Source organism: Paenibacillus sp. BK033 (genome assembly GCF_004345425.1).
Classification (GTDB): domain Bacteria; phylum Bacillota; class Bacilli; order Paenibacillales; family Paenibacillaceae; genus Pristimantibacillus.
The window spans coordinates 1-57,084 of record NZ_SLVP01000012.1; the positions used below are offsets into that span (position 1 = coordinate 1).

Here is a 57,084-nt window from a genome sequence, read left to right on the forward strand (position 1 = left end):
CTTTTCCGTTATTTCTAACGGGGCAGTTTCGCTCGTTGTTCAGTTTTCAAAGAACAATTTGTTTTTCGTTCATCACCGTATTTCTCAGCGGCGACTTTTATAATATATCACATCCGCCTAGATGATTGCAAGTACTTTTTTAAAAACTTTCTTGAAGCTTTTATTTCCTTGCACTTGGCGCGAGAAGTAATATACCATGAATCAATTCGGAAGGTCAACCCTTTGTCCAAAAAACTTTAAGGGTTCAGACGATAAAGTACTGAACCCCTGCGATTAGCGCGATCCCGGGTACTCCAAGCACGACAACAGTACCTATTGTAACCGGATTTAGCGGTATATATATATTAGGGATAAGTCCGGAGAAATTTAGAACATACAGGACTGCAGCAGCCAATACAATGTGGATTGCAAAATTGCGAAGCCACGTCCACGAGACTCTTTGCCTTACAAGCACTCCCACCAGCGCGACAGACGATAGGATAAGGATCGCTAGCCATAATGTTTTCATTGTAACGCTCCTCTCCATTCCGGCCATACTTTGCAGGTCCGTTTGGCAATCCGGATTAGCATCTCGTACCGCTTTTCCGCCGTGATCAACGCATAAATGGCATAATCAATCTGATCTTCGCCAACGGCAACGTTGAAGAACCGCGTCGCATTCATCCACTCCTTGTGCGCTTCGTCAATCTCCGCCCGCAGATGTTCTCTCCATTCCGCCGTATCCGGTTCAGGTACGGGCTGAAACTGTGTCTTCATCATTTCTAATCCGCCCGTATGCTTGCTTTCATTCGGCTGTTTTATCTCCCGCCATAAATTCGCCACTATGCTTCGCCTCCTCTGCTCGTCCACCTGGGACAAGACATTTTCTATATATGTATAGAGGCTCGGACCGAATTTAGAACGGATTGCATCCTGAAAACAAAACAAGAGCCGTCTCCCATGTGGGGAAAAGGCTCTTGCTTCGTTTATTACGTTAACTTAGCTCTCTGCGTCCTTCAAGCGCTTTGGACAAGGTGACCTCATCGGCATATTCAAGGTCGCCGCCAACCGGCAGGCCGTGGGCAATCCGCGTAACGCGGATACCAAACGGCTTAACAAGCCTCGAGATATACATCGCGGTCGCTTCACCTTCAATATTCGGATTCGTCGCCAAGATCAGCTCCTGCACGCGTTCGTCGCTTAAGCGGCGGAGCAGCTCCGCGATCTTGATCTGATCCGGGCCAATTCCCTCAATAGGGGAAATCGCACCCTGAAGCACGTGGTAATGTCCTTGAAATTCCTTTGTCCGTTCCATCGCCACGAGGTCCTTTGATTCCTGGACCACACAAATAACGGAGTTATCGCGTGTTTTGTCCTGGCAAATCCGGCATGGATCGGTATCGGTAATATTGCAGCAGACGGAGCAGTACGTCAGATTCCGCTTAACGCTGACAAGCGCCTTTGCGAAATCAATGACATCATCTTCTTTCATGCGAAGCACATGAAAAGCCAATCTTGCGGCTGTCTTCGGTCCAACGCCCGGAAGCCGCGTAAAGGCATCAATTAGCTTCGCTATCGGTTCGGGATAAAACAAAACGCGCAGCCCCTTTCAAGCCTTCAGCTTAAACGGCTGACGCCGCCCTTGCGGCGGCGTCAGCAAACGTATAGCTTTTATGTGTTATATAGAGGGCAATCCGTCCTAGAACAAGCCAGGAATTTTCATGCCGCCAGTGAATTTGCCCATATCCTGGTTCGCAATTTCGTCTACTTTTGCCAGCACGTCATTAACGGCTGTCAAAACAAGGTCTTGCAGCATTTCAACATCATCCGGATCTACCGCTTCAGGCTTGATGGCGATGCTCAGGATTTTCTTGTGGCCGTTCGCTACCACGGTTACGACTCCGCCCCCAGCCGTGCCTTCAACCGTTTTGTTTACAAGCTCCTCTTGAGCTTTCATCATTTGCTCTTGCATTTTCTTCACTTGCTTCATCATTTGGTTCATGTTATTCATGACTTATCACCTCATCGTAATAGTTAATTATCTTCTTTAATTACAACTAAGTCTTCACCAAAAAGCTTAACAGCTTCCTCTACCCATTGTGGACGCTGCTCCTCCCCGGTGTCAATCGCATCCGGCTGTAATTCCAGCGTTTCTCCCTGCTGCTCGCCTGAGCGTTCGGCCGCATTCTGCCATTCCTTCAGCATGCAGGTTGCAAGCTTGGCCGGATTGCCGAATACGTCCTGCATCACCCGTTCGATAATCTCCCGGTGTGCCGGCCGCTCCGTGGTTTCCCGGTGCATCGTATTCTTGAAGGCGACAAGAATCGTAGAATCCGTCGCGGCTACCGGCTCGCCGTCAACCAGCCAGGCATGAACGGTAATTCTTGCTTCCTTCACCCGGTGCAGCACTTCGTTCCACTTCATCCGAACTTGCCCCGTCCCTGGACTGCCGGCTGCGGCAACAAACGGATCAAGCTTCACCGTAGACCGGCTGACAGCTGCCCCGCTTCCGCCAAAGCCGCCGCGGCGGGACTGGCTGGCAGGCTGCCGGACCGCACCGCCATCCCCCGCTCCGGAACCTGATCCTGCAGCTCCGCCATTTTGAATAAGCTGCTCCAGCTTCCGCTCAAGAATCTCTACCTGCTGGCGAAGACGCTGCACTTCAGCCGATGCCGCCGGCGGAGAGGATGCCGCGGTACCGCCGCCGCTACCCGATCCACCAGCGCTCTCGTTACCGATTGTGCAGATTTTCATCAATGCGACTTCAAACAGCGTCTGGGGCTGCGAAGCATGCTTCATATCCGATTGATACGTATTAAGCGTATCTATCATTTTAAATAACCGCTCAGAGCTGAAGGCATCGGCCATCCCGCGGAACCGTTCGGCGTCAACCACCCGCTCCGTTACGGCGCCCTGCGGAGCTAACTTTAATACAAGCAGATCGCGGAAATAGAAGATCAAATTCTCCATGCATTTGTCCGCGCTTTTCCCGGCTTGCGTTAAACTCTCGACCAGCGGCATGATGGCAGCTACATTACGGTCCCGAATTGCCTCTGCCAGCGCATAGAACTGATCCGCGGCCATGCCCCCCGTTACGTCAACCGCTCCGTCAAGGGTAATTTTGGATCCGCCAAAAGCAGCAACCTGCTCAAGCAAGCTTATCGCATCGCGCATCCCGCCTTCGGATAGACGGGCAATATAAGCGATCGCATCTTCTTCCGCCTCGATGCCTTCCTCCCGGCAAATCTCGAAGAGCCGTTCCGATTGTTCCTCCAGCGAGACCTGCCGGAAATCAAATCTTTGGCACCGGGAAATAATCGTAGCCGGAAGTTTATGGGGCTCCGTGGTCGCCAAAATAAAGATAACATGTCCAGGCGGCTCCTCTAACGTCTTCAGGAGCGCGTTAAACGCCTCGGACGTCAGCATATGGACTTCATCAATAATATACACTTTATATCGAACTTCAGACGGGGCGTAACGGACTTTATCGCGAATGTCCCGTATTTCGTCAATACCCCGGTTGGACGCCGCGTCAATCTCGACAACGTCCATAATATGACCGGCCGTTATGCCGCGGCATGCATCGCATTCGTTACAAGGCTCTTCCGCAGGGCCCCGTTCACAGTTAACCGCTTTCGCCAACACCTTGGCAGCCGTTGTTTTCCCCGTTCCCCGGGGACCATTAAATAAATAGGCGTGCGAAACGCGATTCTCCCGAATCGCATTTTGCAGCGTTTGTATAATATGACGTTGTCCAACCATATCCTGGAACGTCTGCGGACGCCAGGCACGATATAATGCAATATGACTCACGCTTTTACGTTCCTTTCGGCTTGCTCATTATTGTTCTCTATTATACATCATGAAGTCTATAAGCAAAACAAAAACACCCGCATTTCTGGCATCTGCTTCTTCGAAACAGATCCACGTCGCTGGTGTTCCTTCGCTTAATCTATGAAAATAATGAACCGTGCACCTGCCCTCGATAACATGCGATCCAGGCGGCACTCTTGCGTCTCAGCTCGGGTCAGGCACTCCCCCGGCACATGAACTAACTTGCTTATGGCTGCTTCCTTCCGGACCTGACCAGGTTCACAAGCGTCCATTGCGGAGGACCCAACCGTCAACACTGATTGCAAGCGCCAAGCCCTGCATCACATAACCTAAAGCAGGAATTCAACCTCGCTAAAGCGGATTGCGAGTTACAGGGCACCGCTAACTCCCCATCTAGCACGGCAAAACTAAGTATAGCCCATCCAAACGCAAAGCGCAACCGTAGGATAATGGCAGATAAGAATTAACGGGATGCTTTCACTTTGACATGGTAGCGCGGCATGTTGAGCTGAACTACCTGCTCCGTCTTTGCCCGAAGCGCCTCAACCTGGGCATCCGTCAGATTGGAAGCAGCTTTAATATGAACGGTAAGATCCCCGCCGTTAAACGCAACTCGGCTGCTTTTAATCCCGTCGATGGGCTGAATCACCTGATTAATAAGCTTCCTGTCCGTATCGTAATTAAGGAACGTCTTGTTATTAGGCAGGTTCGGGTTACTGTTCGAATATCCCATGTAACCGTCATGGCCATAGGTTTCCACCTTGCCGTCATTCGTCCGGTGGCCGTTGTTCACGCCGTCGGCAGCGCAGCCCGCCAAGCCGGCAATGACCAAAGCCGGTATCGCAAAACCCATAAATATTAAGCGCAGCTTGCGGCGCAGCATCTTTTTGGTAAGCAATCAAAAAACCTCCCTTTAACCATAGGATGGCTAAGGGAGGTTTTCTTATTCTGCCAAATTATGCGGCAGAGATTAGATGCCGTATTTCTTTTTGAAACGATCGACGCGACCGCCTGCATCCAAGAACTTTTGCTTACCCGTGAAGAACGGGTGGCATACGGAACAAACCTCTACGCGAAGATTCGATTTGATCGAACCAGTCTCGAACGTGTTACCGCAAGCGCAAGTGATGTTGGATACGTGGTATGTCGGATGAATACCTTGTTTCATCTCGTTCACCTCTTTCTGCCCTGAACCACATGCGGGCCCAGAGTTATAAATCACACAACACGGATTATAGCACGACGATTACAAGCATGCAATGCCGATGTTTTGCCAGCTACCTGCGTGCCGCTGCCGGCGGAAGATGCGTGTACGAGCCGATCACTACATCCGGCAGCTCCTCGCGGAAGATTTCAAGCATCTGCTTCATGCCGTAAATCTCGCCTTTGGCAGGAGGAATCAACTGCAGATAGCTCTCCGGATCAATATTCAAATTACGCATTTGAATAAGCTTAAGTCCGGTCCGCTTCGCAAACCCGATCATCGCTTCGATCTCTTCCTCGCGGTCGGTTACCCCCGGGAAGATCAGATAGTTGATGGACGTGTATACCCCTTTATCCGTCGCATACTTCAAGGATTTCTCCACATTGGCAAGCGTATAAGCACGAGGCTTGTAGTAGGCATTGTAATGCTCGTCAATGGCGCTGATCGTGCTGACGCGCATCAGGTCAAGACCCGCGTCGACGATGGCGCGCATGAAGTCGGTAAGTCCAGCATTCGTATTGATATTAATATAACCCAGGTTTGTCCGGCTTCTGACGATCTTCATCGCTTCCACGATGATTTTGGCCTGCGTGGAAGGCTCGCCTTCGCAGCCTTGGCCAAAGCTGATGATTGATTCCGGCGTTTTCAGATGCTCCAGCATCACTTCCACGATCTCTTCCACCGTCGGCTTGAAATTCATCCGCGTCTGAGGCGCAACAAACCCGCTGTCATCCGGCTGTTCCGAGATACATCCGAAGCATCCCGCGTTGCAGGAATAAGAAACGGGCACACCGCCCTCCCAGCGCTGCAGGAACGTATTGGAAGAAGTTAAACACTCGTAACCAAGCGCGCAATGCGACAAATGCTTGTACAGCCTGTTCTCCGGGTATTTGGCAGTCAGCAGCTCTACCCCTTTGCGGACATCACCGCGATCGCAGTTAAGCGGATCCCATTTGTACGGATCGTCGCTTTGCTCCGCCGCTACATAAAAGCCGCCGTCCTTCCAAACGACAGAGGTATATCCAAAGAGCGGAAACTTCTCGTTCTTATCGGTCTTCACATAGCTTGGCAACGCCAGCCGGGTAAAGCCCTGCGGAAGCAAAGCGCCGACGGCCTGGTAATTGCCGGAGAGCATTTTCATTTCGCCGGTATCCGGGTCCATAAAGACCGGCCGGGTATGGGGAAGCCCTACGAGCGTAGCCCCCCTAGGCAGAGGGATCAGCTCGTCCTCCATGAGTTCGACGATCATGTCGCCGCTGCGCCCAAGCGCTATATAGTCAGGATGATCAAACACATTGCCTTTCTCATCCGCGTATACGAGATTCATCTTGATGTCCTCCTTCCGGCGGCACTAGGAGCCGTGCGTCGTGCGCGGCGCCGGTCGCCTTCCGGTTGCTGCGCTGCTTTTGAGTCCCGTTCCCGTAGTGCCCGTCCCTGCGCTTGTCCGCTGCTGCGGGGCAGGCTTGTCTTCCGATGTGTCCAGCGACATCAGGAATTCCTCATTCGTCTTCGAATCAGCCAGCTTCTTGAGGAAGCCGTCCACGAAATCAGGCGTATCGGTCATATTGCGGCGCACAACCCATAATTTGTCCAATTCTTCTTTCGATAAAAGCATTTCTTCGCGGCGCGTACCCGATCTGCGGATATCGAGCGCCGGAAAGATACGGCGCTCCGCGAGCTTGCGGTCAAGATGCAGCTCCATATTGCCCGTACCTTTAAATTCTTCATAAATGATATCATCCATACGCGAGCCGGTCTCGATTAGCGCCGTCGCCAGGATGGTCAAGCTTCCGCCTTCCTCCACGTTACGGGCTGCGCCAAAGAAGCGCTTCGGACGATGGAAAGCCGCCGGATCAATACCGCCGCTGAGCGTACGTCCGGATGGCGGAACAACCAGGTTGTAAGCACGGGCAAGACGGGTAATGCTGTCGAGCAAAATAACAACGTCTTTCTTATGTTCCACCAGCCGCAACGCACGTTCAAGAACCAGTTCCGCTACTTTTATATGATTCTCAGGCACTTCGTCAAAGGTGGAAGCAATCACTTCGCCCTTCACGGAACGCTGCATGTCCGTTACTTCCTCCGGACGTTCATCAATCAGCAACACAAATAACTCGATATCCGGATGATTTGTCGAAATACTGTTCGCGATTTCTTTGAGCAGCAAGGTTTTACCCGCTTTTGGCGGCGCTACGATGAGTCCGCGTTGACCAAGGCCAACAGGCGCAAGCAAATCCATAATTCGAGTAGAAAGTTTGGAAGATGCCGTCTCCAGCACGAGCTTTTTCTGTGGATAAAGAGGAGTTAGAGCGGGAAAATGAAGTCTTTCGGCCGCTTGCGCAGGATCCGTGCCGTTAACGGCGTTTACCTGGAGGAGGCCAAAGTATTTCTCTGAGTCTTTCGGCAGCCGGCATTTGCCTGATACAAGATCACCGGTACGCAAGTCGAACTTTCGAATCTGGGAAGCAGAGATGTAAATATCCTCTTTGCTAGGCAGATAGTTGATCGGCCGCAGAAAACCAAAGCCTTCCGGCAACGTTTCAAGTACACCCTGCATAAACATGAGGCCGCTTTTTTCCGCTTGTGCGCGTAATATCGCAAATATTAATTCCTTCTTCTTCAGCTGTCCGTAGTACGGGATTTGGTACTGCTTCGCCAATTTGTACAATTCGGTCAGCTTCATTTCTTCGAGATCGGAGATCTGAAGATCCGTCATATTCTCACCACTTTGTATTCAGTTTTAGCTATCATTATATACCCGATTTAGCGAGTTCTATTCGTCCAATCTCCCATAAAGAGGCCAAACCGGGTATTTCGTACGATTAAAATGAATTATTCCGTTTCCCGCCAAACATCCGCACCAAGCTTGCGCAGGTTATCAACGAGATTGTCATAACCGCGGTCAATATATTCTACGCCAGTAATCTCCGTAATTCCTTCTTTGACGGTAAGCCCGGCAATCACAAGCGCTGCACCCGCCCGCAGATCAGCGGCTTTAACCTTCGCCGCAAACAACTCCCCGCCTTCGATAATCGCCGAACGGCCTTCGACCCGAATGTTCGCGCCCATCCGATTCAGCTCCGGCACATGCTTGAAACGGTTGCTGTAAACATAGTCGCTCAGGATGCTGACGCCCTTCGCTTGAGCAAGCAGCGTGGTCATCGGCGACTGAAGATCCGTCGCAAAGCCAGGATAGACAAGGGCTTTCACGTCAACGGCCGTATACTCCGGCGCTCCGATAATGCGGATAGACTCGTCCATCTCCTGAACGGTTACGCCCATTTCCTCAAGCTTCGCCGTCATCGCTTCCATATGCTTCGGAATGACGTTGTCGATGGTCACGTCTCCGCGCGTTGCCGCGGCTGCAATCATGTAAGTACCCGCTTGAATCCGGTCCGGAATAATCGAATGGCGGCAGCCATGCATGCTATCTACCCCTTCAATCCGGATCGTCTCCGTTCCCGCCCCCTTGATTCGAGCGCCCATCGCGTTCAGAAGCGTGGCTACATCTATAATCTCAGGCTCTTTAGCCGCATTTTCAATGATCGTGGAGCCTTTGGCCCGTGAGGCCGCAAGCATGATATTAATGGTCGCGCCAACGCTGACGACATCGAGATAAATTTTCGCTCCGCGCAGCTCTTTGGCGTGAATCCGCATCGAGCCTTGTTCATTGGTAACGGTAGCCCCCAAAGCTTCAAAGCCTTTAATATGCTGGTCGATTGGCCGCGGCTCGAAATTGCAGCCGCCCGGCAATCCGATAATGGCTTCCCCGAAGCGTCCAAGCATAGCACCCATCAAATAATAAGAAGCACGCAGCAGCTTCACTTTCCCATTAGGCATCGGTTTCGATTCAAGCCGCGAAGGATCAATCTTCATGACATCGCCCTGCCAGCTTACGACAGCCCCGAGGTCCTGCAGGATCTCGCTGTATACGACAACATCGCTCAAATGGGGCAAATTGTCCAATACCACTTCTGATTCTGCCAGTATGGCAGCCGGAACCAGAGCGACGGCACTGTTCTTTGCTCCGCTTATTTGGACGGTGCCCCGCAGCGGACGTCCACCGCGTATCATCAATTTCTCCATCAAATATAGTCCTCCCGAAATGTAAGAAGAAACATAGGAAAACCGCCATATGGCGCGAGCTTATACTGACACGCTCGCCGTGAAGGGCGGCTTATTATCCCGTACTCCTATTTAGTACACTTTGCTTGTTTTTACTTCCACGCGAAGCGGAATTTTATCATTAATAATAGATTAACATGTCTATAAGACCGTTGATTCTGAGCCATTATACCATATCGGGACAGGGAATGGTATTTCTCTTACGGAAGTAGGCAAAGGGTGAGAAACCTTTAATTTAGATCAAGCAAATTGAGCCTACTAAAAGAGAATTCTCATAAAAAAAAGGGCCCCTCAGGACCCTACCGCAAAGCGGTTATTGGAATTTCCGCCGTGAAGCTGCATATTAACCGCAATCCGCATCTCGTCAATATCAAACGGCTTCGTGAAATGCATAACGGCCCCCAGATCAGTCGCTTCCTTGATCATGTCAAGCTCGCCGTATGCCGTCATCATGATGACTTTGATCTCACGGTTGATTGCCTTCACATGCTTTAAAATTTCAAGCCCGTCCATCCCCGGAATCTTCATATCGAGCAGAACGAGGTCAGGATTCTCGGCTTTTACGATTTCCAGTGCCAACCTACCGTTTGAAGCTTGGAAAGTATTGTAGCCTTCACTGCTGAACACTTCCATCAGAAGCACACGGATGCCATTCTGATCATCAACGATCAATAGCTTCTTCTTCTCCAAGATATTACCTCCCGCGACTCGACCCACAACTGGTCAACTCTTCCATAATCGTTAATATATTCGCGCGGAGAGGTACATTATCCTGCTTTTCCACTAAAAAAATTGAGAAAATCGGATGTTAGAACAGTTGTTCTTACTGACCGGAATATTTCAACGCCGCGCGCACAAAGCCCCGGAAGAGCGGTTGCGGACGGTTCGGACGGGATGTGAATTCCGGATGGAATTGAACCGCAAGGAACCATGGATGCTCCGGAAGCTCCACCATTTCCACCAGGCGGCCGTCCGGCGATGTACCGGAAATGCGGAGTCCTGCCGATTCAATGCGCTCACGGTATTCATTGTTGAACTCGTACCGGTGACGGTGACGCTCATAAACAAGCTCATCGTTATATTCGGCAGCCGCAAGCGAGCCCGGCTTCAATTTGCAAGGGTAGAGGCCAAGTCGCATAGTGCCGCCCATATCCTCGATATCCTTCTGATCCGGCAGAAGATCGATAACCGGGTAAGGCGTCGAAGGGTTGATCTCCGCGCTGTTCGCATTGAACAAGCCGGCTACGCTGCGAGCGTATTCGATCACGGCAACCTGCATGCCGAGGCAAATGCCGAAGAACGGGATTTGCTTCTCGCGGGCATAACGGATCGCCGAAACTTTACCTTCAATACCGCGATCGCCAAAGCCGCCAGGCACAAGAATGCCGTGTACGCCCTTCAGCATTTCCGCAACGTTCTCGTCGTCGATCTCCTCCGCGTTCACCCAGCGAAGCTTCACTTCGGAATCCGCATCGATACCCGCGTGGCCCAAAGCTTCCACGATGGAAAGGTAAGCGTCATGCAGCGCAACGTATTTGCCGACAATGGCGATTTCCGTCGTTTTGTGCAGCGATTTAACGCGATTCACGAGATCTTCCCATTGCGTCATGTCCGGTTGGTTCGTTGTAAGCTTCAGATGATTCACAACGATATCGTCGAGCCCTTGCTCGCGAAGCATCAGCGGCACTTCATACAAAGTCGAAGCGTCGATGCATTCAACAACCGCATTAGCGTCGATATCGCAGAACAAGCCGATCTTGCGCTTCAGGTCTTCCGACAGCGCATGCTCGGTACGGCATACGATTACGTTAGGCTGAATGCCGATGCTGCGGAGTTCTTTTACGCTATGCTGCGTTGGCTTTGTTTTCACTTCGCCCGCTGCCTTGATATATGGAATAAGCGTTACGTGGATGTACATTACGTTGTCGCGACCGATGTCGCTTTTAATTTGACGAATCGCTTCAAGGAAAGGCAAGCTTTCGATATCGCCTACCGTACCGCCGATTTCGGTAATAACAACGTCGGAGCCGGCTTCTTTGCCAGCGCGGTATACGCGCTCCTTGATTTCGTTCGTAATGTGCGGGATAACCTGAACCGTACCGCCCAGGTATTCGCCGCGGCGTTCCTTGGAGATCACGTTCGAATAAATCTTGCCTGTCGTTACGCTGCTGTACTTCGTCAAGTTAATATCGATAAACCGTTCATAATGCCCAAGGTCAAGGTCTGTTTCCGCGCCATCGTCCGTTACAAACACTTCGCCGTGCTGGTATGGACTCATCGTTCCCGGGTCGACGTTGATATAAGGATCGAACTTTTGAATCGTTACTTTCAAACCTCTGTTCTTAAGCAAACGGCCCAGTGATGCAGCGGTAATCCCTTTGCCAAGCGATGAAACGACGCCCCCGGTTACAAAAATATATTTTGTCACTTTGCTAATACCCTCCATGCTCCTCTGGTTATGTTTAGGTTTTCCCATTTGCGCAATAAACATGGATTAGCAGACTCTCTATCCTTCTGTCCAGTTTATGGATGAACAAATCAGGTCCCTGAACTTGCTTCTACAAACAAAAAAAGTGACACCCGTCTTCACGGGGCACTTTTCATTTGGCATATTATTAAACGTGTAGCTTGCCGGAAAAACGCGGCAAATGCTAGTTTCCGCAGAGGCTTGTATCCTTCAAAAACGGGAAGGCAAGCCATTGCTGCTTATGCGGTACGTTAACCGAATCTTAAAGCCCATGCAATAGTTTACTCTGCCCGTATGCGGACTGTCAAGCTTAAACACGGCAAGCCGGAGGGAGATTATTTATCGTCTTCTTCTTCCTCATCGTCTTCAAAATCTTCGTCTTCGGAGTCTTCATCGTCAAGCTCGGCATCAGCGTCGAGTTCCTCGTCAACTTCTTCATCTTCGATCTCTTCGTCTTCGATGCCAACCTCTTCGTCGACTTCTTCTTCTGCGTCGGCTTCACCGAATTCGCGGTCTTCATCGTAAGAATCGTAATCCTCTTCTTCGGCTGCGTACGAATCATCTTCCTCGTCCGCGAACAGATCCTCATCGTCATCGTCGTCATCGTTAATAATGCGCGGACGTTTAGCGTTAGAAATCGGATCTTCGTTGCGTTCAACCGGATACCAGCGTTTCAGCCCCCACATGTTGCTGCCGACGCAGGCGAAACGTCCGTCAATGTTAATCTCCGTATATACTTGAGCGATCACTTGATTGATTTGATCCGCAGACAATCCGCGAATTTTCGCGATTTCCATCATCAGGTCACGGTAGTAGTAAGGCGTATTTGCGGACTTCAGCACTTCAAACGCCAGGTCCACCATAGGCATTTCCTTCAACCGTTCAGGATCGAGCTTCAATGCAATATTGCCGTTGCTCACATGGACACATCCTCTCTTGCTATCTTCATACTTTCGTAATCATAACCAATATCACAGTATAGTAAAACCTATTTTATTCAAAAAAGCAAGCTGTCCGCCGGCGGCTTCCCGCCTATGCAAATCTTCCCTGCAAAAAGAAAAAAGCGAAGGGCTGTCCCTTCGCTTTGACTGTATCCATCCGGAGCGCGCATTGGGTAATGCGAGACCGGAGCGTAAGAGTCGTTAGAACTCTTACATCATCCTATGTGTTTATCTTCGTTTTGACACGGCTCCACGCCTAATTATCTGAAAAAAGGCAAGTTGCTCATGCGGGTTTCCCCCCTGTTTCATACAATAGTTCAGCATCGTCCGTCGGGAGGGGACGCGTAATTGGACATCACCGCTTTTCTCCGTTGGTTGAAGGACACGATGGCTTGCACGGGCCAAACGACGAAAAATCGGATTATCCGATTTCAGCAGCAAGGTGACTATCGACGATTTCTGCAGGAATGGTCAGAAGTATCGACAGCATCCCCGGAACTGAAGCCGGTTAAGCAAATGCGCATCATTCGTGCAATTTCTTGTCAGCTCCCTGTCGAAGCAACTTTATCCGGCTTTTCCGGCGGCGTATGGATCGAAGACGACCGCCGCATTACCGTTCACACCGCAGCAAAAACCATGCCGCTGGAAAAAGGCATCCCCTGGGGCGTACAGCAAATCAAAGCTCCTCTTGCTTGGAGCACAACGACCGGACACCGCGTCAAAATAGGCGTCATCGATACCGGTGTAGACTTTAGTCACCCCGATCTTCGCCAATCGCTGTCGCGCGGCATTAACCTGCTCAACCGCAGCATGCTGCCCCATGATGACAACGGTCACGGCACGCACATCGCGGGCACAATCGCAGCCGCCAACCAGGTGCATGGCATGATCGGCATTGCGCCGCGGGCACAAATTCTCCCGGTAAAAGCATTTGACCATAACGGAAGCGCGTTTGTATCCGACATTATTCTCGGGATCGACTGGTGCGTCCGCAACCGGGTCCATATTATTAACATGAGCTTTGGCATGAAGACGCGCAGCAAAGCTCTCCTCAATGCGATAAACAACGCATATAATGCCGGCGTTATCGTAGTCGCTTCTTCGGGCAACGACGGCAAACGCCGGTCTGTCGACTATCCGGCCAGATATCCGCAGACAATCTCGGTCGGGGCAACAAACAAGCTGCGGCGCATCGCTCCGTTCAGCAACCGGGGTACGTTTATCGATATTTACGCGCCCGGCGACAAAATCTTTTCCGCTTGGCTTCGCGGCAAATATCACGAGATGAGCGGAACCTCGATGGCTACCTCCCATGTCAGCGGAGCCATCGCTTTGCTGCTGGCTCAAAAGCCGGGTTTGTCTCCCGCGGAAATAAAAGCGATCCTGAAAAAGTCGTACCTGCCGCTTAGAAGCACCAAGGCTCCCCGTTACACCGGGGAGATTGATGTCATGAAGATGCTGGGGGCGGCGGACCGATGAGGTGAGGGAGAAGGACTTTGTTTGCCGTTGGTGAGACTGGCGGCGAACAATGTATCTCCCTCCGGTTGCTGTTGTGTACAGTTTGCCTGAACAATATTCACAGGATGCAAAGTGTACACAAAGGCAAGCGCTCCGCTCCTCCTGGAGATACATCGTCCTTGCCCGCACTCAATCGGTGCTGTTGAAGGGCGAATAGAAACCGTTCCGGGATGCCTAGGAACGGTTTCTTTTCGTTGGAACGGCAGCGATTGCTGCGACTAAGCGCCCGCCTCCAAACGCAGCAAAGCCGCCAATGAAAACCGGCGGCTTTGCTTGTCGATTTGACCGGGCGGATTACATCCGCTCCGGAGCCGATACGCCAACGAGGCGGAGCGTGTTGGCGATAACGATGCGGACGGCGCCAAGCAACGCGATGCGCGCCTGGGTCTGAGCCGCGTCTTCGGTAATGACGCGTTCGGCTTTGTAATAGCTGTGGAACTGCGAAGCCAGTTCATACACATAGCGAATCAGGCGATGCGGCGCGTATTGAGCCGCAGCTTCCGACACTTCCTGCGGCAGCTCGCCGAGCTTGCGAAGCAGGTCGAATTCGGCCTCGGACGAGAGCTTGCCGAAGTCGATGCCGCTGATCGGCAGAAGAGCAACGCTTTGCTCCTCCGCCTGGCGGAAGATGCTGCAAATGCGGGCATGCGCATATTGCACGTAAAAGACCGGGTTCTCGTTCGAAGTCGAGATCGCAAGATCCATATCGAAATCCAGATGCGAGTCCATGCTCCGCATCGTGAAGAAATAACGGATGGCGTCGACGCCAACCTCGTCCATCAGATCCTGCATCGTAACGGCTTTGCCGGTACGCTTGGACATCTTCACTTTTTCCCCGTCCTGGAACAGGCTTACCATCTGCGCGATCAATACGACCAGCTTGTCCGGATCATTGCCAAGCGCGGCCATAGCAGCCTTCACGCGAGGGATGTAGCCATGGTGGTCGGCGCCCCAGATGTTGATCATTTTGTCGTAGCCGCGGCTGAATTTGTCTTGGTGGTAAGCGATGTCCGGCGTCAAATACGTATACGAGCCGTCATTTTTCACGAGAACGCGGTTCTTGTCGTCGCCGTAAGGCATTGTCGACAGCCACGTAGCGCCTTCTTCCTCGTACACTTGGCCTTTTTCCTTCAGTGCCTCGAGTGCCTTCTCCACTTGACCGCTCTCGTATAGCGAGGTTTCGCTGTACCAGATATCGAAATTGACGCGGAAGCGTCCAAGATCGCGTTTGATTTTGTCGAGTTCTTTTTCAAGACCATATTGACGGAAATATGCAAAGCGCTCTTCATCGGACAACGAAAGAAGGCTGTCGCCTTTCTCCTCCGCAAGCAGCTTGCCGAAACCAACGATGTCTTCGCCATGGTAGCCGTCTTCCGGCATTTCCGCGTCTTGACCAAGCGCTTGGCGGTAACGCGCTTCAATCGAGCGCGCCAGGTTGTTGACCTGGTTGCCCGCGTCATTAATATAGTACTCGCGGGTTACTTCATAACCCGCGAAATCGAGCACGTTGCAGAGCGCATCGCCCACGGCCGCGCCGCGCGCATGGCCAAGGTGAAGGTTGCCTGTCGGATTCGCGCTGACGAATTCGACTTCAACGCGTTGACCGGCTCCTTCTTTTGTACGTCCGTAGTTGTCTCCCGCAGCCGTAATCTCGCCGATAACGGAATATAAATAGCTTTTGTCCATGCGGAAGTTAATAAAGCCCGGACCGGCAATCTCCGCCGATTGGATACCGAACTTCTCGCCGTTCAGGTTTGCGATAATCGTCTCGGCGATTTGACGCGGGTTTTTCTTTGCCAGCTTGGTAAGCTGCATCGCCGCGTTTGTCGCCAGGTCGCCGTGCGCTTTATCCTTAGGCACCTCCAGCACAAAGGCCGGAAGCTCCTCGCGAGCCGCAAGACCGCCTGCTACCGCCGCGTCCGCAATCGCCTCCTTCACCTTCTCGTACATTTGCTCCAACACGTTCGTACTCATGGTTTCTCCTCCTGTATATGGAGCCGGTTGAGGAACCGGCCCGACAAATGTTCATTCATCCATAGTTCATACTGCCACTCAATCGCGCATGGCGGCTCCGCGGAAGCAGGCTTCCCGCCACCTTCTCCCTTGAGTTCAATAAACGCCGTTGCCGTCTCCATCTGAAACGAGGTATAGGGAGAGCGGTAGTAGCCGTTTCTTCGCGTTTCGCCGGGCACAAACAGCTGCTCCGATTCAACGACGCCCCGGCGCGTGATCAACAGCTCGTCCTGCCGGTAACGCACAAGCGTCCGAATGGGAGAAGCACTTCCCTCCACCGGCTCTTCGTACCGGATATAAACCGTCCGTTCCTTCCGGAACCATTCCCCTGAATACGTATGTACGACGGACTCCCCATCCTGGGTGCTTGTCAGCGTAATTTTAACCGCCATTCTGTCCTGCATCGCAAAAGCTCCTATATCTCCAGTCTTCTCGTATGTTACTACTATATACAGGAAGCCCCGTAATTTCAACGATTGTACGCTATTCCGGCAAGTCCAGGTACGGAACAATCGCCTTCCAAGCCCCGATTCGGTCCTCCAGATTGCGCATCTTTTGCGTGGGAATCGGACTTGTCGAAGGCAATTTCAGAAGGGTAAGATGCCGCAGCGCGGGATGATCGCGGTAATATTTGCGGTACGTATCATAAGCCTTGCTTCCATTAAAAGCAAAGCATTTCAGGCCCGGATACTTGCCTACCAAAGCCGGCAGATCGTTTGGCTCCTCATTCTTGATGTTTACGTCAAGGCTGCCCGGCCGTTCGCAGGACTTGATCACGTCAAATACGGCCATATGATGATCCTGCAAAAAAGCGAGCCGTTTCCCGTATTCCTCATCCGGTGCGCCTGCGCCAAACAAACCGTATACCATCCCCCAAAAATAATTGCGGGGGTGACCGTAGAACTGCCGGTGCTCCAGCGACTTCACGCTTGGCGCCGTACCCAGCACCAATACGCGGGCCCGCTCGTCAATGACCGGCGGGAATGAATAGATGCGCTCCGTTTGCTCTTGCTCCATATACCGTCCCACTCCTTTTTAGCTCCTGCATAGCAGCGCTTTTATCGAGAAGCCTCTATCGAGTCCTGTCATCAAAACTTACACCTTCTATTGTGGTAAAAAAAGAGACGCCTAATCCGGGCAGCTTAGTAAAAAGCCGCGGGAGAAGGTCGCCTCTTCGCACGAAACGTTACTATTAAGATTACTTCACGAGATCTTCGACAAATTTAGGCAGAACGAATGCCGCTTTGTGAAGACGCGGAGTGTAATACTTCGTTGGGATTTCAGCGATCGAAGCCTCGTCCACTTCAAGCGGGTCGTACTTCTTGCTGCCCATTGTGAAGGTCCACAGACCGCTTGGGTAGGTCGGGATGTTAGCGCCGTATACGCGGACGATCGGGAATACTTCCTTCACGTCTTTGTTTACGCTTTGGATCAGGTCGGCCTTGAACCATGGGTTGTCGGTTTGAGCCACGAAGATGCCGTCTTCCTTCAGCGCTTCGTAGATGCCTTGGTAGAAGCCGCGCGTGAACAGGTTAGCCGCAGGGCCAACCGGCTCCGTGGAGTCAACCATGATGACATCGTAAGTATTTTTATGATCATGAATATGCATGAAGCCGTCGTTTACGAGCACTTCAACGCGAGGGTTGTCCAGCTCTCCCGCGATGGTCGGCAGGTATTTTTTCGAATACTCGATAACCTTGCCGTCGATGTCAACGAGAACGGCTTTCTTCACTTTCGGATGCTTCATAATTTCACGGATAACGCCGCCGTCACCGCCGCCTACGACAAGCACATGCTCCGGATTCGGATGCGTGAAGAGTACCGGATGGGCTACCATTTCGTGATACACGAACTCATCTTTAACCGTAGTCATGACCATACCGTCGAGAACCAGCATGGTGCCGAATTCTTCCGTTTCGATCATATCGAGCTGTTGAAACTCAGTTTGTTCATTTACATACGTTTTTGTAATCTTCGCCGTAATGCCGAAGTTCTCGGTTTGTTTTTCCGTATACCACAATTCCATTTCGATAAATCCCTTCTTTCCGTCAATGGTTCACCATGTATTATAGTAGTTCGGGGCGAAAAATCAACCTTTTCTGCATGCTTCCATGAATATCGGCACCCCCGTTTTTCCATACTAAGGAAAAGGTCGTTCTTGCGAAGGGAGCACCACCATGAAGAAGCAGCAGATCAGGCCGGGCAAGCCGCGCCGCAAATATGCTTTTCCTATTATAACCGAACGTTTTCTTCCTCATGTTATGAGGTTCAAAAAAAGCCTGCGCTGGACCGCCGCTATTTCCGCCGTTGTCGTGCTTGGCGTTGTGTCCATGCTCCTCTATTTAAAGTTTCAATCGCTTCCGGTTACGTCGATTAGCCAATCCTCCCGCATGCTTGACCTGCAGGGGCAAGTGATCGATACGTTCCATACCGGAGAGAATCGCAGCTCCGTACCGCTCAAAGAAATTTCCCCTTACCTGGTGGAAGCGACGCTGGCGATCGAAGACCACCGCTTCTATGAGCATAAAGGGTTTGATATGAAGGGAATGGCCCGTGCCGTTCTGGTCAACGTGGAGACGATGTCTGCCAAGCAAGGAGCCAGCACGCTGACGCAGCAGCTCGCCCGCAACCTGTATCTCACTCATGAGAAGACCTGGCAGCGCAAGCTGAAGGAAGCCATGTATACGGTCCAGCTGGAGATGAATTATTCCAAGGACGAGATTCTGGGCCTTTATCTGAATCAGATTTATTACGGGCACGGAGCTTACGGAATTGAAGCGGCTTCCCAGCTGTATTTCAAAAAGCACGCCTCGCAATTAACGCTTGCGGAGAGCGCGATGCTGGCCGGCATTCCGAAAGGCCCCAAATATTATTCGCCGTTTATGGATATGAAAAACGCGAAGGACCGGCAGCTGACCATTCTGCATGCCATGACCGAATCCGGCGACATTACGCAGGAGCAGGCGGATGCCGCTTATAAGGAGGTCCTGAACTTCCAGCCGCTCGGCTCCGGCGAGCAGGCCGGCTTTGCTCCCTATTTCCGCGACTATATCCGTTACATTGCCGTCGATAAGCTGGGCATCAACGAGCAGCTATTTAATGAAGGCGGCGTCACGATTTATACGACGCTGGACTCTTCCGCGCAGCGTGCCGCGGAGGATGCCGTCAAGAACGGATTGGCCGGCAGCGGAGAGCAGCAGGCGGCGCTTGTTTCGATTGATCCGCGCAACGGGTATATTAAAGCCATGGTCGGCGGACGCGATTACAAGACGAATCAATTCAACCGCGCGCTTGCCGAAACCCGCCAGCCCGGCTCCTCGTTTAAGCCGGTGCTTTATCTGACGGCGCTTCACAGCGGCTTTATGACGCCGGTCACAAGGTTCAAGAGCGAGCCAACGGCTTTTACGTACGATGAGGGCCGGAAAACGTATGAGCCGCATAACTATAACGACAAGTATTTCAATGAATTCATTGATATGCGCACAGCGATTGCGAGCTCGGATAACATCTACGCAGTAAACACGATAATGACGGTGGGCGCCGACCACGTTATCGAGACGGCCCGCAAGCTGGGCATCACAAGCCCGATGAATCCGGTGCCTTCCCTGGCGCTTGGTACCTTCCCGGTCAGTCCGCTTGAGATGGCTTCCGCATTCTCCGTTATCGCAAACGGCGGCGTAAAGGTAGAGCCTGTTGCGATCTTGCGCATCACCGATAAGAACGGACGCATTATATATGAAGCGGAGCATCACGAAGAGCAAGTTATCAATCCGGCAGAAGCCTACGTGATGACCAGTCTAATGGAAAGCGTGTTCGAGGGCGGCGGTACCGCTAACCGGGTTTCTTCCATTATTAAGAGACCGGTTGCCGGCAAGACCGGAACGACCTCGACGGATGCCTGGCTCGTGGGCTATACGCCGGAGCTGGCGACCGCCGTCTGGGTAGGCTATGACAAGAACCGCAAGCTGACCGTAACCGAAGCGCACCGCGCGGCTCCGATCTTCGCCCAGTTCACCGAGCAAGCGCTATCTGCCATTCCGCCTAAAATCTTTCCGATTCCGGACGGCGTCGTTAACGTATATGTCGACCCGACGAGCGGCAAGCTAGCAGCAGCCACCTGCGCGAACAAACGCCTTGAGTCTTTTGTGGCAGGCACGGAGCCTACGGAGGTGTGCGGCGGACCTGCGGCAAAAGATGCACCCGCCGACAATGCGGCCAAGGATAACAGCCGATCCTGGTGGAATGACCTGAAGCGCTGGTGGAAGAATTAGCATCCTTTGGGACTAAAATTTGTCCGAAATATGATCAAAAAGTGAAATTTCTTTGAACAAACGCCATATACTGTGGTATAGTAGAACCAAGAAGTAAGCACTTACAAACTTTATGGGAGTGTTTCAGATGGCTACGAAAACTGCAACGGTAAGCACTGTAAAGACGGATTCGGAAGTAACAGCTGCAAGCGTGAAACGTCTCGTTACTTTAATGACTATATTCGCATGGACCTGTTTGACAGTAGGCGTGTTGTTATGCCTAATCAAAATCAGCCACTTTAGCGATAAAAATACAACTCTGATGGTTGGCGTCGGTTGCCTTGTGGGCAGCGTGTTTATTTACACGATCGGCACAGCTATCGGTCTGGTCCATGCAAGAATCCATCAGGCAAAAGAAGACGAGCAAAACGACGATCATTCCAATCCTATCTTGTGAAGTTAAATCCGCTTTGAAAAGAGCCGCCTTTTCGTCAGTAGTGACGGGAGGCGGTTTTTTGTGTTTTATTTCCAAGGAAAAAAGGTACAGTTGTCAATATAGTGAACTTTCTTTTACAGAAAAAAGACGAATTGTTGTCGTAATTGTTAAGCCAGCAGTTATTTTAAGCGACTTCTGCTAATCTTAATGACAAGAAGCAATCTTGAGGAGTTGAAACAAATCATGAGAAAGTACATTCGCTTTCTGGTTCCGTTGATGATTATGCTGATAGCCGTGATGCTGTCCGGTTGCAGCGACCAATACGTCGTCCTCGATCCTAAGGGGCCGATCGGCGAATCGCAAAAAGATCTCATCTGGATCACTGTCTGGCTGTGTGCGATCATTCTCGTTCCGGTCCTGATCCTGACTGCGATTATCGTATGGCGTTACCGCGATAAGAAAGACAACAAAGCCGGCTACCAGCCTAACTGGGAGCACAGCACAAAGCTGGAGACGATTTGGTGGGCGATTCCAATCATCATCATCGCTATTCTCGCGACGGTGACGATTAAATACACGTATGATCTCGAACCTAGCAAACCGCTTGAATCTGCTAAGCAGCCGATCACAATTGAAGCTACTTCGCTTGATTGGAAATGGCTTTTCACTTATCCGGATGAAGGCATTTCTACCGTTAACTATCTTCAAATTCCGGAGGATACGCCGATTCGCTTCCGCGTAACGGCGGACCAAGCGATGAACTCCTTCTGGATTCCGCAGCTTGGCGGCCAGATTTACGCGATGAGCGGCATGGCTATGACCTTATACCTGCAAGCCGACGAGGTTGGCGACTTCCTTGGCATGGGTGCAAACTTCACGGGCGAGCAATTCGCGAAAATGACGTTTAACGTTAAATCGACTTCGGATGCCGATTATCATGCTTGGGTAGACAGCGTGAAGCAAACGGCGCCTGCTCTTACGGAGGAGGGCTTCAAAGAGCTTAAACAGCCGGGCTCGGCCGATCAGCAGGCCTTCTCGGCATTCCCTAAAGGCCTGTTCGATCAAGTCGTTATGCAATACGTTGGCCCGAACGGTATCGATGCTCCAAACTCCGGCCAGAAATCCAAGCCTGTTCATGATGCGGAGGGTGGACACGACACAGAGTCGTCCACCACTTCTGATGAAGCTAAATCATAATGTAAGGAAAGGAGATGCACTATGCTTAAAGAATTTTGGGATTTCCTGATGAATGACTTTTTCATCACCGGCGATCCGCTTATCCTGGGTGCCCAGGTTTCCATCGGTCTTTCCATGGTAGCGATCGTCATTGCTCTGACTTACTTTAAAAAATGGCGCTGGTTGTGGACCGAATGGCTGACAACCGTCGATCATAAAAAAATCGGCATCATGTACGTTATCGCAGCGCTTCTCATGCTGTTCCGCGGAGGCGTCGACGCCCTTCTGATTCGTACGCAGCTAGCCGTACCGCAATTAGAGTTCCTGCATGCAGGGCACTATAATGCGATCTTTACCACCCACGGCGTTATCATGATCTTGTTCATGGCGATGCCTCTCATGTTCGGTCTGTTCAACATCGTCGTGCCGCTCCAGATTGGCGCGCGCGACGTAGCGTTCCCTTACCTGAACTCCCTCAGCTTCTGGCTCTTCTTCTTTGGCGCCATGCTGTTTAACGTATCGTTCGTTATCGGGGGTTCGCCTGACGCAGGCTGGCTGGCGTATCCGCCGCTGTCCGAGCTGTCCGGCAGTCCCGGTCTCGGCCAGGACTTCTATATTTGGGGTATTCAGATCTCCGGTATCGGTTCCCTTGCTTCCGGTATCAACTTCGTTGTTACGATTCTGAAGATGCGTGCGCCGGGCATGAAGCTGATGCAAATGCCGATGTTCACCTGGTCCGTATTGTCGTCTTCCATTACGATCATGTTCGCATTCCCGATTCTGACCGTGACGTTGTTCCTTCTGTTCATCGACCGTTACTTGGGCGCTCACTTCTTCACGCTTGACGGCGGGGGCAACCCGATGATGTACGTCAACTTGATATGGATGTGGGGTCACCCGGAAGTATATATCGTTATATTGCCGGCCTTCGGGGTATTCTCGGATGTCGTATCTACCTTCTCGAAGAAAAAACTGTTCGGCTACAAATCCATGGTATTCGCTCTTATGTCGATCAGCTTCTTCTCGTTCTTTACCTGGCTTCACCACTTCTTCACCATGGGCTCCGGCGCCGACGTCAATGCGTTCTTCGCGGTTACGACGATGCTGATTGCGATTCCTACCGGTGTAAAAGTGTTCAACTGGCTGTTTACGATGTTCCGAGGAAGGATCACCTTCAGCCAGCCGATGCTTTGGACCATTGCCTTTATTCCGTGTTTCGTCGTCGGCGGCATGACGGGGGTTATGCTCTCGGTTGCGCCTGCTGACTTCCAGTTCCATAACAGCTACTTCCTGATTGCGCACTTCCACCAAGTGCTCATCGGCGGCGTTGTATTTGGTTACTTCGCTGGCCTGTATTACTGGTGGCCAAAAATGTTCGGCTTCAAGCTGCATGACGGCCTTGGCAAATGGGCATTCTGGCTGTGGAATATCGGTTTCTATGTCTGCTTCATGCCGCAATACGCGCTTGGTCTGATGGGTATGACACGCCGTTTCAACGAATACAACTTCGACCTTGGCTGGCAGCCGCTTAACATCGTTTCGACGGTGGGCGCCTTCATCATGGGTCTGGGCTTTATTTTCCAAGTGTGGCAGATCGCGCACAGCATCAAGTTCCTGAAGAAAGAAAAATCCGGAGACGCATGGGGCGAAGGCCGTACGCTCGAATGGTCGATTCCATCGCCGGCTCCTATGTACAACTTCGCGCATCTTCCTGAGGTTTCGAGCTCGGATGAATGGTGGGAAGAGAAACAGCGCCGTGCGAAAGGCATTCAGCCTAAAGCGCCTGGTCCGCTGGAACCGATTCATATGCCGAAAAACTCGGGTATTCCGTTCATTATGTCTGTGTTCTTCTTCATCGCCGGCTTTGGCTTTGTATGGCACTGGACTTGGATGATCGTTCCTGGCCTGATCGGCGTTGCTTGCTGCCTGTTCGCCCGTTCCTTCGATTACGACCCGGATTACTACATTCCGGTTGACGAGATTGAGCGTACGGAAGCAGCATTAAAGGGGGTACGGTAAATGGCACACACAGTGACGCCTCATGGCGGCCATGGTCATAACGATCACGGCCACCATGATGATCATCACGATCATGAATCGATTAAGGTTCTTGGCTTCTGGATGTTTCTTATAACCGACGTTATCTTGTTCGGTACGCTGTTCGCGACGTTCTCCGTCCTGCACAACAGCACAAACGGCGGTCCTACGCCGCATGAGATGTTCGAAATGCCAGGCGTAATCGCCGAAACGTTTATCTTGTTAACATCCAGCTTTACGAGCGGTATCGCTGTTCTTCAAATGCACAAAGGCAACAAAAAAGGCCTGATCGGCTGGCTGATCGTTACGGCCCTGCTCGGCGCATCGTTTATTTTCCTTGAAGTATCCGAGTTTATCAAAATGGTTGACGAAGGCGTTACGATCGGAACAAGCGGTTACTGGTCGGCATTCTTCACCTTGGTAGGAACCCACGGACTTCACGTTTCGGTCGGTCTTTGCTGGATGGTTGGCCTGATGATTCAGATCGGCAAACGCGGTATCAATTCGGTTACCAAACGCAAAGTTACCATCGTAAGCTTGTATTGGCACTTTCTTGACGTGGTGTGGATCTTCGTCCTCACGGTCGTTTACTTGATGGGGGTGATGTAAGATGGCGGGCCCTAACACGCATGGACACGGGCATGACGAGCATGAATCCCATGGCTCGATGAAATCCTATGTCATTGGTTTCGTTATTTCCATTGTCCTTACGATTCTGCCGCTTGTTGTCGTATTGAACGATATGATGGACAAAACGCCAACCTTGATCTTTATTCTGATCATGGCGGTGCTGCAGTTCGTCGTTCAGCTCTTCTTCTTCATGCATCTTCGCGAGGAGAAGAAGCCGCGCTACAACGTCATGGCGCTTATCTTCGGCCTTGTCATCCTGGTCACGATCATTGCCGGATCGATCTGGATTATGGCTTACAATACGGTAGGATAAAAAATAAGAAGCCCTGGTCTTCTCCTTCGAGAAGCGCCCGGGCTTCTTTTCAAACTATAAGAAGCACAAGGTTTTATACGCTGCTGCATCTTCGAAAGATGGCGCAGCCGTTTTCACATGTTCTCACCGCTATGGTATGATTACGTGTAGAACGATAGGACAATACCCTCAGAGGAGGCATTTTAACGATGTTTAAACGCAATATGCGATTGCCGGTGCTTGCATTGCTTACGGCAGCGCTGCTGCTCGTCATTGCCGGCTGCGGCGGCGGCAGCAAGACCAGCTCGAACGATAACGGCACAAGCGGCTCCGGAACGGCTAACGCAACGGCAACTCCGGAAGCGACCGATCCGCCTCAGCCGGACAAGCTGCTCGGTTCCGACAAGCATCCGGTCGTAACGGTCGAGATGGATAACGGAAAGACCTTCAAGGTTGAGCTGTACCCGGAGATTGCTCCAAATACCGTCAACAACTTCGTATCGCTTGTGAAAAAAGGCTTCTATGACGGCACGATCTTCCATCGCGTCATTCCCGGCTTTATGATTCAAGGCGGCGATCCTGAGGGCTCGGGCATGGGCGGTCCAGGCTACTCCATCAAGGGAGAGTTCATGAGCAACGGCTTCCAGAACGATCTGCTGCATACGCGCGGCGTGATCTCCATGGCGCGCTCCGGCGATCCCGATTCCGCAGGCTCCCAGTTCTTCGTCATGGTTGCGGATGCACCGTCGCTCGACGGCGATTACGCGGCATTCGGCAAAGTGGTTGAAGGCATGGATACCGTTGACGAAATCGTTAATCAGGAAACCGAGAAGACGGGTGAAGGCTCCCGTCCGGTTAAGCCGATGGCGATTAAAAAAGCAACGGTCGATACAAAAGGCATGACCTTTGCCGAGCCTGAAAAGGTCAATAAATGAGAAAACCCTATCGAGGCCTCTCGAAGATGAAGGGCCGCGTTTATAGGTAGGTTTTATCGCCGAATAGAATTTCAGTTTTCAACTGTTATCAAAACTTATAAAGTCTATTGTAGTGAAAAAGGCAGTTCCTCGCGATATGCGAGGAACTGCCTTTTTTTCAACCGTATTAAAAGCCCCGCTTCTCTATCTCTATCTCCTGCGGAAGCACAAGCGTCAGCTCCTGATTGATGTTCTCGGAACCTATGGAGCCGTCTTTATGCTCGAAGCTATTAATAAGAACGTACATGGTGCTGCCTACGGTGCTTGTTGCTACCATCTTCTCCGGCTGCTTAAGCGGCTTTGGCGCCCAATATTGCACTTGTCCGAGCAGCTGGACGGCGCGCACTTCTCCTTGATCCAGCTGGATAGGACGAAGCGACTGCACCACGATTTTCTTAATGCCGTCCGGTACCTTCACCGGCTCGGATTGCACGATGGCCGTACGTTCCGTCATTTGCAGCTGGTCGCGTACTTCCCCGAGCAATCCCGTAGAAGTGAACGACGCCATCAGCAGGCTGCCCGCTCCGATAACCGCCACGTAGAACATGCTCATCCAGTCGTAACGCATAACCGGCCGTTCCTTCCCCGACAGCTTGAGGTGAAGGAGAAGCTCCGCCCCAAGCAGGATAAAAACGATAGGCGCTACCCACAGCAGCGTATTCAGCGCATCCGTACCGCTCCAGATCGACAAGGCTATGGAGACGCCGATCAGGAGCAGCGTAATGCCCATAGACAGCGAGCCTACCCGCCATTCTCTCATCGGTCTCCCTCCTCTTCTCTCATCATCTCCGCGGGATGAGGCGGAAGAGGCGCCGGCACCGAATACGATTTCCTGCTGCCGCTGCCGAACACTAGCCGGAAGCCGAGCGCAATCATCAGGAAAGCAACGATGGCGGTCGGCAGATTATATTTCAGTTTTACGTACTCCGCATAGATTCCCGGCCATGTCTGCGAAATATAGCCGCCCATTACCCGGTCGCCCAGATAATAAATGCCCAGAAGCAAGAGGCCAATTCCGATCCACTTCTGATAGGGGGCAAGCTGAGCGACCACCGCTTCGTCATGGAGCTCGCCTCTTTCGTATCGCGACATCTGCTGCATGGAATCGAAGAAGGCATAGAACCAGAGCAGCGGCATCAGGAACAAGAAAATCGTCAACCGCAGCGAATCCATTAAATAGATAGCGATGAGGAACCCGCCCATCAGCTGAAGGCCCCGCTTCTGCATGCCAAGATACAGATGTCCCGCTCCTGGGAAGAGCGACAGGATCGCGGCCAGCACTTTATTTTTCCGGCCGGTTCCCATATGGTTCTCGATCTCCTCGAACAGCGGACGGTCGCTAAGCTCCTCCCCGCGCTGCTTCCTGTGAAGCTGCTGAATCGCGTCAAAGATGCTGTAGATCCAGATCACCGGCAGCCCCAGCAGAAACACCAGAAATGCCGCGGTATTCGTCACGACACCGATAAAAACCACAACCGCGAACAATCCAAGGAAAGCAACCAGGAACGTAATGCCGCGCTGCATCAGGCCAAGCGACATATGCCCGAGACCCGGTATAAGAGACAGCATAACGGTACTGGTCTTCTCCCGCTGCTGCTCGTACGCCATGTAGCCCGGATCAAACGGGATATCTCCCCGCTCGCCGTAAGGCACCGCCGGCGGCTTAGGCGACAGCAGCGTCACAACCATATCGATCATATTAATAAGCCAGCTGAGAGCGGCCGTGAATAAGAAGAAGAAGCCAATATCTCCCCCGTCCCCGGATTGTATAGCAATAAACAAAAGCATTAAGGAACCAAAGAACCCTCCTCCATACAGCAGGCAGCGAAACGGACGGCCTAGGTAGGCATGCCCGACGCCCGGAATAAAGGACAGCAATAAAGCGACTACCGGATTTTTTGACATTTCGTCTTTCCTCTCCTCCATCAATAATACTTACTTATTTGAATCGGTCTTTCTCCAGCTTATCGAACCAGGAAGAAGTGCGCGTGACCATCCGGTCGGACCAAGTTGGCCCTTGCGGCGGTTGTTCGTCGTCCTTCTCAACCGTTTGCCCGGTGGTGGCGGAATGGGAATCCATCTCCCCCAGCTTGGCCGAGAGTCCGCTAAACGTTCCTGTGCCAAGCAGCAGCAGGGTAATGGCCGCTGCGGCGGCAAAGTGAACAACGGGACGCTGCAGGAAAGACTGGCGGCGGGCAGGCTCCGCCCGCATAACCGGGTTCTTTCTTGCCGACTCGGCGAGCAGAATATCGACAACCCGCTTTCCCAGCTTTTTCATATCCGGAATAACAACAGCCTTCGCCCCTGCCGCTCCATCAGATGCGGGATCCGATTCCGCAACCTCCGATGCCTCTATCGCGTTCATAAAAAGCGCCATGCACGGCTCGCAAGCCGCGATATGCAGCTCAATCCTCTCCCGGTTATGCTCGGGCAGTTCATCACCGATATAAGCTGCGAGGTCGGCTGTTGTCACATGATCCTTCCACTCTTGCTCATTCATTCGAAGTCCTCCTTCCGCCAATGCCGCTTGATCCAGTTGCGTGCCCGGTAAAGCCTCGACTCTACGCTTTTTTTCTCGAGTCCGGTCTGAACCGCGATCTCCTCGTACGATTTGTTCTCCATATAATAAGCGGTCACGACTTCACGGTAATTGTCCGGCAGCTGTTCCACCTGCTCGCGCACCTGCCGCTGCTCTTCGCGGTCTATAACGGCCGTCTCAACGGCCAGCCCGCGGTCTGCGATAATCCCTTCCGCTTCAAGCCCCGTCAAGCTGTCCATCAGCTCCTCGGGCTTGCGCATCCGGCTTCTCTTCCAATCAATCGCCTTATTGACGGCTATGCGGGTAATCCACGCCTTGAAGCCGTCCATTCGGAACTCCGGGAGGGAGCGATAGATTTGCAGCAGCGCTTCCTGCGTCACGTCCTCCGCATCATGCGGCGAACGGATGACAGCAAACACGGTTCTATAGATATAAGGCCCATATTCGTCAACAAAAATCTGAAACGCCGCAGGACCGCCGTTCTTGATGGCCGTGATCCATTGTTCGTCTTGTATCTCGCTCTCCTCCCTTCCCGCTATAATAGACGACAGCTTACCCCTCAACCCCTGCACTACTTTTGAAAATAATTTTTTAAAGAAAAAACCGGGGATCGCGCGGCCATCCGCCTTACGATCCCCGGTTATTAAATTCATTGTCTACGCCAATGCTTCCTTAAGCTCTTCAGGCGAATTATTCCACCATTCTTCATTATGTTCGGCCAGAAGCTTGCGGTAGGCCGCCTTCTCTTCCGCATCCAGCTCCTCAAGCTTATACTTGCGTTTAATCGCAGCATCCAGCTTGTTCACATGATCGGCGAGAATCTTCCAGCCGCGGCGCGCTTCCGTATCAATCCACATCTCGCAGGCCGTAGCTCCCGCGTAATACGAACCTGTCTCGCCCCGTTCAACGGCAGTCCATACGATCCAGCATTTGCGGCCGTTCGGGCAGTCTTCTTTATTCGGACTGAACTTGATGCCGCGCTCCACCTTGCTCTTCGCATGCATCGCTCCGTCATCGATATAGGCTACGCCATTATCAATAATGACGCAGGATACTGCGCTTAAATCTATCGTTCCGGCTCCAAAGCCTTTATGTTGTTTGTTGCTCACGACGTTAAGAGAGAGGGATTTCTTCTCTTTTTTTTCCGGCTCTTCCGGCTGTCCTTGCTGCTGCGTCATCGCTCTTCCACCTTCCCCGTACAATAATTCCATTTTAGCTAATAATCCGCGAAAAGCAAACATATACATGCTGTAGATGCTTGTCACGGGAGGGAATTGTATCATGTCTCCACGCTACGTCAAACGATTGTTGCTGTTTACGCTTACCGCCGTCCTGCTCGGCCTCTCCATCCAGCAGGGCTTCGGCCGCGCTTGGCAATCCCAATATACCTATGCTCTCGCCCCTGCCGCCAAAGCAGCGACCGATTCTGCGCCAAAATCGGCCAAGCCGCCCGCCTCGTCCCAACCGGACAACGTGGCTCCGAAGCCGCAAGCGCTTAGCAAACGGATTACCGAATATCATACCAACGTCTCCCTTCGCGACGATATCCGGTATCTCGACGGCAAGCAGACCGTCACCTGGACGAATCCGGGCAAGAAGACGGTATCCGAGCTGTACTTCCATCTCTATCCCAATGCCTTCATGTCAGGCAACACCACGTTTATGAAGGAATCCGGCGGCAAGCTGCGCTCGGACAAAGCCACCGAAGCGAGCCAGGGCTACATGAAGCTGCTGACGCTCGAGACGACGGAGGGGGAAAGCCTGCTTCCGCGGCTGCATTACGTTCAGCCCGACGACAACAATCCGAATGATTTTACGCTGGCCAAGCTTAAGCTGCCCGAACCGGTTGCCCCCGGCAAATCGGTCACCCTGGAGATGAGCTTTGAAGTGAAGCTGCCCGAAGTGTTCGCGCGGATGGGCTACTCCGGCAATTACGTGATGGCGGGCCAATGGTTCCCTAAACTTGCCGTGTACGAGACGGCGGGAACGAGAGGCCGCACGACGGAAGGCTGGAATACGCATCAATATCACGGCAACTCCGAGTTTTACAGCGACTTCGGCATTTACTCCGTCCGCATCCAGGTACCGGAAACGTATACCGTTGCGGCAACCGGCTTTCAGACGAAGGCTGTCGAGAAAAAGGACAACCGGGCGATCTACCAATTCTACGCCGATGACGTGCATGACTTCGCCTGGGCCGCTTCCCCGGACTTTATCTATTACGAAGACACGTTATCCGGCCCCGGCATTCCGGGTGTGCGTATCAAGCTGTACCTGGACCCCGCCCACGCGGAATTGAAGGACCGGTATATGCATGCCGCCAAATCCGCGCTCTCCAAGTACGGCCAATGGTATGGCGAGTACCCGTATTCCACCTTATCGGTTGTAGTTCCGCCTAAGGGCGCTAACGGCTCCGGAGGGATGGAGTATCCTACTCTCGTCACCGCCTTCGCCGCCGAGACGGACAATCCGGGCTACAGTCTAGAGAGGACCGTCGTGCATGAGGTCGGGCATCAATACTGGTACGGCATGGTTGCCTCGAATGAATTCGAAGAGGCCTGGCTTGACGAAGGCTTTACCTCCTACGCGGAAGACAAGGTGATGGCGAGCGAATACGGCATTGAAGCCAATCTGCCTCTCGAAGCAAGCTATATGACCGATCCCGCTCCGCTCAAGCAGCCGTCCTGGGCTTACTCGAGCAACAATGTCTATGCTGAAAATGTGTACATGCGGGCGAAGCTCGTGCTCATCGGTATCGAGAAGCAGGTCGGCGAGAAAATGATGCAGAAAATTATGCGCACCTACTTCCAGAAATATAAGTTCAAGCATCCGACCAGCACCGACTTCCAGCACGTTGTGGAGCTGGTAACCAAGCAGAAATGGACCAATTACTTCGACCAATATGTCTATGGCAATCAGATGGCCGACGTATCCGTTGAGTCCATTAGCGTCAATCCGGTCGACCAAGATGGAACCCCGATGTACGAATCGGTTGTCCTTCTTCAGCGCAACGGGGGCTATAACGGTCCGGTTCCGGTTGTCCTGAAGTTCAAGGACGGCACCATTGTTCCGAAGTCCTGGGATCCGTCAGAGGCTCAGGTGGAGTACAAAGTTGTCCATAGCTCTCCGCTCGAATGGGTAGCTGTCGATCCGCAGCATACGAACGTGCTCGACAACAAGCATATCAACGATTATATGAAGGCGGACTTATCCGAAGTTACGCGTACCCGTTGGAGTCTGGGGGTCTCTAACGTCATTCAAGGTCTGCTCGGATTATTAGGCTGGTGAGAAAACCTCTATCTACGCCTTTCGAAGTAAGAATTGCTTCGCAATTCTTTTAGGAGGAATAGCCATGAAAAATCATATGATGCAGGGCTGGCGGCTCGCGATGAAGCACTTTTATATCGTTATCCTGCTATTCCTGTACCAGCTGCTGTGGGGATTTTTCCTGTACCGGTTTATTGACTCGGTCGTAGCGCCGCTGCTGCGGCGTTTTCCGGATCAATCCCCGTCCAAAGCAGCCGTCCAGCTGTTTTTGAGCGAAGCGCAGTTCCAAATCATGAAGACGGATTTGCTTACGCCGTACCTGTGGCTGCTTGGCGGCTTATTCGCGGCAAGAATGCTCCTCTCTCCGTTATTTAACGCGGGGCTTCTCTACTCCCTGCAGCATTCGAACGATGCAGGAGGAACGCAGTTCCTGCAGGGCATTCGCCGGGCATGGAAGCCGGTCACCCTCCTCTACTGGATCGAGACGATTCTTACTCTTGCTCCTGCTTGGTGGCTGGCTCCCAAAGGACTTGACGCCCTGCTTCACAGCCGCTCGATTGGGGCCCTGCTGCAGCAGACCCTTCCTGCTGCGGGAGGCTGGCTGTTATGGGGTATCCTGCTTCATCTGCTGTTCCTCGCCATGCAGCTTGGGGCGACGAGCGGCAAGGCCGGCGGTATGTTCCAGTCCCTGGGCACAGCCGTCAAGCATCTTCTTCCTTTTGCCGGACTATCGCTTCTCATGTGGGCAATCGGCTCGGGCATCGGATTGTTTGTCAGCGGCTTCTCCTTGGTATGGGCCGGCTTTATCGCCCTTCTTGTCCACCAGGGCTATCATCTTGTCCGCACCTTAATGAAGGTATGGACTCTAGCCTCCCAATACGACGTTTTAAGATCGAAGGAAGTTTAAAATTTTCTCATAATTATAGAAGACGCCCGCCCTGCGACCTAGTCGCGGCGCGGGTTTTTCGCGTTTTTTCGAGGCTTCTTGTCCGCCATTCTCCAAACAAATCAACATATCGGCTAGCAAAACCACATAGTAAAGAGTTAGTAAATCTTTATAGTGCTTCTCTGCTAGTCTGCTCGCCCTACTTTAAGACTATGAACCGCAGGATACAAGCTTTTCCGCTTCGATTAGTCAAAAGGTTGCATGAGAATTATTAGAATTTGCCACATAGAGGAGGAGATAAGCGAAAATTACCGAATAGTTACCAAGTACATAAAACAAACTGCCTAATTCCTTGTACTGGAAACGGGGGAACCACCTTTGGGTGAATTGACTTCGACGTCCGAATGATTCTATCGGCGCCCGAGAAGTCATAGGGATCCTTCAACCGAACCCCACAGCTAACCTCGTCGGCATTGGAAGGAGCTTTACCGCTTTGAAAAAGGTTACAGCACTACTTCTTGGACTTGCGTTAATGCTGGCTTTTCAGGCTGGAAGCGTTTTCGCAGACTCCAAAATGGACGGCATTGTCAGTGATTTGATGGGCACGCCGTACGTTGCAGGTGGAACATCCACGAAAGGATTCGACTGCTCCGGATTTACTTCTTACGTATTCGACAAAATGGGCATCGATCTTCCTCGTACATCCACTTCGCAATCTCAAACAGGTAAGAAGATCGCAAAAAGCGATCTAGTGGCCGGAGATCTCGTGTTCTTCAACACGAACGGTCGTGGTGTATCTCATGTCGGCATTTACGTAGGAGATGGCAAGTTTGCTCATGCATCGTCCAGCAAGGGCGTTACGATAAGCAACCTTAGTGACTCTTATTATGTCAACCGGTATGTGACTGCTCGACGTGTCATGGACCCTAGCACTTTTGAAAAATATGCCGACGAACAATAGAATCCGGCAGCCGCTTCAATCGGGGCGGATTGGCCAGGATTCCTGCAATAAAGCCGCATGCAGCTTGTCCCACCGGACAAACCGCATGCGGCTTTATTGTTTCCCGCTATTCTATTCAGGCAGCTGCCGTCTGCTGCTTCCGACCGAATGCCAGCATCGCAAGCAATACGAAAAACATCGCGATGAGAAAGGCTCCAAGAATCCAGACCGTGCGGTCCGCACCATAATTGTCCATCATCCACCCCGTTAATTTCGGGAAGATCGCTCCGCCTACTCCTCCGCAAGCGACAAGCAGACTGGTTGTCCGCTCCGTCATGCCCGGAATAAGCCCATTCGCGAACACAAGCGCAATCCCGAATACGCCGGAGAAGAACAATCCGCTTAGGCCAATGAGTACCATCATTCCGCTTAACTGGCCAACGGCCCCCATCGCAAGAATAACAACGCAGGCTCCGGCAATCGCAACAAACAGATAGCGGATGTATCCGACGCGATCGGCCAGCCGGCCGGCGAACAGACGACCAAGGATCATCGTGCCCCAGAACAGGCTAAGAGCGGAAGGGGCATTCGCCTCCGTCATACCGGAGCGTTCGATCATAATGGAAGGCAGATAATTGGAGAAGCTCATTTCCACGCCGACATAAATGACGAAAAATAACGCCGACAGCAGCAAAAACGGAATCGAAGCTCTCTTATAGCCGAACCATCCCTTCGGACGCGGTTCGCCAGCTTCCCGCTCCGCCGCGGCTTTCTTCCCTCTGGCATGAAAACCGATTTTGTCATCGATTGGCCCAAACGATAACGTCATCCATAAGATAAAGGTAATGCCGGCCAGCGCCGATAGGATCGGGAAGGATAATTGCCACACCTCATACCTGATCAATATGCTCGCCATCGTTGGCATCAGGAAGGCCCCGATTCCAAAGAAGGTTTCCAGCTTGGTCATCGCATTGGCCTTGCCATTCTCTTCCGCCAGATCAATCACCATGGCTCCGATAACGGATTCCGTCATCCCGAAGCCAAAGCCGGCAAACAAGGCGATAAACAGCATCAGCCCCCAGGATTGGGGAGTGAGGCTGTAAGCCGCTTCCCCAAGCGTCAGGAGACCAAGCGAGAGAAGAACTCCCCCTCTTTTGCCCAGCTTGGACGTAATAAACGGGGATAGCAATACGCCCACCAGAAAACCAAAGAACTGATTCATCATCCATTGCCCGCCGTCGTCATAAGACAAACCGTATTTATCGAGCATCTGCTCCATTACCGATCCGCCCACAACATGAGCTAATCCAATTACGAGATAAGACAAACAGCCAAGCGCTATTAATTTCCGCATCGTAAAAGTTCTCCTTCGTTGTCCTTCGCCAAATCCTCATGAAGTCGATTACCGAAATGTTATAATGGAAAGAAACCTATAGATTCTTAATTAATGAGGGTACATCCATGACTAATTTTACCGATGAAGTACATTATAAACCATCTCTCGAGGACATGACTATCCAGCCGCTGGAAATTGAACATGCCCGGGAGATCTGCGGATGGCAATACGAACCGCCCTACGATCTTTACCGCTGGCCTTCTTGGGATACCATGCAAAAAGACGAGATCGAATTTGGCGACCCCGTCCTGCGGCGCATGCAATATGCGGCTGTCGTGAATCGCGATCAGGAACTGATCGGCTTTGCCCAATTCTTCCCCATTGTTGGCGTTACCCGCCTCGGCCTCGGCCTTCATCCCGCTTTATGCGGCAGAGGCATCGGCCCCGGCTTTATGCGGCTGCTGGTCCGTGAAGCCCAGCGACGGGCACCTCGGAACAGCATTGACCTCGAGGTGCTGACCTGGAACGCGCGGGCTATTCGCGCCTACGAAAGGGCCGGCTTTGCCATAGAGGATACCTATGTACGTCCAACGCCGCAAGGGCCAGCCGAGTTCCATTGTATGGTGTACCAGTCTACTCTTTAATATCCCTATAACCGGTAATAATCAGGCTCGGGATCCTTCATATCAACGAACAAAATAATGCCGGGCTTCACCAGTACCGATACCGTCCGGATCCAAGCCCTTGAATCCAGGTCGGTATAGGCGCGGGAAACCATGGTGCGGCGATTCTCGCTTAATTGAACGACATTCGGAACGAAATACGGACGCCAGCTCCAGTTGGCCCCGCAGTATTCGTCCTCCCGCTGCCAGCTTCCGTCTTCGCGCCTGGAATAGTTGGAGGAAATCTGAATGCCGTCTTCCCGGCAAAGGTAGACGCGGATGCTGTTGTTCTCCAACTCCTGCAGCAGACGGACAGCCCACTCGTTATCCTCTTCCTCCAGCTCCTCGAGATGACCAATCCGGTCGATCTTGCCGGACAGCCTGTCCGACAAATAACGCCAGTAGCTCTCCGAATAGAGCTGCAGCTGCCGGTGCGCTTCCAGTTCTTCCTCCAAAAGGGCCGAAAAACGGGACGGCTCGTCGAAATCCGGCTCGGCCTTTGCAAGCAGAAAGCCCTGTACGTACCGGGCGCCGGCCTGGATCGCTCTCGCCAAATCCTGTTTGGTCTCCACGCCTTCGGCCAACAGCGAAGCCCCAAGCTGATCGGCCAGCGCGGAGAGGGAACGGAGCGTACCCAGATAGCCGTCATGGCTCGCGCTCCGCTTCAGCATATGAATGTCGATTTTCAGAATGTTCGGCTGAATCAGCGCAATCCGGTCCATGCCGCTAAAGCCGCTGCCAACATCGTCAATGGCAATCAGGCAGCCCTTGGAGCGGTACAAATCGATAATTTCGCGCAGCTCCTCGATCTCGCCATTAAAGCTTTCTTCCGTTATCTCTATGACTACTCTGCGGGGATCAACCTTGTATTTATCCAGCAGAGACAAGGTATACAGCTCCCCCGATTGCACGCCGCGGTGCATCCAGTTCGGCTTCAAATTAATAAACAGCATCGGAGGCTGCGGGGTTGCGCCTATTTTCCGAAAAGCCTGTTCACGCAAAATCCGGTCAACCGCGATATGATCCTGGGTCGGTACGGCGGCATCGCAGAAGAACGGTCCCAGACTGCGGACCGCATCGTCCTTGCAGGCTCTCCCCAGCACCTCGTAGCCCACTATTTTTCTTGTATCAAGCGCGATGATCGGCTGATAAAAGGCAGACAGCTGCTCGCCATCCAGCTGCAGCGTCTGCGGTAACGTCGTATTCGATAAGCAATCGTTCGTCACGCTCACGCTCTCCCTTTGCTGCCTTTATGTCAACCGAATCATGCGGGTCACGTTGTCTCCCTGCGACACTTCGATGACATGATGCTTCGGATGATACGTAATCGCCCCTCTGCCAACCTCGATTACCGGCTGCTCGCCAAGCCCGAAGAACACATCGTCGGCAAGCGCCTCCATGACTTCATGCCGGTCGTCCGCCCCAAGCGCCGCCCATTCTTCCTCTTCCATCTCGAAGAACGCGTAGCTGCCTTCTACCTCGCTTACCGCTTCCGTCAGTTCCTTCAATATATCTGCATACTCTCTTGCATGTCTAACTCCCATTATAGGTCAACCACCTTTACCATAATTATCTTCTATACTCATTTTACCGCATTTTCACGAAAATTAACGCCCTCTCTCTTAAATCATTTCCGAAAGTCTAATTTCCGTACGATAACTTGTCGATATAAGAACTAGAGATTTGTCGAAAACGTACTGGACGGGGTGCATGATGAAAAATTCTACAATTATCGGTATTATATTAGGACTCGTAGCGGTACTGGTTGGCATGACGCTGAAGGGTGCCGCTCTTAGCAATCTGTTAAATCCCGCCGCTTATATGATTATCGTCCTCGGGACCATTGCTTCGGTTATGATCGCCTTCCCGATGTCGGAGCTTTCCAAGGTCGGCAAGCTGTTCAAGATCGCCTTCAAGGAGCAGCCGCTGATGCCCCGCGAGCAGCTGATCGAGAGCTTTATGGAATGGGCTTCGATTACCCGCCGCGAAGGTCTTCTTGCCCTGGAAGCCAAGGTCGAGGACATTGAAGATACCTTCCTCCGCAACGGCATGCGCATGATTATCGACGGAAATGACCAGGATTTCGTCCGTGACGTCCTGCTCGAAGATATTTCCGCAACGGAGGACCGCCATAAAGCAGGTGCCCTGATCTTCACGCAGGCCGGTACCTACGCTCCAACGCTGGGCGTGCTTGGTGCCGTAGTGGGTCTGATCGGCGCGCTTGGCCACATGGACGATATGGAGACCCTTGCCCATTCCATTGCGGGCGCCTTTATCGCAACGCTGCTCGGTATCTTTACCGGTTACGTGCTGTGGCATCCGCTTGCGAATAAGCTGAAGCGATTGTCCAAGAAGGAAGTACAGCTTCGCCTGATGATGGTAGAAGGCCTGCTATCGATTCAATCCGGTGTATCCACGATCGCGATTAACCAGAAGCTGTCTGTATTCCTCACCCCGACGGAACGGGCGGCTATGAGGGAGAAGGAGGCTGGCGCCGGTGAAAAAGCGTAAGCATGACGATCACGATGATCATATTGACGAATCATGGCTTATTCCCTATGCCGATCTGCTGACCCTGCTTCTCGCGTTGTTTATCGTATTGTATGCGGCAAGCTCCACGGATGCCAGAAAGTTCGAACGGATGAGCGAGGCTTTCAGCGCTGCCTTTAATTCGGGAGCCGGTATTCTGGACAATCCTTCGGTTATCAAGTCGGGCGAGCAGCCACAGCAGCAAATCGAGGACGAGAAGAAGACCAGCAAGGACCAGCGCGAGGATCCGGAATCCAATCTTCAAGAATTGATCAAAAAGGAACAGGAAGACTTGGAGAAGCTGAAGAAGCAGCTGGACCAATATATCAAGAAAAATGGCTTGTCCTCGGAACTTGAGACAAAGCTGAATCAATCGCAGCTGATGATTACGATCAGCGACAATGCCTTGTTTGCATCCGGCAGTGATGCTCTCAAGACGGAATCGAAGGAGCTGGCAGCCAATATCTCCAAGATGCTGGAGCCTTATACCGGCTATGAGATTGTCGTATCCGGCCATACGGATAACCAGCCGATCCGGACGCAGAACTTCAAGTCCAACTGGGATCTGAGCTCCTCAAGGGCGATCCGGTTTATGGACGTGCTTCTGGAGAATGCCAAGCTGAAGCCTGAACGGTTCAGCGCCATCGGCTACGGCGAGTATCGTCCGGTAGCCTCCAACGATACGACGGCCGGACGCGCGAAGAACCGCCGGGTTGAAGTATCGATCATTCGCAAATATGTCGATTCGAGCAATACCGGGCAAATTCCCGCAACGCCGAAGCAGTAAGAATACGTCGATCGAAGCCATTCGCTGATAGACGACCGCGTTTCTATTGCAGGCCTTTAAAGAAAACTCCCCTGATATAGGAATCAGGGGAGTTTTCTTTAAAGGCCTGCCTTACGACGGGCGATAATTCAGGGAACCGAACAGCTCCGTTTTTTCCGCTTCCGTCAAATCCCGCCATTTGCCCGTTGGCAATTGCCCGAGATGAATATTCATAATGCGGATGCGCTGAAGCTTCCGAACATGGTAACCAAATGCCTCGCACATCCGGCGGATCTGCCGGTTCTTCCCTTCGGTCAGAACAATCCGGAAGACCCGGTCCCCCACCCGGGTTACCTGGCATGGCAGCGTCATGCTGCCCAGGATCCGAACCCCGCTCGACATTCCTTTGACAAACTCTGCCGTAACCGGACGGTCAACCGTTACGATATACTCCTTCTCATGCTTGCCTTCCGAGCGGAGAATCGGATTAACCACGTCGCCGTCATTGGTAAGCAGAATCAGTCCTTCGGAATCCTTGTCCAACCGGCCGATCGGAAAGATCCGCTCTTTATGGCCGACAAAATCGACAATATTGCCGCGGATATGCAGCTCGGTCGTGCTCGTTATGCCCACCGGCTTGTTCAGCGCGATATAAACATGATGCTTCTGCTCGCCGATCCGTTTTCCGTCTATTCGTACATCATCGCCAAGCTCCGCTTGGCTGCCGAGCTCAGCCTTCGCTCCGTTAATCGTGACGCGTCCGCTGTCGACCAGCTTATCCGCCTCACGCCGCGAGCAATATCCGGTCTCGCTTATAAACTTATTAATACGCACAAAAGTTCACCCCGTAGTCTGTGCTGCCATTTCCGCTATGCGATCGGAGGAATACGTATGGACGGCAGGCTGTCCTTCCGCCCGCTTCTCCATGGCTTGCTCCGTCATGGCTTGCTTCGCTGCTATCCGCATCGCTTTGGCGACAGCTTCGCCCGCGATCGGACGGTATGGCCGAAGCGAGCCTACCATTCCCCATTGTACTGCCTTCGACACGGCCGCGCCAATCGTTTCTCCAAGACGGAACGACTGACGCGGACCAAGCAGCAGGGACGGCCTGAAGATCCGGACCGATTCCAGCGGAATCAACGCCAGCTGCTCCTCCAGCTCGCCTTTTACCCGGTTATAGAAAAAAGCAGAGGAGGATGAGGCCCCCATCGCCGTAATGACCAGAAAATGACGCGCACCCGTATGCTGTCCCCACTCCGCCAAGGCAAGCGGATAGTCGTAATCCACCCTGCGGAACGCTTCCTGGGATCCCGCCGTCTTTATCGTAGTCCCCAGCGTGCAGTACACGAGATCCACCGTCACATCGTCAAGCGCTTCCCACATCCGGTCGAAATCCGCGATAATGACGTGCAGCTTGGACCTCGCTTCCTGCTCCATCTCTATATGGCCGATCGGCCGCCTGGCTAATACCGTAATGGAATGACAGGCCGGATCGTTCAGCAGCTGCTCCAGCAGAGCCGATCCGACAAGTCCCGTAGCTCCCGCAATCAAGCAGCTGTAAGTACTGGTACCTGCAATGTTATCCATTGACGGATTACTCCTCCTCAGCCGACATTTGATCTTTGTTTATCCAAACCTTCTCCTAGTATACCGTTCGTGCTCCCTTCTTTCAAAGCAGGCAGCGTGATGATAATCGTTGTTCCGACATTCACCTGGCTCTTGATTTCCATCAGCCCCTGATGGCTGTGGATAATCCGCTGGCTGATCATCATGCCGAGCCCCGTGCCGCTTTCCTTGCCAGTGAAAAACGGGTTGCCGATCTTCGGAATCATATCCTCCGGTATTCCGATTCCTTCATCCGTAATGGAGATCGTAATCTGGCCGTTCTTCGAAGCGATATGGGTATGTATTCTTCCTCCGGACGGCATCGCTTCGATCCCGTTCTTGAGCAGATTGATGAAAACCTGCTTCAGCTGATTCTCTTCACAGGATACAAGGCATGGCGCTTCGGTAAAAGAGGTCGTAAAGGTCACGTTATGCAAATGCCCCTCGCTATCGATCAGCGACAACACGCTGCGGAAGACGTCCCGGACGTCCTTTGTCGCGAATCTAGTCGCCTGCGGCTTTGCCAAAATCAGAAATTCTCCGACGATTAGATTGATCCGGTCCAGCTCCGAGAGCATCAGTCCGGTATGCTCCAGGTTCATCTTGCCCGTATGCTGTTGAAGCTGCAGGAAACCACGCAGCGTAGTTAGCGGATTGCGGATCTCATGCGCAACCCCCGCCGCGAGCTGCCCGACCGTCGTAAGCTTCTCAGAACGGCGCAGCAGCTCTTCCATCCGGTTGCGGCTCCTCATATCGCGGGTAATGCTCGCGTAAGCCTGAATGACCCCCTCCGTGTCCCGTATAGGGGATATGGTTACGCTGACGGGAATAATCTCGCCGTTTTTGGTCACCCGGATCGTCTCCTGGGCAGGCAGCACCTTTCCCTCCTGCAAGGAATTGATAATCAGGCGCATTTCTCCCCTATGCGTGTCGGGTACCAGCTCGATTTCCGCGCCAAAGACCTCCTCCGAGGTATACCCGAACAGCTGCTCAAAGGCTTTGTTCACCTGAATGAACTTCCCCTGCAAATCCACCACGTGAATCGCATCGCTTGTATGGTCGATAAAGGACTGCAAATATTCCTTCATCTGCCTGTTATCCTCAAACGCCTGGCGGAGCTTCTCCATATAAATGCTCAGGTTCTGGGACATGGCGTTAATCTTCAGCGCCAGCAGACCGAACTCGTCTTTGCCTCTAACTTTAATAGCCGTCTGGAAGCGCCCCAACGATACTTCGTTCACCTTCCACAATATCGCGTTTAGCGGCCTCAGCATAAACCCGGCAAGCAGATAACTGCTAATAAGCACGAACAGCAGGATAATGCCGGCATACATAATGGCATCCATCCGCTTCATTCTCATAATCTGGTTATATTCCTCGCAGTCGTACACCATGCCTATCACGTAGGGCGCAAGGGTGGCGTCGCTGTAATAGCTCTTGATATACTCTTTGCCGTTTAAATTCACTTCGCGCACCTGGAAGCCCTTCTCGGCTGCCTCCACGGCATAAACCATGTCCTTTGCCTCGTCCCGGAAGGCATACGTGCCAAACAATACCTTATCGTCGGACATGCTTCCGCCAGCATCAGGACGGAATACGGTTACTTCCTCCAGCTCCGGGTAAAGCTTCTTTAATAGCGACTGCATCTCATTGGGTTCAAACTCCGGATCGTCTCTTAGAGCGGCTGTCTTGGAGATCCAGCCCGGATGCTGGCCAAAAGACTCCGAGAGCTTGGCGGAAGCCTGCTCCATCACTTCCTCCATATCCTGATTCATATTGCGAAGCGAGGCATATTGGTCCAAAATAACGATAAGGATAAACATCGCCAGAACGATCATAAATATGTAGATGGAGAACTTGGCTTTAAAAGACACTGGCTATGCACATCCTTTAATCGGGCATCTTAGTTATCCACAAGTTATTGACATTATCAACAACTAATCCACATGCCCATAGAATAGTTTGTGTGTAGTTTTGTGGACATTCGTATAGTTATCCACAATTTTATCCACTACATGTTAACAACGGAATATCTGTTCGATGAATAAATGCGAATTTATTCGATTTTATCGTAAGTTGGAGGGTAATATGATTCGAGAACAAGAAGATCAGGCCTGGATGCAGCTCGCCATAGAGGAAGCCAAAAAAGCCGAACAAATAGGCGAGGTACCGATCGGTGCCATCCTTGTGAAAAATGGGGAAGTTGTCGGAAGGGGTTATAACTTGCGGGAGACTAACCATGATCCGACTGCGCATGCCGAAATGGTCGCTATTCGAGAAGCTTGTGAGCGGCTAGGTGCTTGGCGGCTCTTGGACTGTACGCTGTACGTCACACTTGAGCCTTGTCCGATGTGCGCAGGCGCCATAGTCCAATCCAGGGTGAAACGGGTCGTATACGGAACGGGCGATCCTAAAGCAGGCTGTGCGGGCACGTTAATGAACCTGCTCCAGGAACCCCGCTTCAATCATGAAACAGAATTAACAAGCGGCATTCTTCAAGCGGAATGCGCCGAACTGTTGACGAATTTCTTCAGAAACCTAAGAAGCAGGCGGAAATAGCTACTCGCTTCTGCGCGCGGAAGAACAAGCAACTTCGTTACGCTGAATATATTGCAAAGCAACAATCAATTGATCAGCTTCTTCGCTGATCGCAAGGACATCGGGGTCGGTCAAGCTACCGCGTGCCTCCGCTACTTCATGAAGCTTCAGCCGCAGCGATTGCAATTGTATAAGCAGATCTGTTTTGTCCATAATCGCTTTGGGGCACGCTCCTTAGATTCATTGATGTAAGTATAAAATTATTATACGCTTTCTTCATTTTACTGTTTGTAAAAACCTGTCGACAAGAAAACACAATTTTCAGGCACGATTCGACACGAATTGGACCAACAGTACTAAATTACCATCTTTTGTGGGAGTCGTCTAGATGTTTCATACTCGTTCATATATTTGTTGATAGGAAATTCTTCAATAAAGACGAGACGGGGGCGTTGCAAGTTCCAAGCCACCCATGCTAAAATAAACCTTACTGCGCGCCCGTAGCTCAGCAGGATAGAGCGACAGTTTCCTAAACTGTGCGTCGCGGGTTCGAATCCCGCCGTGGCGCGCCATACCTTAAAACCCGCGCTATATCAACGTTTTAACCTACGTTGAATGGTACGGTCAGGCACCGCAAGGTACACAGTCTACATACGTCCTCCTACGATAACTATGCGTGGGAGGTTTTTCGTTTTGGACCCGAGAAAAGGACGTTCCGTCGTTAAAGGTAACCGCAGTACCGCACGTACTAGCCTGGCGCTCAGCCTCGGTGACGCGTTCGATTTGTTCTATAACGCTAAGAAAGCGGCCGGCATGCGCGGCAATACGTTAACGAACGATTATACCGATAACTGGCGTTATTTCCGCGAATGGCTGGACGCGACTTATCCACATGTTAATAACGTAGATGAGGTAACATCCGAACACATCCGCGAGTACGTCAATTACATGAGCACGAAGCCGAAGTATAGCGGTATTGAAAACCGCGAGACTGGCGCGACACTATCACCGTACACAGTTACGTTCCGGCTGCGTACCATACGTACGTTTTTTAACTTTTTGTCCGCAGAAGGTTTAGTGAACGCGAATCCGATCCGTAATATAAAGAACCCGCGATTCGATAAGGAGGATAAGGAAACGTTCACTGACGATGAGTTGCGCCGGCTACTATCCGCTCCGGACGTTTCGACTTACGCTGGCCTACGCGATCGTACGCTTATGCTATTACTCGCGGATACTGGCCTACGTATTAATGAAGCGCTCGGCCTCAGCAAAGAACACGTTAACTTTAAAGGCCGCTGTATCGAGTTGCCGGCGTCGATGAATAAGAACCGGAAGCCGCGCGTTGTACCAATGTCTGCTGAAGCTTCACGCGAATTAATGACGCTTATCAACGAGAACCAACGCTATTTCGATACGGACTTCATCTTCCTCGCTAACTACGGAGATCCGTTAAAAGCGGACCACTTCCGTAAGCGTCTGAAGGAACACGCGGTTAAAGCCGGCATCGATCCTGCGTTGGCTCATCCGCATCAATTCCGCAGCTACTTTTGTACAACGTTCTTGCTTAACGGAGGATCGCTATTCGTACTCCAGCGGATTGTCGCGCACGCTAACATCGAGACCACGCGCGGTTACGCTAAGATGAACGATACGCACGCACACGAGCAGCACTCGCAGTTCTCACCGTTAACGCGGCTCGGCTTATCGCGTGTGAACAAGCGGCGCTAATCGTCCGTTCTCCTCCGTTTGATGTCCGCTAACACTTCCTTCGTTGGCCGTCCGTATTCCGCTATCTGCCGCTCCGTAAGGAACGCGTTATCCAACGTATTATACCGATCGGCCACGCGAGGTAACGCATCTGCTACGAATGGCGGCGCATAGTCACCGGTGCTATCGAGCCACACTCCGATATACTGGAACGCCTTCGTAGCCTCGAACGCTTGCTGCGGATCGGCGAACGTTTGGGACAGATACGGCATCAACCGTTTGTACGCGTCCTGGTTCGTATTCTTGAACAGATGCCAGTTAACGGACGACGACAGTAAGATATCGACGAAGCCCGGATACTTTTTAAACTGCGCGAAATTGTGGAACGCCATGACGAGCATGAGTTTATACTTTGGCGCCTCGCTAAATATGCGCTCGATAAAGTGGACAAGGCCGGACGATAAGAATTGATGCGGTTCATTAAGCGCGAGTATCGTACCGGCTCCGCGTCCGTCTAGCGACAGTTTAATAAGAAACGTTAGCATCACGATCCAGTATCCGAATATCTTCTTAACCGGTTCGGGCATCGCGGCACCTTGCGGCATCTTAATACGGAGGATAACGATTTTACCTTCGCTAATCCATTTGTATAAATCCGCGGCTGGGTTCGGATTCGGCTGACAGAACATCGGCTTCGAATACTCGCGGTTAGCTAACATATCTATACGCCGAATAACCGGTGCTGCGAGTTGCCCTTGGCGGCCGGACATCATGCCGCTTTTTTCCGATAACGAATCGTAATCGCGCCATAAATCCATATCGAGTATATCGTCGAGGTCCGCTATCTTCTGCCGACGGAACTTCTGCTCCTTAAACATACGCTTCATATCCTGCAGGTCGCCCACCGTTGCTTTAGCGGCTTCGCGGCAAAACTCCTGCGTCTGAAACTTATCTTCATCCCCGTCCGATAATAGAAAATCCGAAAGGTACTCGCTCACTAAGTCCGCTGCTATACGCGGATCCTCTACGTTACGGAATATCGTTTGAAGCCCGAGGTAGAACGAATACGCCGTATTGGAGAAGTCGAGGTCGATAACGTGCTCCGGTTCGATATGGTCACGTACCGCGTTCGACATCCCCTTCCAATGACCGTCGCTATCCTTATTCCGCTCGTCGATAAAGTCCGGTATGATCGCGCCTATCTTGTGCTTACGGAAGGACTCGACGATAAAGTTGATCATCGCTTGGTCCTTACCCATACGTGGAGAGCCCGTAAACGCGCGGAAAGTGTACAGTAGGTTAACGTTTTCCGTCGGTACGTGAATGTTATGCGTTACGCCACGGTCCGTCGCTGTGCCCGCTAAGATGCCGCTATCGTCCAGGAACACGCGCGGCAACTCGATCTCAACACGTCGGTTCGACGTCATGACTTCGGCGAACTCCGTCTGTAATTCCGCGGTAGGTAGCTGCGTTAACTTGCCGATCTCATCTACGGACATAATCGTTGGTGTGAAATCTCGGCGGCTACGTATATTAATCTTCACGGACTCTAACCGGTTATCGCCCGCAAGTGACGCGTAAGCACCGGCCACCGATCGCGCCAACATGCCGCGTTTCACCTCGTCCTCTGCCGTCACCGCGTATCGTATTGACGTTTTGAATACGGGCAGATTCCGTTTATTCTTCGTCATCGCGGACAGATCACCGTTCACTAATAACTCCGCGCGTTCGGGATTACGGAAGACTGGCCGCTCTGTCTTCGCGCGTGTTCCGCCTCCGTGGAAGAACGTACGCTCAATGCCGGTAAGCACATCGGATACGAGCGAATGAACTTCGTACATCGCGTATACAACTCCGTTAGCTACTCCGCGCAATACACGCAGCGGATCAATGCCGGCCTTCTGCGGTACGCCGCCCTTATCCCACGTTTCCCATGCGTAATCAACTAGGCGCTTCCACTTGCCGCGATCGACCGTTTCCTGGCGTATAAATATCGTGACTGCTTCGTTACCGCTCAGTTCGTTCGACACGTTAAGGATATCGCGGACCGGCGTATTCTGTTCGTTATAGCGGAAGTCGAGCGAGAACATATCGTGACGCTTATACTTTAGCGCGTATAAATCCGTATTCTCTTCCGTAAATAACTCGAAGTCATCCGCGATCTCAAGCGTAGATTTCCGCCACTGTTCGTGGTTGCGGAATTTCGTACGGAAGGATGTCGCAAAGTCGGCCGGCACTCGAACGTAATAAGCGATCGACTCCGCGGTAAGCTGCGTTATCCAATGGAAGTCCGGCGCCGGCTGCGTTACAATACGGAATCCTTCGCGCCGCGGTTTGTGCCTAACGCTGAACAATTCGTACATGGCGCGTTGGAAGTTACGGGATGCCGAGTTAAGCACGGTGTGATGCGGAATTATTCGATAGGTAACGTACTGCACCGGTCAACGCCTCCTTTACGTAAACGCGCTCCATATTACGCCGCACCAAAACGTTACGAATAGGCGGCCGACCCATTTGCTACCCGCGCCAACTAACGGACCGATCATCATGCCGACCGCGCAGACAACGATTGCGAGCGTGGCAATTTCCGCCGAGTTAGCGTTAAGAACATCCGCAATGTGATGCGCCCAAGCGGAGAACGTATTGGTCGCAGGCTTAACGAGTAACTCCGTTTCCTGACCGATGAACCAATCCGCGAAGTTGTTGAGCTGTTCCATGATACCGCCGCTATTACCGCCGTCACCGCTCGGTACTACTGCGCCATTTATTCGAAGTATCATCGCGACCACCGCCTCATAACGTTTTCAGCCAGTTACGGATGTCTAACGCGTGCCTGACGATGATGTATCCGATGCTGCCGCCCATAATGAACTCGATCGCCTTCGTACGGTTATTGAACATCCACGTTACGCCGGCGTATACGATGACACCCGCACATAACCAATCCGCGATATTCAGCACCGTCGTAAATATTTCCGTCCACGTATCCTGACCAGGTACCGCGGCGAATACGGTCGTCGGCAATAACGCAAGGTGTACGGCGCTGGCCGTTTTCGCAACGAGTTTAGCCGTACTTTTACGCTCCTTTTCGACGATATCACCGCGCATAAAATCCGCCCATTCTAACGCAACTACACGTGCCATAAACGATCATTCCTTCCCGGTATAATTACGCTTTCTAGCGGGAACTATAGTAGACAAAGGAGGCGATGACTCGTGCATTTTCTTATCGGTCTTATTGTTGGCGGAGCTATCGGAGCTCTTACGCACCTGTTCTAAAACTCGGCGGTTCTCGGCGTGCATATGTGCGTTAAGGACCGCCTTTACATATCCGCTAAAGTTGTTCCCGCACCGCTCCGTTACCCAATCGAATAGTTCCCGTTGGTTCGGATTGTTCGCGTTGAAGCTCACCGCTTTCCGGATGTACTGATCCATTCACGTTATCCCCTTCCGCTGGTTTTCTGCGTTTACCTTCACGTTTCTTTTCCGTTACACCACCGCGAGATTTCAACTCCGCAATTAACGTTTCGATCGCAGCTATATCGTCTAATAGATCGTTAGTTATCGTGTTATGAGTAGCGATTGATTGCGCGTAATTAACGAGCATTCCTCCGAGTGTTTTTACGGAAACTTCGCCGGCCATCCGCTTCAATAACGCTTTATCCATCGTCTCCGTTCCTCCTTTAAACGTTTGATGTTAGAGGATACGGCATAAGGCTCGGCCATTATTACGCCTTCTACGTATTTATTTTGGTAGACTCGTCCAAACTTACTAGAAAGCGTAATAAAGGACGGTGATCGACCGTGTCTGGATTAGGTAAGAAACGCAGCAAATTCGGGACTTTCGTGGATATGAACGGGATATCGCAGAAGGATTTGTGTGACGCGACCGGATTAAATAAGAAGACACTTTCGCGGATATGTAACGAAGATGACGCGAGCCTACGCGCTATTACTAGACAAGCGTTGATAGAGGCGGTACGGGAGTTAACGGGGAATCAGCGCGTTAAGGAGGCAGACTTCTGGGACGTATAAACGACGAAAAGGGAGCGACAACAGGGCGTTAATCCCCATCATCGCTCCCAAGCGCGGATCGCGTAGGCGACCGCTTTACCCTAGCGTATTCCGCACGGGTTGTACTTTATACCAATCTGCAAACTAAGCAGGGTGGTACGTTTAACGTTAGAACAGTCCTTTACGGTGCATGATCGTTACGAAACTGTAGAAGTCCTCGGACCGACCGTCCGGCGTATCGATAAGTTTCGCGCAGACAGCCGCGTCGATCGCCGCTTTCGCCCACGATGGTACTGCCATTTTACGCGTACACTCTAACGTATCAATCCGTTTAGCTTGCGCTTCGACCGTAGCCTGTAACGCGCTGAACGCCTTCTTCTCTTCCGCTGTCATTGGTACGTCAACCTCCGTTCTATCTTCCGTTTTAAACGCAGCCACCGCCGCAACAAACTCCGCTTTATCGATACCGCTGCCCGGGCACGTTTTCGCCGAAGTCATCTCGCGGTGAAATACGATGCGGCTTCCGAACAAATCCGCTAATGCGCGCGTTAAGCCGACCGCTGTACGTAGCTGCGCGCCTTCCAACTTCTCCGCTCCCTTATCGAAGTTACCGATCATCTCGAACATGAACGGATGCACTCCGTCATTATCCGAATCGTTAAATCCGGTAGCCGACGCCGGCGCCACCGTTAAAGGCCGCCCATCCCATATGTAGCCATCCGGATCAATCGTAGCGTGCTGCGCGATGTCGGACCATCCGTTAACTTGCGTGTGCGTACGGTACATCGCCTGAATGTAGAACGATGGATCCGCCTTACTCCGGTACATAGCGATCGTCGGCTTCCACGTTCCATGCACGTGTACTTCCGGAAATTTAACGCGGCCAATGTACGTACGGAGATACGCGATAAACTCTTCAAGCGTGTAGCGCCTAAACGTCTTTGGAACCGCCATTATCTACGCCACCTTTATCCTTAAGTACGGTGATAATACGTTTAATCGCGTCCGGTAACGGGAGGCCGTGGCGCCCATAATTCTCCGTTACGGAAATTAATTCGTTCGCAATATAGAAGTACGTTGCCGCGCCCATTGTAACGTTGTCTAATTCGAGCAAAACGTCTACGCGGTGTGCGAGGATAATAACGAGCAACATAAGTCCTTTCTTTGCGAGACCGGCCGCACCTACCGCGCTGCTAATGCCGCGTCCTTCTTTTAATGACGCAGAGATACCGGAAATAATATCGACTACAAACGCGCATAAGAGAAACGTTAACGCCTCGGTCCAGTGGCCGAAAGCGAACGTAATAAAAGCGCCAGCAACGCCGACGCCCGTGTTTACCGATATTTGACTGTTCAAATCGTAACCTCCTCGTTTAGTTCTGCCGCGACCTCTTCACGTATAGTGGCCGGCACCGTATCAATCTCACGTACGCCGGCGCGCACTAGCTTAACGTAGATTTGAACGATGGGATTCGTACTCATACGGCATCGCCTCCCGCGAGGATCATTTCGTAGAGATTCGCGAATGCTTCCATTAACATGAGGTTATCGGACTCCAACTGTTCAATGCGGAGTTCCTCCGGTGTCTTCGGGGGAGGAGAAGGGTCAACTATTTCACCAGGTAGTGGATCACGAGTTTCTACGTCTACAAGCACGCCTTGCTCGATAATGAGGTTATAGAAAGGATACAAGGAGACGATCTTGACTGAAAGTGTCTGACCCACCTCCGTTGTTTCATCTACAACATAATTCTCCGTTTCGTTTTCATACCAGTTTGAATTAAGAAACAAACTGTTTGATTCATACGTCCCGTCAGGTCTTACGATCATGGGAATATCCTCCTAATAGATAACGGTATAGTAGTAAACGCGCCCGCTTATGTTTAAACCACCTTGTACAGTGAAGCCGCCTGTACTAGGGTTCGGACCATTACTCGAGCTTTGGAACGGTCCGATGCCCGCACTGCCCCCGCTATTGGATAATCCGAGCACGGTAACAGCGTTTACCATGCCGAGAACAGCAATACTATTATTAATGTCAGTCTGACCCGTTACATAAATGAGCTTCGGATCAATTCCAGTACTGATCGTTCGAAATCCCGCCGCTCCGTTACCTGTATACGTTCCCGATACAATCCCCTTTAAGGCGTCTTGAGCATCAACATAAGCTTTCGTAGCCGCATGCGTATCGGCCGTCGGAGCTCCCACGCTAAACTGTCCGTTCGCGTCACGGTGAGCGAGTGTATTAGGCGTTGCTGCGCTAGTGGATCCGTGAACCGGCGCGGTTGTAATCGCTGCGTGCGTATCGACCGTACTCTTAAGCGCAACGTCATCGCTCTCAACCGGTGCCGCCGCCTTCATACGTCCGTTAGCGTCCCGCCGCGCAATTGTATCCGGAGTTGCTGCGCTAGTTGCCTCGTCGATCGTTGTGTGCGCGCCGGCGATACCGTTCTCGATCTTGTTCATATTCGCGGCCGATATCGGAGTTTCGTTATCTTTCCAATCCGTTTTTGTATACGCCAAATTGCGTCACCTCCCGTAAATAAAAAAGAGCCCCGCGATTAAGTCGAGGCTCTACGTATGGTTATTTCCGCCGATAACGTTAAGCTATCGATATTCGTCTTCGTAAAATCGGAAGGGCCCGCGATAATCAACGTGCCCGTATCCGCGTCGTCGGTCGCGTTAACGCCGAACGTGCCCCAGCCGCCGATAAGTCCGTTGGCCTCCGTTTCGTCAAAGTACGTTTCCTTGACGACCGTATAGCCGTCCGTGAAGGATAGCGTGACTTCTTTGCGGGCGAACTCCGTAGGGAGCTGCGTATCCGTTTCGGTCGGCGCGTCGGTACTTACGGCGATGTGCGTTAAATCTGCGTCAATTAGCGCGAGAATACGTAATAGGCCCGCGTCTGGTACGAACGCCATGCGTAGTCAACCCCCTTTAAACAAATTGAATACCGGTAAAGTTTATCCACCCGTTTGCCTTACTTACTTTCAACTTATAGTACTTCCCGTTCGTTAACGTCACTGTACCCGTGCTAGTGTCGTCGGGATTCGATGTTTTGTTAATCGTCACGCTCTGAACGGCGCTTGTATCCAAAGCCGTTAATTGTGGTGTAACCGTTATTGTTGACGAACTTTGTATCGTTGTGTAGGTGTATTTGATTTTGTAGCTTCCGGTTGTACCCGTGTATAGGAATATCGTTTCCAAATAATCCGCGTCGTTTGTCCACCCACCAATTGAATACACTGTACCGTCTGGTTGAACAAATGCACTGCCTTTTACGTTAAAGGCAAGAGCTGTTATGCCGCCGGTTTGGGTTACATAATTGATGTCATCAGACACGATCGTATTCGCGAAGTCGATAGCGACAACCGCCAACCCCGTCGTACTGTCGTAAACGAGATTAGACACCTGTAAAATCGTGTCCGATACGACGCTGTAATTTCCGCTTGCATATTCACTCGCTGCGTCGAACACTCGAACAGACTTAATATACCTCGTATGGATGCCGTGAATTTGAATCGTCGTTCCCGCGCCTTTGTAAACATAGCAGAGCAGAGTTTTTCCAACGGAAATCATTCGTCCCCACTGTGGTTGGCATTGGCTATTGACGCTACGCGAATTGAACATCGTGCCATACTTATTGCAGAAAGCGCCCAACTGATCGAAGAAGTTCTTTTGTAAGTCAGGAATGGAGCCATCTGCCTTCGGTGAGATATTTATTAAAGCATTTTGTCCACGAGCGAGCGCTTCGAGAATAAACCGCTTCAACATTACTTCGGTCGTCTTTGTCTTTGCAGGAGAGTCATGAGAGGTGCTGTAACCCCAACTTCCGCCGACCGTATAGCAGTCCTCTGCATACTTTCGAGTTCCTTGATAGTACTTATCCTCACCAGTAGCATAGTCGCCTGGATACGCCGCACCCAATCTGTCCGTAACGATAACATTTGGGTAAGTCGCTAGTTGATTCTGATACACGGGTAAAAATAAAGGATCATTAGAGCCTAAGATGTCGTACCAGAAAATATCGGGGCTATACGTCGCCATAATGTCATTGATAAGAAGGATAGTTTTACTGATGTACGCCTGATGCTGCGCCGTTGTATAAGGGTCTGTAACACCATCACTACTTATAAAGCCTTGGTAGAATCCACCTACCGAAGTCCAATCGTAATTCTGCGAGAAGTACAGCCCGAATTTAAGCCCATATTTCGCACACGCTTGCTTTAGTGGCATAATCAGTTCTTTACCAGCGGCGGCCGATGTTGAGATATTCCACTCCGAGTTAGGCGAAGTAAACAAACAAAACCCTTCATGGTGCTTTGCCGTTAGAACGATATACTTTAGGCCAGCGTTATACGCCATTCGAGCTACGGCATCAGCGTCCCAATTTGACGCCGTAAACCCACTTTGATAGGCCTTGTACGTAGCTTGCGGAATTCTTGCATTCTTTAGAATCCACTCGGAGCCGGAATTGTTGGCTAAGGCATTGTAGGTGATTGATGCACCTGTCGTATCTAAGCCAGTGTAGTCTCCGGCGGGTACAGCGTAAACTCCCCAGTGGATGAACAATCCAAGCCCCATATCCCGCCATGCTTCCATGTTTTTAATCGGTTCAAGCTTCGTGGTTTTAACGTCAATGCTTGACCCCGAACCTTTTTTCATAACTCGCATTCAAAAATACCTCCTCTTAGGAATAGGTGACTTGTAAAGTCGCCGTTCCGCTAACCGTTATCGCCTTAAAGTTTGACAACTGTCCTGCGGAGTCTAGGATGATCTGCTCTCCTGCAAGTACAAGATGCCCTTGTGATGTTGTCGGTGTACTTCCATCTACCCAAAACCGTATATCTGCCGATTCTGTCGTGATGTATGCTTGCGTTGCTCCGGTGGGAACTGTCCCTAATCCAACAGCTATATTGGAAAGGGAAATTGTCGCTTTCCCTTTCGCATCTGCTCCCATTGGTCGAACATTAGAAGCACCGCTCGAACCTTGTAACGGTTCGTATGCATCGGTTGCAGGGTTGTAATATTGCGGCGCTGGCGCACCATCTGGCGCGCTTTTGAATAGCGGTCTACTTGTCGCACTCATTCATATCACTCCCTCGAATTAGTTAACGATGATAATCGCGTTTTCACGATACCATTGCCAATTATCCTGCCATTGACCGTCGACAGCATTTTTCAATGTATCGAATTGCGATTCCGTCAGAGGTATCGTTTGATCGAGCTGATCTCCGAATGTTTCCCGCAACCACACTTCCGTTACAACTCCCGAAAAATCCCTCTCTCCTCGCGTTGCACCTACTGGAATGACAATGTCTCCATCTTCATTCACCGTCTTCTTCATGGCTTCAATAATCGTCACGACGATCGCTCCCCTCTAACCCCATATCGTAAGAACAAGCCATAGTACGTACGGTCTGATGTGTCCCCATTTGTGATGTAAATGTTCAGTTTGCGACTTGGCGTCTTTGTCCGAGGTGATCTTTTCCTTTGTTGTGATACCGCAGAAATTAGCAACGTCCGATCTACAGATGCGTCCAGTTCACTGCCATCTCTAGCGACGGCGGCAGAGGAAACCGAATAATTGTGAATTGCCGAAGGACTTACAGCAATCGCATATTCGTCGCACCGAGATGTATCAATGTTGTTCCAAGCTGCCAGCGTTGCTCCTGCAGTTACAGTTATTCCAGCCAAATGTTGTTCTTCAACGTGTGCGTTCTGGTCTAAGAGTGTGGCAACAGCTGTGAACTCTAACTTTACATAGTCAGTGTTGATGGCACACGAATTTGTTCCATCGGCCGGATATGTTGGATAGACCATGAGATGCACAAACCCGTTTGCGTCGATGTAATCGTTGAAGTTTGTAACGGTAGCAGATACCGCACTTGGCGAACTCGCTGTATTACTACCAAATGAATCCCACGCGTTTGTTGTGTTATTTCGTATAACAAGTGTGATGCCGTTTACGCTTGCTCCTGCATTTGCTCCAGTACCGAAACCGATCCACGTAGGTACAATATTTACAAGCTTCGATCGAAGGTCCGACACGGTCGATAATGAAGACAGCCCAGGTGTGCGTTTTGCAGCACTTAATATATCGAAAGTGTACCTTTGCAATCGGTATTGCCCAGAGGTGGATACATTTAAGTTATACACTGATCCATCCTGTTTCCATATCGCGTTGGAAGCTTCTTCTGTCCATCCTGATAAACTGGCAGTTAACGGCGAACTGTTTTGCGTACGATAAGTGCTGTGCGGAACATCCCATGTTTGCCCTACTACTTTACCTGCAAAGTCTACCTGTCTAGTGACAAGCGTCTGGAATTGAGCGTTATTTCCGATTACCGTCGATGTAACCTGACCTGTAACGACTTGGAAAAATCCCATGAACAAACCCTCCTTTAAGAACGTGTAGCAGAAGCTACTGTTCCATCTGAGTAATAAGTGATAACAGTATTAACTGTAACTCCGTAAATAGTCTCCACAACATTCGTTATTCGACCATTGGTGTAGGTAAATGTTGTTGTTCCCTCAGGTGTGGTTACACTGGCCACTGTACCGTTCGTGTTATACGTAATGGTGTGCGTTCCTAACACTTGATCCAGTTTGTCTCCTCTAACCGCTCCAGTAGCGATACTTGCCGTATTTATGCTATCAGCGGCAATACCCGAACTCTGATATTGTCCTCCTGCCGTCCACGCAGTCCCACTCCAGTAATACCACTTGCCGTCCGCTGCCACGAGATAGTTATTAGCGTTACCCGTCGGGAAAGCAGTTTGTAAAGCCACTAGGGTTGCATATGTCCCCTTAGGGCCACCATTTACAGCAGCCAACTGTGTATCAACGTACGCCTTATCCGCCTTTTTTACAATTTGTTCTCCGATCTTGCTATCGATAATGTCGAAATTATCGTTGAACTCCGTACGCTCAACCGGATCTGTACCTGCCCATTTATGCAACGCTAGGTTTGTTGTTTTATCGCTACTCAATCGGCTGCACCGTCCTTATACGTATAAGTTAAATAAGTCATTCCACACGTAGTTCACGGAATCGAAGTCCGTGCCGTGCCGTAGTTCGTCCCAAGTCATCGCGCTAAGTCCGTTCCAATCGTCCGCTTCTAGCGATTCGAACTCCGTAACGTCCTGCATTTCGTCCCACGATATCGCGCCTTGCCCTACGATTACCTGTCCGCAGAGGTGATAACGGTGTAACCGGTAATTCAGCTTCACCTCGACCTCGAAATCCGCGAACAGCTTCAGAATGGACGTTAACGCACCGGCCGCCGCGTCATCTAAACGTTCGGATTCGAGCGCACTAACGCGTCGGTCGAGGTTCTTTAATATGTCGGTTGCGCTGCTCATGACGTTACCTCCTCGAACTCGACCGTTTTCGTCACGTTAACCGTATCGGGCGCGCTAACCGTAGTCGTCACGGACTTACACAGCCAGTATGAGTCCACGTCGAGATCCGGAATCACAACGCGATATTTAAGGCCGCGCTTAACGTTATGGTCTAGCGTCTCGAACGATAACGTACGTATCTTCGAGCTCCTACGTTTAAGCTCCGCCCGTCCGCGTGCTCGTGCCGCCATCTTCTCCGTAATCTGCTTATCCTTAACGGCCTTCTCGTAGATACCGTACTTCCGTATGGACGCGGCATCTTCAAAATAGTCGATAACCTGCGTAAGGGGCCGGTATTTAAAGTGAAGCTGTACGCCGCTCGGCAACGGTCCGGCTACGCGCTTCAAGTATTTATCTTTCTTACCGTAAACGTAATCCTTATCGGAAGGCGTTCCCTTATCGACTTCGACCGTCTTCTTAACGCCATCCTCGTATACTTCCGGATAGTTAGGCGTAAACGCGGTCGAGTAGATATCGTTGCGGCCGTCGCCCGTCCAGTATTGATCGATATACTGCGGTGACGACGTTTGCGCTCCGATGACCCATACGCGATTAGCCGTCTTATCGTTAATTTCCGTCGTCAGGTTAATCGTGTCTTTACGGATGTTCCGCGCCAGACCGCCGTCCGTTGTCGTGGAGAATACGGTTGCTCCCGTACCTTCGTCCGTTTGGAAGAAGTGGAGCGCGCTGTCTTCGTCAACGTACCAGCGGTAACCGGTAATGTCCGCGAGTTGCTGTACGCAGTCAATAAGCGGCGTGTACATGAAGTCAACGCGTTCGATAAGCGGTGTATTGGCTACGTTAGTCGCGAGCGTGATACCGCACGGATACCGAAAAAAGATATCCGTAATGATGTCCGCGGCTTTCTTGTTCTCGTAGATACGGTTGACTACGCGATTCTGCAGCTTTAACGAACGGTCCGTACCCTTCCACGTAGAAAAGCGGTAGAGCTGAGCCCCACCGCGTAGTTCGTCCGTTTGGTCTTCGATAACGCCGACGAATATCGTATCGCCA

General features: G+C 51.6%; 62 protein-coding genes, 1 tRNA gene, 1 other RNA gene and 1 riboswitch (1 of these 65 only partly in view). Of the genes, 17 read left to right on the forward strand and 47 right to left on the reverse strand.

Annotation, left to right across the window (positions count from 1 at the left end; all coding sequences use genetic code 11):
* Window positions 1-244: 244 nt before the first annotated feature.
* From EV294_RS26475 to rpoE, 14 genes are all read right to left on the reverse strand, one after another.
* Window positions 245-508, reverse strand: coding sequence for a pro-sigmaK processing inhibitor BofA family protein (locus tag EV294_RS26475; RefSeq protein ID WP_132312423.1), 264 nt, complete (start codon window positions 506-508; stop codon window positions 245-247).
* Window positions 505-822: a DUF2508 family protein gene (locus EV294_RS26480; RefSeq protein ID WP_243711809.1), complete on the reverse strand. Its 318-nt coding sequence runs from the start codon at window positions 820-822 to the stop codon at window positions 505-507. Before EV294_RS26480 ends, EV294_RS26475 begins: the two co-directional genes overlap by 4 nt.
* A 151-nt stretch (window positions 823-973) precedes the next feature.
* Window positions 974-1,573, reverse strand: coding sequence for a recombination mediator RecR (gene recR, locus EV294_RS26485; RefSeq protein WP_127497867.1), 600 nt, complete (start codon window positions 1,571-1,573; stop codon window positions 974-976).
* 105 nt (window positions 1,574-1,678) lie between these two features.
* Window positions 1,679-1,990 carry a YbaB/EbfC family nucleoid-associated protein gene (locus EV294_RS26490; RefSeq protein WP_132312425.1) on the reverse strand — a complete coding sequence of 104 codons (312 nt, stop codon included), beginning with the start codon at window positions 1,988-1,990 and terminating at the stop codon, window positions 1,679-1,681.
* A 23-nt stretch (window positions 1,991-2,013) separates the two neighbouring features.
* Window positions 2,014-3,792, reverse strand: a complete 1,779-nt coding sequence (dnaX, locus tag EV294_RS26495) for a DNA polymerase III subunit gamma/tau (RefSeq protein ID WP_132312427.1) — start codon at window positions 3,790-3,792, stop codon at window positions 2,014-2,016.
* A 155-nt stretch (window positions 3,793-3,947) separates the two neighbouring features.
* An RNA gene (gene ffs / locus EV294_RS26500) (signal recognition particle sRNA large type) lies at window positions 3,948-4,215 on the reverse strand.
* 61 nt (window positions 4,216-4,276) lie between these two features.
* A complete protein-coding gene (locus EV294_RS26505; RefSeq protein WP_132312430.1) occupies window positions 4,277-4,711 on the reverse strand; it encodes a hypothetical protein in 435 nt (144 codons plus the stop codon).
* A gap of 72 nt (window positions 4,712-4,783) precedes the next feature.
* Window positions 4,784-4,981, reverse strand: a complete 198-nt coding sequence (gene rpmE / locus EV294_RS26510) for a 50S ribosomal protein L31 (protein WP_091190789.1) — start codon at window positions 4,979-4,981, stop codon at window positions 4,784-4,786.
* A 109-nt stretch (window positions 4,982-5,090) separates the two neighbouring features.
* The gene (locus EV294_RS26515) at window positions 5,091-6,344 is read right to left on the reverse strand and encodes a radical SAM family protein (protein WP_132312433.1); all 1,254 of its coding nucleotides are present in this window, start codon (window positions 6,342-6,344) and stop codon (window positions 5,091-5,093) included.
* 24 nt (window positions 6,345-6,368) lie between these two features.
* Window positions 6,369-7,733: a transcription termination factor Rho gene (gene rho, locus EV294_RS26520; RefSeq protein WP_132312436.1), complete on the reverse strand. Its 1,365-nt coding sequence runs from the start codon at window positions 7,731-7,733 to the stop codon at window positions 6,369-6,371.
* Window positions 7,734-7,849: 116 nt separating this feature from the next.
* Entirely contained in the window at window positions 7,850-9,103 is a 1,254-nt protein-coding gene (locus EV294_RS26525; protein ID WP_132312439.1) for a UDP-N-acetylglucosamine 1-carboxyvinyltransferase, read from the reverse strand.
* A 330-nt stretch (window positions 9,104-9,433) separates the two neighbouring features.
* Window positions 9,434-9,832 (reverse strand): response regulator, encoded by a 399-nt coding sequence (locus EV294_RS26530; protein ID WP_132312442.1) that lies wholly within the window; start codon window positions 9,830-9,832, stop codon window positions 9,434-9,436.
* A 133-nt stretch (window positions 9,833-9,965) separates the two neighbouring features.
* Window positions 9,966-11,570: a CTP synthase gene (locus tag EV294_RS26535; protein ID WP_132312445.1), complete on the reverse strand. Its 1,605-nt coding sequence runs from the start codon at window positions 11,568-11,570 to the stop codon at window positions 9,966-9,968.
* A gap of 374 nt (window positions 11,571-11,944) precedes the next feature.
* A complete protein-coding gene (rpoE, locus tag EV294_RS26540; protein ID WP_208403698.1) occupies window positions 11,945-12,478 on the reverse strand; it encodes a DNA-directed RNA polymerase subunit delta in 534 nt (177 codons plus the stop codon).
* Between the two features lie 420 nt (window positions 12,479-12,898).
* Between rpoE and EV294_RS26545 the strand changes: the two genes are divergently transcribed.
* On the forward strand, window positions 12,899-14,029 hold the full coding sequence (locus EV294_RS26545; protein ID WP_132312450.1) for a S8 family peptidase: 1,131 nt from the start codon (window positions 12,899-12,901) through the stop codon (window positions 14,027-14,029).
* 333 nt (window positions 14,030-14,362) lie between these two features.
* Here the strand turns inward: EV294_RS26545 and argS are convergent, their stop codons facing one another.
* From argS to speE, 4 genes are all read right to left on the reverse strand, one after another.
* Complete coding sequence (argS, locus tag EV294_RS26550; protein ID WP_132312452.1) at window positions 14,363-16,042, reverse strand: arginine--tRNA ligase; 1,680 nt, start codon at window positions 16,040-16,042, stop codon at window positions 14,363-14,365.
* On the reverse strand, window positions 16,039-16,485 hold the full coding sequence (locus EV294_RS26555; protein ID WP_132312454.1) for a YwiB family protein: 447 nt from the start codon (window positions 16,483-16,485) through the stop codon (window positions 16,039-16,041). The genes argS and EV294_RS26555 overlap by 4 nt, the downstream gene beginning before the upstream one ends.
* Before the next feature lie 79 nt (window positions 16,486-16,564).
* Window positions 16,565-17,098, reverse strand: coding sequence for a DNA-deoxyinosine glycosylase (locus EV294_RS26560; protein ID WP_132312456.1), 534 nt, complete (start codon window positions 17,096-17,098; stop codon window positions 16,565-16,567).
* A 181-nt stretch (window positions 17,099-17,279) separates the two neighbouring features.
* Entirely contained in the window at window positions 17,280-18,107 is an 828-nt protein-coding gene (gene speE, locus EV294_RS26565) for a polyamine aminopropyltransferase (protein ID WP_132312458.1), read from the reverse strand.
* A gap of 151 nt (window positions 18,108-18,258) precedes the next feature.
* Between speE and EV294_RS26570 the strand changes: the two genes are divergently transcribed.
* The 7 genes from EV294_RS26570 to EV294_RS26600 all read left to right on the forward strand — a co-directional run bounded on the left by EV294_RS26570 (window position 18,259) and on the right by EV294_RS26600 (window position 25,837).
* Window positions 18,259-20,352: a transglycosylase domain-containing protein gene (locus EV294_RS26570; protein ID WP_132312460.1), complete on the forward strand. Its 2,094-nt coding sequence runs from the start codon at window positions 18,259-18,261 to the stop codon at window positions 20,350-20,352.
* A gap of 127 nt (window positions 20,353-20,479) precedes the next feature.
* Window positions 20,480-20,788 carry a hypothetical protein gene (locus EV294_RS26575; RefSeq protein ID WP_207918201.1) on the forward strand — a complete coding sequence of 103 codons (309 nt, stop codon included), beginning with the start codon at window positions 20,480-20,482 and terminating at the stop codon, window positions 20,786-20,788.
* A 222-nt stretch (window positions 20,789-21,010) separates the two neighbouring features.
* Window positions 21,011-21,964 (forward strand): ubiquinol oxidase subunit II, encoded by a 954-nt coding sequence (cyoA, locus tag EV294_RS26580; protein ID WP_132312462.1) that lies wholly within the window; start codon window positions 21,011-21,013, stop codon window positions 21,962-21,964.
* Between the two features lie 21 nt (window positions 21,965-21,985).
* Window positions 21,986-23,962 carry a cbb3-type cytochrome c oxidase subunit I gene (locus tag EV294_RS26585; RefSeq protein ID WP_132312464.1) on the forward strand — a complete coding sequence of 659 codons (1,977 nt, stop codon included), beginning with the start codon at window positions 21,986-21,988 and terminating at the stop codon, window positions 23,960-23,962.
* Window positions 23,963-24,589, forward strand: coding sequence for a cytochrome o ubiquinol oxidase subunit III (gene cyoC, locus EV294_RS26590; protein WP_132312466.1), 627 nt, complete (start codon window positions 23,963-23,965; stop codon window positions 24,587-24,589). It begins immediately after the preceding gene.
* 1 nt (window position 24,590) lies between these two features.
* Window positions 24,591-24,923, forward strand: a complete 333-nt coding sequence (gene cyoD / locus EV294_RS26595; protein ID WP_132312468.1) for a cytochrome o ubiquinol oxidase subunit IV — start codon at window positions 24,591-24,593, stop codon at window positions 24,921-24,923.
* A gap of 188 nt (window positions 24,924-25,111) precedes the next feature.
* Window positions 25,112-25,837: a peptidylprolyl isomerase gene (locus EV294_RS26600; protein ID WP_132312470.1), complete on the forward strand. Its 726-nt coding sequence runs from the start codon at window positions 25,112-25,114 to the stop codon at window positions 25,835-25,837.
* A gap of 166 nt (window positions 25,838-26,003) precedes the next feature.
* Here EV294_RS26600 and EV294_RS26605 read toward each other — a convergent pair whose 3' ends face one another.
* The 5 genes from EV294_RS26605 to EV294_RS26625 form a co-directional block, all read right to left on the reverse strand.
* Window positions 26,004-26,636: a hypothetical protein gene (locus tag EV294_RS26605; protein WP_132312472.1), complete on the reverse strand. Its 633-nt coding sequence runs from the start codon at window positions 26,634-26,636 to the stop codon at window positions 26,004-26,006.
* Window positions 26,633-27,781, reverse strand: coding sequence for a hypothetical protein (locus tag EV294_RS26610; RefSeq protein ID WP_132312474.1), 1,149 nt, complete (start codon window positions 27,779-27,781; stop codon window positions 26,633-26,635). Before EV294_RS26610 ends, EV294_RS26605 begins: the two co-directional genes overlap by 4 nt.
* A gap of 34 nt (window positions 27,782-27,815) precedes the next feature.
* The gene (locus tag EV294_RS26615; RefSeq protein WP_132312476.1) at window positions 27,816-28,376 is read right to left on the reverse strand and encodes an anti-sigma factor family protein; all 561 of its coding nucleotides are present in this window, start codon (window positions 28,374-28,376) and stop codon (window positions 27,816-27,818) included.
* The gene (locus EV294_RS26620) at window positions 28,373-28,987 is read right to left on the reverse strand and encodes an RNA polymerase sigma factor (RefSeq protein ID WP_132312696.1); all 615 of its coding nucleotides are present in this window, start codon (window positions 28,985-28,987) and stop codon (window positions 28,373-28,375) included. Before EV294_RS26620 ends, EV294_RS26615 begins: the two co-directional genes overlap by 4 nt.
* An 84-nt stretch (window positions 28,988-29,071) precedes the next feature.
* A complete protein-coding gene (locus EV294_RS26625; RefSeq protein WP_132312479.1) occupies window positions 29,072-29,593 on the reverse strand; it encodes a YwhD family protein in 522 nt (173 codons plus the stop codon).
* 103 nt (window positions 29,594-29,696) lie between these two features.
* Between EV294_RS26625 and EV294_RS26630 the strand changes: the two genes are divergently transcribed.
* From EV294_RS26630 to EV294_RS26640, 3 genes are all read left to right on the forward strand, one after another.
* The gene (locus EV294_RS26630; RefSeq protein ID WP_132312481.1) at window positions 29,697-31,703 is read left to right on the forward strand and encodes a M1 family metallopeptidase; all 2,007 of its coding nucleotides are present in this window, start codon (window positions 29,697-29,699) and stop codon (window positions 31,701-31,703) included.
* Window positions 31,704-31,767: 64 nt separating this feature from the next.
* On the forward strand, window positions 31,768-32,589 hold the full coding sequence (locus EV294_RS26635) for a hypothetical protein (protein ID WP_132312484.1): 822 nt from the start codon (window positions 31,768-31,770) through the stop codon (window positions 32,587-32,589).
* A gap of 310 nt (window positions 32,590-32,899) precedes the next feature.
* A riboswitch (cyclic di-AMP (ydaO/yuaA leader) is annotated at window positions 32,900-33,056 on the forward strand.
* A 5-nt stretch (window positions 33,057-33,061) separates the two neighbouring features.
* Window positions 33,062-33,529: a C40 family peptidase gene (locus EV294_RS26640; RefSeq protein WP_243711810.1), complete on the forward strand. Its 468-nt coding sequence runs from the start codon at window positions 33,062-33,064 to the stop codon at window positions 33,527-33,529.
* Between the two features lie 115 nt (window positions 33,530-33,644).
* Here EV294_RS26640 and EV294_RS26645 read toward each other — a convergent pair whose 3' ends face one another.
* Window positions 33,645-34,862 (reverse strand): MFS transporter, encoded by a 1,218-nt coding sequence (locus tag EV294_RS26645; RefSeq protein WP_132312487.1) that lies wholly within the window; start codon window positions 34,860-34,862, stop codon window positions 33,645-33,647.
* A 107-nt stretch (window positions 34,863-34,969) separates the two neighbouring features.
* Between EV294_RS26645 and EV294_RS26650 the strand changes: the two genes are divergently transcribed.
* Window positions 34,970-35,488, forward strand: coding sequence for a GNAT family N-acetyltransferase (locus EV294_RS26650; RefSeq protein WP_132312490.1), 519 nt, complete (start codon window positions 34,970-34,972; stop codon window positions 35,486-35,488).
* Between the two features lie 5 nt (window positions 35,489-35,493).
* Here the strand turns inward: EV294_RS26650 and EV294_RS26655 are convergent, their stop codons facing one another.
* A complete protein-coding gene (locus EV294_RS26655; RefSeq protein ID WP_132312492.1) occupies window positions 35,494-36,732 on the reverse strand; it encodes an EAL domain-containing protein in 1,239 nt (412 codons plus the stop codon).
* Window positions 36,733-36,756: 24 nt separating this feature from the next.
* A complete protein-coding gene (locus EV294_RS26660; protein WP_132312495.1) occupies window positions 36,757-37,050 on the reverse strand; it encodes a hypothetical protein in 294 nt (97 codons plus the stop codon).
* A gap of 169 nt (window positions 37,051-37,219) precedes the next feature.
* Between EV294_RS26660 and motA the strand changes: the two genes are divergently transcribed.
* Both motA and motB read left to right on the forward strand, forming a co-directional pair.
* On the forward strand, window positions 37,220-38,017 hold the full coding sequence (gene motA / locus EV294_RS26665; RefSeq protein ID WP_132312498.1) for a flagellar motor stator protein MotA: 798 nt from the start codon (window positions 37,220-37,222) through the stop codon (window positions 38,015-38,017).
* A complete protein-coding gene (motB, locus tag EV294_RS26670) occupies window positions 38,004-38,822 on the forward strand; it encodes a flagellar motor protein MotB (protein ID WP_132312501.1) in 819 nt (272 codons plus the stop codon). Before motA ends, motB begins: the two co-directional genes overlap by 14 nt.
* A gap of 111 nt (window positions 38,823-38,933) precedes the next feature.
* On the opposite strand, the gene rluF is transcribed toward motB, so the two are convergent.
* Genes rluF through EV294_RS26685 form a run of 3 tightly spaced genes read right to left on the reverse strand, consistent with a single transcriptional unit; the run spans window position 38,934 to window position 42,280 of the window.
* Complete coding sequence (gene rluF, locus EV294_RS26675; RefSeq protein ID WP_132312504.1) at window positions 38,934-39,635, reverse strand: 23S rRNA pseudouridine(2604) synthase RluF; 702 nt, start codon at window positions 39,633-39,635, stop codon at window positions 38,934-38,936.
* Between the two features lie 6 nt (window positions 39,636-39,641).
* Window positions 39,642-40,388: an NAD-dependent epimerase/dehydratase family protein gene (locus EV294_RS26680; RefSeq protein ID WP_132312507.1), complete on the reverse strand. Its 747-nt coding sequence runs from the start codon at window positions 40,386-40,388 to the stop codon at window positions 39,642-39,644.
* A 17-nt stretch (window positions 40,389-40,405) separates the two neighbouring features.
* Window positions 40,406-42,280 (reverse strand): PAS domain S-box protein, encoded by a 1,875-nt coding sequence (locus EV294_RS26685; protein ID WP_132312509.1) that lies wholly within the window; start codon window positions 42,278-42,280, stop codon window positions 40,406-40,408.
* Between the two features lie 214 nt (window positions 42,281-42,494).
* On the opposite strand from EV294_RS26685, the gene tadA reads away from it, so the two are divergent.
* Window positions 42,495-42,965 carry a tRNA adenosine(34) deaminase TadA gene (gene tadA / locus EV294_RS26690; RefSeq protein ID WP_132312511.1) on the forward strand — a complete coding sequence of 157 codons (471 nt, stop codon included), beginning with the start codon at window positions 42,495-42,497 and terminating at the stop codon, window positions 42,963-42,965.
* Here the strand turns inward: tadA and EV294_RS26695 are convergent, their stop codons facing one another.
* Complete coding sequence (locus EV294_RS26695) at window positions 42,966-43,157, reverse strand: aspartyl-phosphate phosphatase Spo0E family protein (protein WP_091190862.1); 192 nt, start codon at window positions 43,155-43,157, stop codon at window positions 42,966-42,968.
* 281 nt (window positions 43,158-43,438) lie between these two features.
* Here EV294_RS26695 and EV294_RS26700 point away from each other — a divergent pair.
* Together EV294_RS26700 and EV294_RS26705 are read left to right on the forward strand one after the other, a co-directional pair.
* A tRNA-Arg gene (locus EV294_RS26700) sits at window positions 43,439-43,516 on the forward strand.
* A gap of 121 nt (window positions 43,517-43,637) precedes the next feature.
* Window positions 43,638-44,675 (forward strand): tyrosine-type recombinase/integrase, encoded by a 1,038-nt coding sequence (locus EV294_RS26705; protein ID WP_165930818.1) that lies wholly within the window; start codon window positions 43,638-43,640, stop codon window positions 44,673-44,675.
* Here EV294_RS26705 and EV294_RS26710 read toward each other — a convergent pair.
* The 17 genes from EV294_RS26710 to EV294_RS26785 form a co-directional block, all read right to left on the reverse strand.
* Entirely contained in the window at window positions 44,672-47,092 is a 2,421-nt protein-coding gene (locus EV294_RS26710; RefSeq protein WP_132312515.1) for a hypothetical protein, read from the reverse strand. The genes EV294_RS26705 and EV294_RS26710 overlap by 4 nt on opposite strands.
* Before the next feature lie 15 nt (window positions 47,093-47,107).
* On the reverse strand, window positions 47,108-47,434 hold the full coding sequence (locus EV294_RS26715; RefSeq protein WP_132312517.1) for a hypothetical protein: 327 nt from the start codon (window positions 47,432-47,434) through the stop codon (window positions 47,108-47,110).
* 13 nt (window positions 47,435-47,447) lie between these two features.
* Window positions 47,448-47,798 (reverse strand): TrbC/VirB2 family protein, encoded by a 351-nt coding sequence (locus EV294_RS26720; RefSeq protein ID WP_243711811.1) that lies wholly within the window; start codon window positions 47,796-47,798, stop codon window positions 47,448-47,450.
* Window positions 47,799-47,988: 190 nt separating this feature from the next.
* A complete protein-coding gene (locus EV294_RS26725; RefSeq protein ID WP_132312519.1) occupies window positions 47,989-48,321 on the reverse strand; it encodes a hypothetical protein in 333 nt (110 codons plus the stop codon).
* Between the two features lie 515 nt (window positions 48,322-48,836).
* Window positions 48,837-49,622, reverse strand: coding sequence for a peptidoglycan recognition protein family protein (locus tag EV294_RS26730; protein ID WP_132312521.1), 786 nt, complete (start codon window positions 49,620-49,622; stop codon window positions 48,837-48,839).
* Window positions 49,600-50,025 (reverse strand): phage holin family protein, encoded by a 426-nt coding sequence (locus EV294_RS26735; protein ID WP_243711812.1) that lies wholly within the window; start codon window positions 50,023-50,025, stop codon window positions 49,600-49,602. Before EV294_RS26735 ends, EV294_RS26730 begins: the two co-directional genes overlap by 23 nt.
* Window positions 50,022-50,150, reverse strand: coding sequence for a CD1375 family protein (locus tag EV294_RS30955; protein WP_279513614.1), 129 nt, complete (start codon window positions 50,148-50,150; stop codon window positions 50,022-50,024). Before EV294_RS30955 ends, EV294_RS26735 begins: the two co-directional genes overlap by 4 nt.
* Window positions 50,147-50,497, reverse strand: coding sequence for a hypothetical protein (locus tag EV294_RS26740; protein WP_132312523.1), 351 nt, complete (start codon window positions 50,495-50,497; stop codon window positions 50,147-50,149). The genes EV294_RS30955 and EV294_RS26740 overlap by 4 nt, the downstream gene beginning before the upstream one ends.
* 12 nt (window positions 50,498-50,509) lie before the next feature.
* Window positions 50,510-51,190, reverse strand: a complete 681-nt coding sequence (locus EV294_RS26745) for a hypothetical protein (protein ID WP_132312525.1) — start codon at window positions 51,188-51,190, stop codon at window positions 50,510-50,512.
* 38 nt (window positions 51,191-51,228) lie between these two features.
* Entirely contained in the window at window positions 51,229-51,588 is a 360-nt protein-coding gene (locus EV294_RS26750; RefSeq protein WP_132312527.1) for a hypothetical protein, read from the reverse strand.
* 16 nt (window positions 51,589-51,604) lie between these two features.
* Entirely contained in the window at window positions 51,605-53,341 is a 1,737-nt protein-coding gene (locus EV294_RS26755) for an alpha-L-fucosidase (protein ID WP_132312529.1), read from the reverse strand.
* A 16-nt stretch (window positions 53,342-53,357) separates the two neighbouring features.
* On the reverse strand, window positions 53,358-53,756 hold the full coding sequence (locus EV294_RS26760; RefSeq protein WP_132312531.1) for a hypothetical protein: 399 nt from the start codon (window positions 53,754-53,756) through the stop codon (window positions 53,358-53,360).
* An 18-nt stretch (window positions 53,757-53,774) separates the two neighbouring features.
* The gene (locus tag EV294_RS26765) at window positions 53,775-54,032 is read right to left on the reverse strand and encodes a hypothetical protein (RefSeq protein WP_132312533.1); all 258 of its coding nucleotides are present in this window, start codon (window positions 54,030-54,032) and stop codon (window positions 53,775-53,777) included.
* A complete protein-coding gene (locus tag EV294_RS26770) occupies window positions 54,029-55,057 on the reverse strand; it encodes a hypothetical protein (RefSeq protein WP_132312535.1) in 1,029 nt (342 codons plus the stop codon). Before EV294_RS26770 ends, EV294_RS26765 begins: the two co-directional genes overlap by 4 nt.
* Window positions 55,058-55,071: 14 nt before the next feature.
* Window positions 55,072-55,659, reverse strand: coding sequence for a hypothetical protein (locus EV294_RS26775; RefSeq protein ID WP_132312537.1), 588 nt, complete (start codon window positions 55,657-55,659; stop codon window positions 55,072-55,074).
* Between the two features lie 15 nt (window positions 55,660-55,674).
* Window positions 55,675-56,031 carry a hypothetical protein gene (locus EV294_RS26780; RefSeq protein ID WP_132312539.1) on the reverse strand — a complete coding sequence of 119 codons (357 nt, stop codon included), beginning with the start codon at window positions 56,029-56,031 and terminating at the stop codon, window positions 55,675-55,677.
* Window positions 56,028-57,084, reverse strand: partial view of a hypothetical protein gene (locus tag EV294_RS26785; RefSeq protein ID WP_132312541.1) — the 3' portion only. 173 nt of this gene lie beyond the right edge of the window; 1,057 of the gene's 1,230 nt are visible here — the last part of the coding sequence; the start codon falls outside the window, past its right edge; the stop codon is at window positions 56,028-56,030. The genes EV294_RS26780 and EV294_RS26785 overlap by 4 nt, the downstream gene beginning before the upstream one ends.

What these genes read in the sequence shown, in the direction of transcription:
- EV294_RS26695 (WP_091190862.1), bottom strand. Translation starts at nt 43,157, where the DNA reads ATGGACAAAACAGATCTGCTTATACAATTGCAATCGCTGCGGCTGAAG.
- argS (WP_132312452.1), bottom strand. Translation starts at nt 16,042, where the DNA reads ATGAGTACGAACGTGTTGGAGCAAATGTACGAGAAGGTGAAGGAGGCG.
- EV294_RS26730 (WP_132312521.1), bottom strand. Translation starts at nt 49,622, where the DNA reads ATGGCGGTTCCAAAGACGTTTAGGCGCTACACGCTTGAAGAGTTTATC.
- EV294_RS26585 (WP_132312464.1), top strand. Translation starts at nt 21,986, where the DNA reads ATGCTTAAAGAATTTTGGGATTTCCTGATGAATGACTTTTTCATCACC.
- rpmE (WP_091190789.1), bottom strand. Translation starts at nt 4,981, where the DNA reads ATGAAACAAGGTATTCATCCGACATACCACGTATCCAACATCACTTGC.
- EV294_RS26630 (WP_132312481.1), top strand. Translation starts at nt 29,697, where the DNA reads ATGTCTCCACGCTACGTCAAACGATTGTTGCTGTTTACGCTTACCGCC.
- EV294_RS26610 (WP_132312474.1), bottom strand. Translation starts at nt 27,781, where the DNA reads ATGTCAAAAAATCCGGTAGTCGCTTTATTGCTGTCCTTTATTCCGGGC.
- EV294_RS26780 (WP_132312539.1), bottom strand. Translation starts at nt 56,031, where the DNA reads ATGAGCAGCGCAACCGACATATTAAAGAACCTCGACCGACGCGTTAGT.
- EV294_RS26475 (WP_132312423.1), bottom strand. Translation starts at nt 508, where the DNA reads ATGAAAACATTATGGCTAGCGATCCTTATCCTATCGTCTGTCGCGCTG.
- EV294_RS26660 (WP_132312495.1), bottom strand. Translation starts at nt 37,050, where the DNA reads ATGGGAGTTAGACATGCAAGAGAGTATGCAGATATATTGAAGGAACTG.
- EV294_RS26725 (WP_132312519.1), bottom strand. Translation starts at nt 48,321, where the DNA reads ATGGATAAAGCGTTATTGAAGCGGATGGCCGGCGAAGTTTCCGTAAAA.
- speE (WP_132312458.1), bottom strand. Translation starts at nt 18,107, where the DNA reads ATGGAATTGTGGTATACGGAAAAACAAACCGAGAACTTCGGCATTACG.
- EV294_RS26525 (WP_132312439.1), bottom strand. Translation starts at nt 9,103, where the DNA reads ATGGAGAAATTGATGATACGCGGTGGACGTCCGCTGCGGGGCACCGTC.
- EV294_RS26515 (WP_132312433.1), bottom strand. Translation starts at nt 6,344, where the DNA reads ATGAATCTCGTATACGCGGATGAGAAAGGCAATGTGTTTGATCATCCT.
- cyoD (WP_132312468.1), top strand. Translation starts at nt 24,591, where the DNA reads ATGGCGGGCCCTAACACGCATGGACACGGGCATGACGAGCATGAATCC.
- EV294_RS26755 (WP_132312529.1), bottom strand. Translation starts at nt 53,341, where the DNA reads ATGCGAGTTATGAAAAAAGGTTCGGGGTCAAGCATTGACGTTAAAACC.
- EV294_RS26715 (WP_132312517.1), bottom strand. Translation starts at nt 47,434, where the DNA reads ATGATACTTCGAATAAATGGCGCAGTAGTACCGAGCGGTGACGGCGGT.
- motA (WP_132312498.1), top strand. Translation starts at nt 37,220, where the DNA reads ATGAAAAATTCTACAATTATCGGTATTATATTAGGACTCGTAGCGGTA.
- EV294_RS26635 (WP_132312484.1), top strand. Translation starts at nt 31,768, where the DNA reads ATGAAAAATCATATGATGCAGGGCTGGCGGCTCGCGATGAAGCACTTT.
- EV294_RS26490 (WP_132312425.1), bottom strand. Translation starts at nt 1,990, where the DNA reads ATGAATAACATGAACCAAATGATGAAGCAAGTGAAGAAAATGCAAGAG.
- EV294_RS26560 (WP_132312456.1), bottom strand. Translation starts at nt 17,098, where the DNA reads ATGGAGCAAGAGCAAACGGAGCGCATCTATTCATTCCCGCCGGTCATT.
- rpoE (WP_208403698.1), bottom strand. Translation starts at nt 12,478, where the DNA reads ATGCCTATGGTGGACCTGGCGTTTGAAGTGCTGAAGTCCGCAAATACG.
- EV294_RS26625 (WP_132312479.1), bottom strand. Translation starts at nt 29,593, where the DNA reads ATGACGCAGCAGCAAGGACAGCCGGAAGAGCCGGAAAAAAAAGAGAAG.
- EV294_RS26680 (WP_132312507.1), bottom strand. Translation starts at nt 40,388, where the DNA reads ATGGATAACATTGCAGGTACCAGTACTTACAGCTGCTTGATTGCGGGA.
- EV294_RS26770 (WP_132312535.1), bottom strand. Translation starts at nt 55,057, where the DNA reads ATGGGATTTTTCCAAGTCGTTACAGGTCAGGTTACATCGACGGTAATC.
- EV294_RS26605 (WP_132312472.1), bottom strand. Translation starts at nt 26,636, where the DNA reads ATGAGAGAATGGCGGGTAGGCTCGCTGTCTATGGGCATTACGCTGCTC.
- rho (WP_132312436.1), bottom strand. Translation starts at nt 7,733, where the DNA reads ATGACGGATCTTCAGATCTCCGATCTCGAAGAAATGAAGCTGACCGAA.
- EV294_RS26740 (WP_132312523.1), bottom strand. Translation starts at nt 50,497, where the DNA reads ATGATCGTAAGACCTGACGGGACGTATGAATCAAACAGTTTGTTTCTT.
- EV294_RS26555 (WP_132312454.1), bottom strand. Translation starts at nt 16,485, where the DNA reads ATGCAGGACAGAATGGCGGTTAAAATTACGCTGACAAGCACCCAGGAT.
- EV294_RS26750 (WP_132312527.1), bottom strand. Translation starts at nt 51,588, where the DNA reads ATGGCGTTCGTACCAGACGCGGGCCTATTACGTATTCTCGCGCTAATT.
- EV294_RS26575 (WP_207918201.1), top strand. Translation starts at nt 20,480, where the DNA reads ATGGCTACGAAAACTGCAACGGTAAGCACTGTAAAGACGGATTCGGAA.
- EV294_RS26570 (WP_132312460.1), top strand. Translation starts at nt 18,259, where the DNA reads ATGAAGAAGCAGCAGATCAGGCCGGGCAAGCCGCGCCGCAAATATGCT.
- EV294_RS26650 (WP_132312490.1), top strand. Translation starts at nt 34,970, where the DNA reads ATGACTAATTTTACCGATGAAGTACATTATAAACCATCTCTCGAGGAC.
- cyoA (WP_132312462.1), top strand. Translation starts at nt 21,011, where the DNA reads ATGAGAAAGTACATTCGCTTTCTGGTTCCGTTGATGATTATGCTGATA.
- EV294_RS26760 (WP_132312531.1), bottom strand. Translation starts at nt 53,756, where the DNA reads ATGAGTGCGACAAGTAGACCGCTATTCAAAAGCGCGCCAGATGGTGCG.
- tadA (WP_132312511.1), top strand. Translation starts at nt 42,495, where the DNA reads ATGATTCGAGAACAAGAAGATCAGGCCTGGATGCAGCTCGCCATAGAG.
- EV294_RS26720 (WP_243711811.1), bottom strand. Translation starts at nt 47,798, where the DNA reads ATGGCACGTGTAGTTGCGTTAGAATGGGCGGATTTTATGCGCGGTGAT.
- EV294_RS26600 (WP_132312470.1), top strand. Translation starts at nt 25,112, where the DNA reads ATGTTTAAACGCAATATGCGATTGCCGGTGCTTGCATTGCTTACGGCA.
- EV294_RS26615 (WP_132312476.1), bottom strand. Translation starts at nt 28,376, where the DNA reads ATGAATGAGCAAGAGTGGAAGGATCATGTGACAACAGCCGACCTCGCA.
- cyoC (WP_132312466.1), top strand. Translation starts at nt 23,963, where the DNA reads ATGGCACACACAGTGACGCCTCATGGCGGCCATGGTCATAACGATCAC.
- EV294_RS30955 (WP_279513614.1), bottom strand. Translation starts at nt 50,150, where the DNA reads ATGAGTACGAATCCCATCGTTCAAATCTACGTTAAGCTAGTGCGCGCC.
- EV294_RS26645 (WP_132312487.1), bottom strand. Translation starts at nt 34,862, where the DNA reads ATGCGGAAATTAATAGCGCTTGGCTGTTTGTCTTATCTCGTAATTGGA.